Source organism: Waddlia chondrophila WSU 86-1044 (genome assembly GCF_000092785.1).
Taxonomy (GTDB): domain Bacteria; phylum Chlamydiota; class Chlamydiia; order Chlamydiales; family Waddliaceae; genus Waddlia; species Waddlia chondrophila.
Window position 1 is genome coordinate 1,382,028 of sequence record NC_014225.1, and the last position, 57,671, is coordinate 1,439,698.

General features: G+C 44.1%; 54 protein-coding genes and 1 tRNA gene (1 of these 55 only partly in view). 25 read left to right on the forward strand and 30 right to left on the reverse strand.

Features of this window, described 5'->3' with window-relative positions:
- Positions 1-17: 17 nt before the first annotated feature.
- Positions 18-1,340, forward strand: coding sequence for a hypothetical protein (locus tag WCW_RS06255; protein ID WP_013182356.1), 1,323 nt, complete (start codon positions 18-20; stop codon positions 1,338-1,340).
- A gap of 7 nt (positions 1,341-1,347) precedes the next feature.
- On the opposite strand, the gene WCW_RS06260 is transcribed toward WCW_RS06255, so the two are convergent.
- Positions 1,348-2,832: a hypothetical protein gene (locus tag WCW_RS06260; protein WP_013182357.1), complete on the reverse strand. Its 1,485-nt coding sequence runs from the start codon at positions 2,830-2,832 to the stop codon at positions 1,348-1,350.
- Positions 2,833-2,927: 95 nt separating this feature from the next.
- Here WCW_RS06260 and glpK point away from each other — a divergent pair, with 95 nt between their 5' ends.
- Positions 2,928-4,370, forward strand: coding sequence for a glycerol kinase GlpK (glpK, locus tag WCW_RS06265; RefSeq protein WP_041941851.1), 1,443 nt, complete (start codon positions 2,928-2,930; stop codon positions 4,368-4,370).
- 1 nt (position 4,371) lies between these two features.
- On the opposite strand, the gene WCW_RS06270 is transcribed toward glpK, so the two are convergent.
- Positions 4,372-5,190 carry a hypothetical protein gene (locus tag WCW_RS06270; protein WP_013182359.1) on the reverse strand — a complete coding sequence of 273 codons (819 nt, stop codon included), beginning with the start codon at positions 5,188-5,190 and terminating at the stop codon, positions 4,372-4,374.
- Positions 5,191-5,489: 299 nt separating this feature from the next.
- Between WCW_RS06270 and WCW_RS06275 the strand changes: the two genes are divergently transcribed.
- The 4 genes from WCW_RS06275 to WCW_RS06290 are packed head-to-tail and all read left to right on the forward strand — an operon-like array spanning position 5,490 to position 9,863.
- Complete coding sequence (locus WCW_RS06275) at positions 5,490-6,368, forward strand: Kdo hydroxylase KdoO (RefSeq protein ID WP_013182360.1); 879 nt, start codon at positions 5,490-5,492, stop codon at positions 6,366-6,368.
- A gap of 14 nt (positions 6,369-6,382) precedes the next feature.
- Positions 6,383-7,126: an alpha/beta fold hydrolase gene (locus WCW_RS06280; RefSeq protein ID WP_041941561.1), complete on the forward strand. Its 744-nt coding sequence runs from the start codon at positions 6,383-6,385 to the stop codon at positions 7,124-7,126.
- Positions 7,123-8,721 (forward strand): Mur ligase family protein, encoded by a 1,599-nt coding sequence (locus WCW_RS06285; RefSeq protein ID WP_013182362.1) that lies wholly within the window; start codon positions 7,123-7,125, stop codon positions 8,719-8,721. The genes WCW_RS06280 and WCW_RS06285 overlap by 4 nt, the downstream gene beginning before the upstream one ends.
- Entirely contained in the window at positions 8,721-9,863 is a 1,143-nt protein-coding gene (locus WCW_RS06290; protein ID WP_013182363.1) for a D-alanine--D-alanine ligase, read from the forward strand. Before WCW_RS06285 ends, WCW_RS06290 begins: the two co-directional genes overlap by 1 nt.
- A gap of 88 nt (positions 9,864-9,951) precedes the next feature.
- Here the strand turns inward: WCW_RS06290 and WCW_RS06295 are convergent, their stop codons facing one another.
- Positions 9,952-10,398 carry a hypothetical protein gene (locus WCW_RS06295; protein WP_013182364.1) on the reverse strand — a complete coding sequence of 149 codons (447 nt, stop codon included), beginning with the start codon at positions 10,396-10,398 and terminating at the stop codon, positions 9,952-9,954.
- A 59-nt stretch (positions 10,399-10,457) separates the two neighbouring features.
- On the opposite strand from WCW_RS06295, the gene aroA reads away from it, so the two are divergent.
- Genes aroA through WCW_RS06340 form a run of 9 tightly spaced genes read left to right on the forward strand, consistent with a single transcriptional unit; the run spans position 10,458 to position 19,612 of the window.
- Positions 10,458-11,711 (forward strand): 3-phosphoshikimate 1-carboxyvinyltransferase, encoded by a 1,254-nt coding sequence (aroA, locus tag WCW_RS06300; protein ID WP_143876362.1) that lies wholly within the window; start codon positions 10,458-10,460, stop codon positions 11,709-11,711.
- Positions 11,708-12,220 carry a shikimate kinase gene (locus WCW_RS06305; RefSeq protein ID WP_041941562.1) on the forward strand — a complete coding sequence of 171 codons (513 nt, stop codon included), beginning with the start codon at positions 11,708-11,710 and terminating at the stop codon, positions 12,218-12,220. Before aroA ends, WCW_RS06305 begins: the two co-directional genes overlap by 4 nt.
- Positions 12,217-13,248, forward strand: a complete 1,032-nt coding sequence (gene aroB, locus WCW_RS06310) for a 3-dehydroquinate synthase (protein ID WP_013182367.1) — start codon at positions 12,217-12,219, stop codon at positions 13,246-13,248. Before WCW_RS06305 ends, aroB begins: the two co-directional genes overlap by 4 nt.
- Positions 13,208-14,578, forward strand: coding sequence for a type I 3-dehydroquinate dehydratase (locus WCW_RS06315; RefSeq protein ID WP_013182368.1), 1,371 nt, complete (start codon positions 13,208-13,210; stop codon positions 14,576-14,578). The genes aroB and WCW_RS06315 overlap by 41 nt, the downstream gene beginning before the upstream one ends.
- Before the next feature lie 8 nt (positions 14,579-14,586).
- The gene (locus WCW_RS06320) at positions 14,587-15,123 is read left to right on the forward strand and encodes a DUF192 domain-containing protein (RefSeq protein ID WP_013182369.1); all 537 of its coding nucleotides are present in this window, start codon (positions 14,587-14,589) and stop codon (positions 15,121-15,123) included.
- Between the two features lies 1 nt (position 15,124).
- On the forward strand, positions 15,125-15,478 hold the full coding sequence (locus tag WCW_RS06325) for a hypothetical protein (protein ID WP_013182370.1): 354 nt from the start codon (positions 15,125-15,127) through the stop codon (positions 15,476-15,478).
- Positions 15,465-15,884, forward strand: a complete 420-nt coding sequence (locus WCW_RS06330) for a hypothetical protein (protein WP_013182371.1) — start codon at positions 15,465-15,467, stop codon at positions 15,882-15,884. The genes WCW_RS06325 and WCW_RS06330 overlap by 14 nt, the downstream gene beginning before the upstream one ends.
- Positions 15,881-18,751 (forward strand): serine/threonine-protein kinase PknD, encoded by a 2,871-nt coding sequence (gene pknD, locus WCW_RS06335; RefSeq protein ID WP_013182372.1) that lies wholly within the window; start codon positions 15,881-15,883, stop codon positions 18,749-18,751. The genes WCW_RS06330 and pknD overlap by 4 nt, the downstream gene beginning before the upstream one ends.
- 51 nt (positions 18,752-18,802) lie before the next feature.
- Complete coding sequence (locus tag WCW_RS06340; RefSeq protein ID WP_013182373.1) at positions 18,803-19,612, forward strand: glycosyltransferase family protein; 810 nt, start codon at positions 18,803-18,805, stop codon at positions 19,610-19,612.
- Here the strand turns inward: WCW_RS06340 and WCW_RS06345 are convergent.
- The 3 genes from WCW_RS06345 to WCW_RS06355 all read right to left on the reverse strand — a co-directional run bounded on the left by WCW_RS06345 (position 19,598) and on the right by WCW_RS06355 (position 24,683).
- A complete protein-coding gene (locus tag WCW_RS06345) occupies positions 19,598-20,896 on the reverse strand; it encodes a hypothetical protein (protein ID WP_013182374.1) in 1,299 nt (432 codons plus the stop codon). The genes WCW_RS06340 and WCW_RS06345 overlap by 15 nt on opposite strands.
- A gap of 83 nt (positions 20,897-20,979) precedes the next feature.
- Positions 20,980-22,692, reverse strand: coding sequence for a hypothetical protein (locus WCW_RS06350; protein ID WP_013182375.1), 1,713 nt, complete (start codon positions 22,690-22,692; stop codon positions 20,980-20,982).
- A gap of 50 nt (positions 22,693-22,742) precedes the next feature.
- Complete coding sequence (locus WCW_RS06355; protein WP_013182376.1) at positions 22,743-24,683, reverse strand: hypothetical protein; 1,941 nt, start codon at positions 24,681-24,683, stop codon at positions 22,743-22,745.
- Positions 24,684-24,877: 194 nt separating this feature from the next.
- On the opposite strand from WCW_RS06355, the gene WCW_RS06360 reads away from it, so the two are divergent.
- On the forward strand, positions 24,878-27,724 hold the full coding sequence (locus WCW_RS06360) for a valine--tRNA ligase (RefSeq protein ID WP_013182377.1): 2,847 nt from the start codon (positions 24,878-24,880) through the stop codon (positions 27,722-27,724).
- Between the two features lie 50 nt (positions 27,725-27,774).
- Here the strand turns inward: WCW_RS06360 and WCW_RS06365 are convergent, their stop codons facing one another.
- The 10 genes from WCW_RS06365 to WCW_RS06410 all read right to left on the reverse strand — a co-directional run bounded on the left by WCW_RS06365 (position 27,775) and on the right by WCW_RS06410 (position 38,922).
- Positions 27,775-28,806, reverse strand: coding sequence for an Lpg1974 family pore-forming outer membrane protein (locus WCW_RS06365; protein WP_162268172.1), 1,032 nt, complete (start codon positions 28,804-28,806; stop codon positions 27,775-27,777).
- Between the two features lie 46 nt (positions 28,807-28,852).
- On the reverse strand, positions 28,853-30,241 hold the full coding sequence (locus WCW_RS06370) for an alanine/glycine:cation symporter family protein (protein WP_013182379.1): 1,389 nt from the start codon (positions 30,239-30,241) through the stop codon (positions 28,853-28,855).
- 3 nt (positions 30,242-30,244) lie between these two features.
- Positions 30,245-31,612: an alanine/glycine:cation symporter family protein gene (locus tag WCW_RS06375; protein ID WP_013182380.1), complete on the reverse strand. Its 1,368-nt coding sequence runs from the start codon at positions 31,610-31,612 to the stop codon at positions 30,245-30,247.
- 130 nt (positions 31,613-31,742) lie between these two features.
- Entirely contained in the window at positions 31,743-32,063 is a 321-nt protein-coding gene (gene mnhG / locus WCW_RS06380) for a monovalent cation/H(+) antiporter subunit G (protein WP_041941563.1), read from the reverse strand.
- Complete coding sequence (locus WCW_RS06385; RefSeq protein WP_041941859.1) at positions 32,056-32,331, reverse strand: MrpF/PhaF family protein; 276 nt, start codon at positions 32,329-32,331, stop codon at positions 32,056-32,058. The genes mnhG and WCW_RS06385 overlap by 8 nt, the downstream gene beginning before the upstream one ends.
- 14 nt (positions 32,332-32,345) lie before the next feature.
- Complete coding sequence (locus WCW_RS06390) at positions 32,346-32,672, reverse strand: Na+/H+ antiporter subunit E (protein ID WP_013182383.1); 327 nt, start codon at positions 32,670-32,672, stop codon at positions 32,346-32,348.
- A gap of 4 nt (positions 32,673-32,676) precedes the next feature.
- Positions 32,677-34,155, reverse strand: a complete 1,479-nt coding sequence (locus tag WCW_RS06395) for a proton-conducting transporter transmembrane domain-containing protein (protein WP_013182384.1) — start codon at positions 34,153-34,155, stop codon at positions 32,677-32,679.
- Entirely contained in the window at positions 34,155-34,490 is a 336-nt protein-coding gene (locus WCW_RS06400; RefSeq protein ID WP_013182385.1) for a Na+/H+ antiporter subunit C, read from the reverse strand. The genes WCW_RS06395 and WCW_RS06400 overlap by 1 nt, the downstream gene beginning before the upstream one ends.
- A 1-nt stretch (position 34,491) precedes the next feature.
- Entirely contained in the window at positions 34,492-37,170 is a 2,679-nt protein-coding gene (gene mbhE / locus WCW_RS06405) for a hydrogen gas-evolving membrane-bound hydrogenase subunit E (protein WP_041941564.1), read from the reverse strand.
- Positions 37,171-37,440: 270 nt separating this feature from the next.
- Positions 37,441-38,922 carry a hypothetical protein gene (locus WCW_RS06410; protein WP_013182387.1) on the reverse strand — a complete coding sequence of 494 codons (1,482 nt, stop codon included), beginning with the start codon at positions 38,920-38,922 and terminating at the stop codon, positions 37,441-37,443.
- A 27-nt stretch (positions 38,923-38,949) separates the two neighbouring features.
- Here WCW_RS06410 and WCW_RS06415 point away from each other — a divergent pair, with 27 nt between their 5' ends.
- Both WCW_RS06415 and WCW_RS06420 read left to right on the forward strand, forming a co-directional pair.
- Entirely contained in the window at positions 38,950-40,047 is a 1,098-nt protein-coding gene (locus tag WCW_RS06415) for a 3-deoxy-7-phosphoheptulonate synthase (protein ID WP_013182388.1), read from the forward strand.
- Positions 40,044-40,604, forward strand: a complete 561-nt coding sequence (locus WCW_RS06420; RefSeq protein ID WP_049767131.1) for a hypothetical protein — start codon at positions 40,044-40,046, stop codon at positions 40,602-40,604. The genes WCW_RS06415 and WCW_RS06420 overlap by 4 nt, the downstream gene beginning before the upstream one ends.
- Here WCW_RS06420 and WCW_RS06425 read toward each other — a convergent pair.
- The 8 genes from WCW_RS06425 to tyrS form a co-directional block, all read right to left on the reverse strand.
- A complete protein-coding gene (locus WCW_RS06425; RefSeq protein ID WP_013182390.1) occupies positions 40,540-41,925 on the reverse strand; it encodes a hypothetical protein in 1,386 nt (461 codons plus the stop codon). The genes WCW_RS06420 and WCW_RS06425 overlap by 65 nt on opposite strands.
- Positions 41,926-41,999: 74 nt before the next feature.
- Entirely contained in the window at positions 42,000-42,686 is a 687-nt protein-coding gene (gene queC, locus WCW_RS06430) for a 7-cyano-7-deazaguanine synthase QueC (RefSeq protein WP_013182391.1), read from the reverse strand.
- Positions 42,676-44,607 (reverse strand): ABC transporter ATP-binding protein, encoded by a 1,932-nt coding sequence (locus WCW_RS06435; RefSeq protein WP_041941565.1) that lies wholly within the window; start codon positions 44,605-44,607, stop codon positions 42,676-42,678. Before WCW_RS06435 ends, queC begins: the two co-directional genes overlap by 11 nt.
- Before the next feature lie 10 nt (positions 44,608-44,617).
- Positions 44,618-44,944, reverse strand: a complete 327-nt coding sequence (gene ytxJ, locus WCW_RS06440; RefSeq protein WP_041941566.1) for a bacillithiol system redox-active protein YtxJ — start codon at positions 44,942-44,944, stop codon at positions 44,618-44,620.
- Positions 44,901-45,908, reverse strand: a complete 1,008-nt coding sequence (locus tag WCW_RS06445) for an acetyl-CoA carboxylase carboxyltransferase subunit alpha (RefSeq protein ID WP_049767159.1) — start codon at positions 45,906-45,908, stop codon at positions 44,901-44,903. The genes ytxJ and WCW_RS06445 overlap by 44 nt, the downstream gene beginning before the upstream one ends.
- Before the next feature lie 22 nt (positions 45,909-45,930).
- Positions 45,931-46,926, reverse strand: a complete 996-nt coding sequence (locus WCW_RS06450; RefSeq protein ID WP_013182395.1) for a L,D-transpeptidase — start codon at positions 46,924-46,926, stop codon at positions 45,931-45,933.
- A gap of 177 nt (positions 46,927-47,103) precedes the next feature.
- The gene (locus WCW_RS06455; protein ID WP_013182396.1) at positions 47,104-47,436 is read right to left on the reverse strand and encodes an HU family DNA-binding protein; all 333 of its coding nucleotides are present in this window, start codon (positions 47,434-47,436) and stop codon (positions 47,104-47,106) included.
- 103 nt (positions 47,437-47,539) lie between these two features.
- Positions 47,540-48,823: a tyrosine--tRNA ligase gene (gene tyrS / locus WCW_RS06460; protein WP_013182397.1), complete on the reverse strand. Its 1,284-nt coding sequence runs from the start codon at positions 48,821-48,823 to the stop codon at positions 47,540-47,542.
- Between the two features lie 149 nt (positions 48,824-48,972).
- Between tyrS and WCW_RS06465 the strand changes: the two genes are divergently transcribed.
- Positions 48,973-49,302: a hypothetical protein gene (locus WCW_RS06465; RefSeq protein WP_013182398.1), complete on the forward strand. Its 330-nt coding sequence runs from the start codon at positions 48,973-48,975 to the stop codon at positions 49,300-49,302.
- A 32-nt stretch (positions 49,303-49,334) separates the two neighbouring features.
- Here the strand turns inward: WCW_RS06465 and WCW_RS06470 are convergent, their stop codons facing one another.
- Positions 49,335-50,090 carry a Nif3-like dinuclear metal center hexameric protein gene (locus WCW_RS06470; protein WP_013182399.1) on the reverse strand — a complete coding sequence of 252 codons (756 nt, stop codon included), beginning with the start codon at positions 50,088-50,090 and terminating at the stop codon, positions 49,335-49,337.
- A 23-nt stretch (positions 50,091-50,113) separates the two neighbouring features.
- Between WCW_RS06470 and rpiA the strand changes: the two genes are divergently transcribed.
- Together rpiA and WCW_RS06480 are read left to right on the forward strand one after the other, a co-directional pair.
- On the forward strand, positions 50,114-50,809 hold the full coding sequence (gene rpiA / locus WCW_RS06475; RefSeq protein ID WP_013182400.1) for a ribose-5-phosphate isomerase RpiA: 696 nt from the start codon (positions 50,114-50,116) through the stop codon (positions 50,807-50,809).
- Positions 50,810-50,859: 50 nt separating this feature from the next.
- On the forward strand, positions 50,860-51,273 hold the full coding sequence (locus tag WCW_RS06480; RefSeq protein WP_013182401.1) for a bifunctional nuclease family protein: 414 nt from the start codon (positions 50,860-50,862) through the stop codon (positions 51,271-51,273).
- A 15-nt stretch (positions 51,274-51,288) separates the two neighbouring features.
- On the opposite strand, the gene WCW_RS06485 is transcribed toward WCW_RS06480, so the two are convergent.
- Positions 51,289-51,588 carry an HPr family phosphocarrier protein gene (locus WCW_RS06485; protein ID WP_013182403.1) on the reverse strand — a complete coding sequence of 100 codons (300 nt, stop codon included), beginning with the start codon at positions 51,586-51,588 and terminating at the stop codon, positions 51,289-51,291.
- Between the two features lie 135 nt (positions 51,589-51,723).
- Between WCW_RS06485 and pepF the strand changes: the two genes are divergently transcribed.
- The 3 genes from pepF (at position 51,724) to groL (ending at position 55,639) form a co-directional block, all read left to right on the forward strand.
- A complete protein-coding gene (pepF, locus tag WCW_RS06490; protein WP_013182404.1) occupies positions 51,724-53,532 on the forward strand; it encodes an oligoendopeptidase F in 1,809 nt (602 codons plus the stop codon).
- 139 nt (positions 53,533-53,671) lie between these two features.
- Positions 53,672-53,992, forward strand: a complete 321-nt coding sequence (locus tag WCW_RS06495) for a co-chaperone GroES (RefSeq protein ID WP_013182405.1) — start codon at positions 53,672-53,674, stop codon at positions 53,990-53,992.
- Between the two features lie 21 nt (positions 53,993-54,013).
- On the forward strand, positions 54,014-55,639 hold the full coding sequence (gene groL, locus WCW_RS06500; protein ID WP_013182406.1) for a chaperonin GroEL: 1,626 nt from the start codon (positions 54,014-54,016) through the stop codon (positions 55,637-55,639).
- Between the two features lie 22 nt (positions 55,640-55,661).
- On the opposite strand, the gene WCW_RS06505 is transcribed toward groL, so the two are convergent.
- The gene (locus WCW_RS06505; RefSeq protein WP_013182407.1) at positions 55,662-56,408 is read right to left on the reverse strand and encodes a caspase family protein; all 747 of its coding nucleotides are present in this window, start codon (positions 56,406-56,408) and stop codon (positions 55,662-55,664) included.
- 5 nt (positions 56,409-56,413) lie between these two features.
- The gene (locus WCW_RS06510) at positions 56,414-56,872 is read right to left on the reverse strand and encodes a hypothetical protein (RefSeq protein WP_041941568.1); all 459 of its coding nucleotides are present in this window, start codon (positions 56,870-56,872) and stop codon (positions 56,414-56,416) included.
- Positions 56,873-56,986: 114 nt separating this feature from the next.
- Between WCW_RS06510 and WCW_RS06515 the strand changes: the two genes are divergently transcribed.
- Positions 56,987-57,058 (forward strand) — tRNA-Asn (locus tag WCW_RS06515).
- Between the two features lie 223 nt (positions 57,059-57,281).
- Here WCW_RS06515 and WCW_RS06520 read toward each other — a convergent pair.
- Positions 57,282-57,584: an addiction module antidote protein gene (locus WCW_RS06520; RefSeq protein WP_013182409.1), complete on the reverse strand. Its 303-nt coding sequence runs from the start codon at positions 57,582-57,584 to the stop codon at positions 57,282-57,284.
- Positions 57,571-57,671 carry the end of a type II toxin-antitoxin system RelE/ParE family toxin gene (locus WCW_RS06525; RefSeq protein ID WP_013182410.1) on the reverse strand. Its footprint extends 244 nt past the window's final position, so only the last 101 of its 345 coding nucleotides appear in the window; its start codon lies beyond the right edge, outside the window — the gene reads right to left on this strand; it ends in the stop codon at positions 57,571-57,573. The genes WCW_RS06520 and WCW_RS06525 overlap by 14 nt, the downstream gene beginning before the upstream one ends.

Consider the following 57,671-nt stretch of genomic DNA (forward strand, 5'->3'; position numbering starts at 1 on the left):
AAAAACAGGTTTTAATCATGTCTTTAAGTTTAGATAGATTGAATTCAAGCCTTCAGCCGTTGATTTTCGCAACAAACAAAAAAGAATTGCTTGAATGTTATCAATACGCCAAGAAAGCGACCGAAAGCAAGAATTTATCTGATTTAATCAATAAAATACATACAGCATTAAAAGAAAATAAAAACATCGATTCTCTTCAAAGATTATCGAAATTGGAAAAAGGACTGCGTTGTTTACGGGATTATCACAAAATCGTATCTCATTCAGAAAAAAAACTACTTACTCGCCTATTTATTTGGATATTCCCAAAATCAGAACGCGCTCAAAAAATCATGGAGCAAGACAAATCAACTTTTCAACATTCAGAACTGCTTTTGCATGTGGTGGAAGGAAAAGAGGAAAAAAACCGTTTAAAACAGTTTTCCTTGAAGATTCACCTTGGCACAAAAAAAGACCCAAGAAAAGCTTTTATCTCATCACTCATTCGCAACCCCACATTTCAGGAAAACGCAGGTATTGCAATCACAAAACTCATCAATCCAGAAAGTGATCAAAAAAGCGCGCTTAAAGATCTACATAAGATGATGTTAACCCTGTTTCAAAGACACGGGGGAGAAAACATTCCGAAAGCCGATCTATCAGACATTTACGCTGCAGCGATCATCGCTTCCGAACACTACTTAAGCAGCTACAAAGTGGGCCAATTAGTCGAACTGGCGTATACTCCAATGGATTTAGATCCACTGTCCGAAGAGAACAATGCTCTTTCCCAGCTCCTTCTAGTATTTGCTACAGTAGATGGTGAAGAGACACGTAAGATTATGGACAACACAACCCCTCTATCCTCCTACTTTCTTGCCAAAAAAACTCCTTCTCTTAAAAAAATGCTGAGTGAAGCATATAATAATATCTGGAAGGCAAAATCCGATAGACACAATCAATTCATTCTAAGGCTTATTGACGACAAAGAATTTCAAGAAATATCGAAGCAAGTGATCAACGATTTAACCAACCCAAAAAGGCCGATAGAAGAAAGGTTACAGAAAATTGCAGAAATAATGAATGCGCAAGAAGATAAGTACTTACAGCCTCGGAAAGGAGAAGACAAATTAAGAGAAGAAGACAGGATAGAATACCACTTAGACTTTTATCTTGCTATGTGGATAGCTGCAAGAGATCAGGTTGATGCAAAAGCTTTGTTCGGTGCTCAAACCCTGCTTGCCATGCGCTTAAAGATTGAACCCACAGGGAAGGAAAGCAACACGCAAGCGACAATGAGTACCGCACTGACGTTTGTAGAGGAAATGTCCAAATCCAAATGGTTAGAACGACAAGAATGATCATTTTTTAACTTCTGCGAACAGCATAAGCTTCGAAGCTATTGAATCCAAGGTTCTCATCTTCAGTCATACCAGGATAGCTAGTTTTCGGGAAAATTTCTTTGATTTTTTTGATTAATTCATCCGTGTTGCAGCTCTCGATATAAGCCCCTTTACCATTTGTGCCATGAGGGTCAAACAACCAGTACTTTCCGTCTGGGCGAATCACAATAGTAATTGTCATATTAGATTTTGTCATCACTAAAGCAACAGGTTTAGGCAGATCTTTAGAATCAGAAGCTTTTTCCATCATTTTTGCAAAGCTATCCAAAGTTCCTGCATAAGGATTTCCTTCGGCTGAAAATGGATTGTCTACGTCGCGAAATTCCAAGCGCTTCAACTCAAATGTATTGAGTTCATAATTTTCAACCGAAGTGTGTTCAACAACCCCTCCAACTTTGAAACGATTGTAATCTGCCACTCCTTCGACAAGAATATCATCGATTAGACCAGCGTTAACTTGATCGGGCGAAGCCTCTAACAACATTTCTGCTGCTTTCAAACAAATGCATGTGCATGCAGATTTACCCGCATTGTCAAGTAAAGGATCATACTGTGTTATATTTGCCTCAATTCTCGAAAAAGCGGCCAAACTGTCTTGTTCTTCTTCAGGCATTTTGTTTTCTACGAAAGCATAAGCATTAAAAAAATTGATCGGTAGTGAATCCTGCTGATCCCCTTCCAAATCGACAAATGGAAAAAAATCTCCAAGTTTTTTCACAAACTGATCTTCGCTGCTAAATTTCCTGACATAGGTTCCATCACTGCCACACGAACCAAACAACCAAAATTCTCCGGATGGACGGATCACAACAAGAGCTGTCTTAAATACACTTTTAATAATTAAAGCTGTCGGCTTAGGTAAATCTTGAGCAGCTTTCGCTATCATTTCTTTGAATTGATTGACTGTTCCTGAATAAGGGGGTTTTCCGTATGAAAAACCCTCCTTCTCATCGAATTTCCATCGCTTCAGTCCAAATTCACCAGATTCATGAGACTCAATATCGTAATCTTCCTCTCTTTCAACAGGAATTTCATCGATTAAATCAGCGTTAACTTGATCGGGCGAAGCCTCCAATAACCTTTTTGCTATTTTCAAGTAAATGCCTGTAGATCCATCCTCAAGATCATGCTGTGTCTTATTATTTACCTTAATTTTTTGAGAATCCGCCAAACTGTCTCGTTCTTCTTCAGGTGTCTCAGGAGCCAACACCCTTTCACGCACCTCATCAACTTTTGCCGCTTCTTTCGGAAGCTCGCCGCCGCTAAAGACTTTTACCGTGAACCGGAACATGGCAACTCCGCCAATCCCCAAAGCAAAAAAAGAAACGGTTCCAGCTAATGCGGTCAATCCAACCACAGCAGCTTTTGACCAAAATCCCAGGTTTTTGAAATGCTGGACGGTATTTGGAAATTGACTGGAAAATGGATTGAAATATTCAGATACTCTCATTGTATCAACATTTTTAATTAAATAAAAACATTACCTTTAAATTAAAATCAAAAACTTTTCTAGAGAAAAAACTCCTAAAAATGGATCATACAGAAATGAAGTACATTATGACTCTTGACCAAGGCACAACCGGAATCAAAGTTTGTTTGTACGACAAGCAGGGACAAGCCGTTGCTAAAAGTACAAAAAACATTGAACAAATCTTTCCCAAACCGGGCTGGGTTGAGCATTGCCCTAAACAGCTTTGGGAGTCAACCCTTCCGCTAGCCGATCAAACCTTGGCACAAGCTAAAACGAGCTGGAATGAGATCGCTGCTATTGGAATCACAAATCAAAGGGAAACAACGATTCTTTGGGACGAAAAAACAGGCATTCCTCTTTATAACGCAATTGTCTGGCAATGCCGTCGGACCGCTTTTCTTTGCGAACAGTTAAAAAACGCCGGGCATGAAGCACGAATTCGAGAAAAAACTGGATTAGTGCTCGACCCTTATTTTTCTGCTACAAAAATCCGATGGATTCTCGATCACGCAAAAAACATTCCAACAACGACCAAATTTGGAACCGTTGATAGCTGGATCATTTGGAATCTGAGTGGAAAAACAACACATGTGACCGATCCGACAAACGCTTCCCGCACCCTGCTATTCAATATTCATTCCAAGCAATGGGACGACGAACTCCTTAACCTCTTCAAGATCGGCAAAGAGATCCTGCCTAAAGTAAAAACGTGCAGATTCGCCATGACAGATTCTCACTTAACCGGAGGAGTTTCCATTCCTATCGCCGGCGTTGCAGGAGACCAACAGTCTGCATTGTTCGGACAGAAATGCTGGAAAACGGGTGAAGCAAAAAGCACTTACGGTACAGGAATCTTTATCGTCATGAACGAAGGGAAGCAGCTGTCCGATACTCCAAAAGGACTTCTGGCAACATTGGCATACAATGGCCAGAGAGAAATGTGTTACGCAACCGAAGGGTCGATTTTCATGGCGGGTGCCACTCTTGAGTGGCTTAAGAACAAACTGCAAATCATCAAATCTCCGCAAGAAGCCGATCAACTAGCTTCATCCATCCCCGATAATGGCGGCGTCTATTTAATCCCTGCAATGGCTGGTCTGGGAGCCCCTCAATGGAATCCTGAAGCGCGAGGAATAATCAGCGGTCTGACGCAAGGATCTGGCAGGGCGCAAATCGCGCGTGCAGCGCTTGAGGCGATGGCCTACCAGACACGTGATGTTTTTGAGGAGATGAGCCGCCCTGTTTCCAAACTTAAAGTTGACGGCGGAGTCACTAAGTCAAATTTCCTGATGCAGTTTTTGGCAGATCAGTTGAGCATCTCGGTGATTAGATCAAAAGACACCGATCTCACATCCCGCGGCGCCGGATATCTTGCAGGTTTGAACGTTGGGTTTTGGGAATCCTGCGAAGAGATCCTTTCGTTAAACGAAGAAAGCGAAGAGGTTACCCCCTCCCTTCAAAACGGCGAAGAAAACTACCGTTTATGGAAACGTGCCTTCTCAGCAATAGACGGATAGGTCATTGATTGCGCTCAATCATTCGATCTTTTGCATCATTCTGCCGATTTTTCCTTTCCTCTTCTTCATGCAGCCTTTTTTTCGCATCATCTTCAATTCTCGACCTATTCACAGAATTTTCCTTTGCATCCAGCCGATCCCTTTCCCCTTCATCATCAGCACTGCCCTCAGGATTGTCTTTCAGTCCGATAATCTTAGGCTCTTCTATTTCACCTTTCAAACCGAATTCCTCCACATCCTGCGTTGGTGAATTAACCCAAAGCCCTTGCAAAACCTTAAGCTTATCTTTATAATTTTCCGAAAATTGAGCGCTTGTCACCGTTGTTGAAGACTCAGGATTTCCAACTCCAAACATCACTTCAAGACTTTTTAGCTGAGGAGCCTCACCCGTTGCAAAGTGGCTTAAGATCATCAGTTCTTGTTTTTGTCCGGTATCTACATTGATCTCCTGCTCTTTATAAATAACCTGAAGTTTTTCATCCAACGCTGCGTTAAGCAAAGCATCCAAACGCGCCAACGTCTTCTGATCAATTTTTGCCTGCTTTTCTTGACATGCAGACAGGATGTTATTCATGTTGCTGCAATTTTCTAAAACCAGCCTCCCAACCCCTCCCTCTTTCTGGGAAACCATCGTTGATAAAAGAATGCTGTTCTCATCGACAGAATCCGTAGAAACTCCCTTTGTTTCTGCGATTTCGCTACGAACCTGGTTGGTTAATTCCCGAAAAGCAGAGACATACTTATCAAGTTCAGAACTTCTAATCTTAACGGGTTCGGAAAAACCTACACTAAACAAGTCTCTTGGGCCAATGCTTGCCATGTTCACCTCCTTCCCTTGAACCTATCCAAATATGAATAGACGGATAGATTTCTTAAAATACATTATAATAATAATTTTAATAATAAACAACGCTTTTTAGACCTGCGATTGCGTCCTAATCTGTGGCCAAGCGCTACAGATGGAGGAGAAATTTATCGAAAGATAACCTTCAGCTGTAGATGATTGGCCACAGATTAGGACGCAATCACAGGTTAGAGAGTGTCACTAATTCGGCATTGACATATCAAGTGCTCATTTGATAAATTCTATGGCAATATTATTATTAAGGGTAGACTCCCATGAATATCGTAGAAACCATTGATTTGGAAACTCTTGACCAAAACATCCCTGAAACAATTAAAGAACGTTCTATCCAAAAACTTGAAAATGGGTCGATTTTATTGTATCCCCATTTAAAATTCGGCCTTGAAGAGCAGGAAAAAGAATTTCTTACACCAGAAGTTCTGAAGCCGGGAACAAAAAACATCAGCTATCAAATCCAAACTGATTCTCTAAGCGGTTTGCAGCTTTCCGGAGAAGCTGGCGAACGACTGCGCCAGATGATCAAACGCTATGCTGAAACAAGCCGCAAGCTGATCCAAAAAGTTTTCCCCACTTATATCGATCATATTGAAATGGGAAGGACCAGCTACCGTCCTGTAGAAGCAGAAGGGAGACAGACAAGCAGCCGCAAAGACGACACGCTATTGCATGTGGACGCCTTTCCTTCCAGCCCAGTCAGAGGAAGCCGTATCTTACGCGTGTTCGCCAACATCAACCCATCCCAAATTCCCAGAGTTTGGAAAGTCGGCGAACCTTTCGAGGATGTGATCAGACAAATGGCTCCTCGGGTGAAAAAACCTTTTACTCCGATTTTTCCGTTGATGAAATGGGTGGGGATCACAAAATCCCTTCGATCCCCCTACGATCACTACATGCTAAACATCCATGATTCAATGAAAAAAGATCAATCGTATCAAAATACCTGCCCACAACAGGTCGTGCAACTGCCTGCGGGATCGACCTGGATGGTATACACAGACCAAGTTCCTCACGCAGTCCTCTCTGGACAATTTGTGCTTGAACAAACATTTTACCTTCCAGTTGAAGGCATGCAAAATCAACAGACATCGCCTCTTAGGCAGTTGGAAAGCCTTTTAAACCAAAACTTGGTATAAAGCGGACAAAAACCATGTGGAGCAGGCAAGTCAAAGGATCTGGCAGCCCCATGCTTTGTCTGCACGGTTGGGGACAAACACATCAAAATCTCGAAACGCTTGCCGCTCTATTGACCTGCAGCGCATCTCCGATACTATTTGACCTGCCTGGATTTGGCCGGTCGCCGCCCCCTCCAGCCGTTTGGAGCGCAGATGATTACGCGAATCATCTAGCCTCATACATGACTGAAAACAACATTGAAAAAGCTTCTTTCCTTGGACACTCCTTCGGAGGCAAGATTGCTCTTTGCTTTGCTGAAAAGTATCCTGAAAAAATCGACCGCCTGATCCTTATGGCTCCTTCCGGATTGAAACCCAAACTTTCACTGGCAAAGAAATTGCGAAGGCTCGGGATCCGAACTAGTGCTCGCTTCGTGAAAGCTTATGACAGAGCCTTTGGGAAAACAATTTTCAACGATGTTTTTACTCCCCGCTTTGGATCGAGCGACTATCAAAACGCAGGAGCAATGCGTCCAATTCTTGTGAAATCGGTAAACGAGGACATCTCTTCTAAAATCAAAAGCATTCAATGTCCCACTCTACTACTATGGGGAAGGAAAGACATGGAAACCCCTTTGGAAATCGGCGAAAGGATGCATCGCCTAATTGCCGGCAGCAAGCTGTGTATTTTTCCCCATCACGATCACTACCTTTGCAATGATGTCGGCGCTCATCTGATGGCAGATTATATCCTCGACTTCTTGCGAGAGAGTCTATGAACCTATCCCTATATTCAAATTTGACATCTATTCCTTCTTTTTGGCTATTTTTTATCAGCTGTCTTCTCTTTTCAACAAAACGGCTATTCCGCTACCTCCGCTTCCTACAGCAAGATGCTTATTTACCCAAACGGTTTGTTGAATGGCTATGGAAAGAGCAGGCTTATGATAAAAAAGGAACTGCAATCGCTCTTTTAAGCGCTATCCTGCCCTCCAAATGGAGCTTGGAAGTGTGCGCATTTTTACTCTTGCTCATCACCTTTTTAGAAAACAACCCATTGAGAGAAGGGAAATTAAAGCTTCAACTCACCCCCCGCGCCAAACGGATCGCCGCCATAGCTTTTATCCTATATCTGCCTCTTCAAATTCTTTCAGCTTTTTACCTGGCTTCCTTTTTTGGCCAACTTCTTATTTTCCAATCGCTTCCCTTTCTTTTAATCGCTTCTCTTTATCTTCTCTCTTATGATGAATCCCGCCGGCAAAAAATTTTGATCAAAGGAGCAAAACAGAAGCTCAAAAAGATTGATCCTTATGTCATCGGGATCACCGGAAGCTATGGAAAAACAAGCACAAAAGATGCGCTAGGACAGCTGCTGCAAATCACTCTGGGATCAACTTTTTGGCCCTCAAAAGGGATCAATACAGACATGGGGATCACTCGATCGATCAGGGAGCGGCTGGAGCCATTGACAAAATACGCTGTGATTGAAATGGCAGCTTACGGAACGGGATCGATCAGGAGGCTTTGCGGGCTGACTCCTCCTCATGCCGGAATCATCACCGGAATTGGACTTGCGCATCTAGACAGGTTTGGCGACCAGAAGACCATTTACCAAGCAAAATCAGAACTGGCACAGGCAATACCTGAAGAAGGCATTCTCATCTGCAATGGAGATAATCCGGGAACTCGGCAAATCTCAGCGGAATTTAAAAAACAAACCACTCTTCTTTACGGATTGGATAATAGTAAAAGAGATCTAGATTGCTGGATTACTCCTCTTGAATTGACCAAAGAAGGAACGCGGTTCCGTATCGAATGGGAAGGAAAATCTTTTGAAGGCATCACTTCTTTGTATGGGAACACCTCTCTATCCAACTGTGCCGGCGCGTTTGCCATGGCCTGCGCACTGGGCGCTCAACCCGATTTTGCAGCTGCTGCGCTATCTACATTGATTCCTGTGAACAACCGCTTGCAAATCTCAAGAGATGAAGAAAGGACCTATATTCACGACGCTTACAACTCCAATCCGGAAGGCTTTCTCTCAGCCCTTCATGTACTGCATCAAATGCCTGCGCGGAAACGGATTTTGATGACTCCAGGGATGATCGAACTAGCAGAACAAAACCTTAACATGCATCACAAAGTGGGTTATCAAGCGGCGAAAGTATGCGATCTGGCAATCCTGGTTGGCAAAACAAATCGTGAAAGTTTATCTTTAGGCTTAATCGCAGGCGGATTTACACAAAGTCAAATCATCACAGCCGAGCACCGTTCCGAAGCGTTTGAGAAATTGGCAGCCGTCATGGAAAAAGGCGACGCCGTCCTGATCGAAAATGACCTTCCCGATCTTTATGAACATAAGGAGAGTTTTTAATGCTCGATTTAGCAGTGCTTTTCGGAGGGCGATCAATCGAACATGAAATCTCTGTCATCACAGGCCTGCAGGCGATCTTAGCGTTGAATCCGAAAAAATACAAAATCCTTCCTGTCTATTTTGCATTAAACGGAAAATGGTATACAGGCGATCCCTTGCTTGAAAGAAGTTTTTACAGAAAACTTCCTGCAGCTTACTCCGATCTGACAGAGATTACACTTTTACCAGATCCCTCTATAGGAGGTTTTAAAGATCTTGCTTTAAACCGCACCTACCCTGTCGATCGGTGCCTCCTTTGCTTTCACGGACAATACGGAGAAGATGGCTGCGTCCAAGGGCTTTTGGAGCTTGCCGGTCTACCTTACACAGGTTCACGAGTGCTTTCTTCTGCTTTAACGATGAGCAAATCGCATACGAAACTTCTATTACAAGCTTTAAACATTCCGTGCCTTCCTCATGTCGTCGTTGATAAGCAGGAAGCGGTTAGCGATCTTGCCGCTGTCAGAAAAAAAATCCTAGACACATTGAGATATCCTCTGTTTATTAAACCGAACCATCTTGGCTCAAGCATCGGCATTGCTAAGGCGACGGACAAAAATTCACTAGATCGGGCGCTGGCAAAAGTGTTTCTCTACGACTCTGCTGCCATCATCGAACCGTATCTCGACAATCTTTTGGAAATCAATGTTTCTGTACTTGAAGGAGACCCTCCACGCTCATCAGCTGTAGAGATCCCGATTGCCAGTCAAGAAGCTCTCAGTTATGAAGATAAGTATCTCAAGGGAGGAGCCAAAAGCACCGGCGGCTCAAGCCAAGGAATGGCTGGACTGACACGGATGATCGATCCGCAAGACCTGGATTTAAAAATCAAACAGGGAGTGATTAATCACGCTTTAAAGGCATTTAAAGAGCTTAGCTGTTCCGGAGTGTGCCGATTTGACTTTATGTTAGACACGTCAACGGAAACTCTTTATTTCAATGAAGCAAATCCTATCCCTGGTTCGCTGTCTTTTTACCTTTGGGATCGAACCGAGCCAAAACTACTCTATTCAGAATTGCTGGATGTGTTAATTGAACGCTGCGCGCACAAAAGTGCGCTGCAACGCTCTTTGAAAAAGGATTTTGGCTTTCAAGCGCTTTGACCCCTGATTGCGTCCTAATCCCCGGACAAAAATCTGCCGTTCATCAACAGCGTTTGTCAGGGGATTAGGACGCAATCAGGGGTTTGAATTAGTTGTTTTTTTCGTTCACTTCAACGCCAAATGAAATGACTGGCCCGATCTCATCATCTAGATTAACTCCGGCCTGAATCTTTCCTGTGACGAAACCTCTAAAAGGTCTCCAAGAATGCAGATCGGTGCTGAAGAGTAGCTGTCCGTCTTTGATCCTCATTAATACCGTACGATTGAATTGCACCTGATGATTTACTCCTTCAGGTTTGAGCAACGTCACAAGATCCCCATCTAAAAACAGATCTAAAGGAAAAAGATCCCCCTCGGAAAATTCGATCGCGATGTTTGAAACCTTACCCATCATGATCTCTTGAAACATCTCCTTGGACAACTGTCTCACATTGACAAAATCAATCAGCTCAACATCATGATCATTTGCAGTGAGAGGCTGAAATTGAATAAAGGGAATAACAACTGTAGAAATTAATAAACAAAATCGTCTCATATCAAACTCCAGGTTATGCGTTATGAAAAGTTTATTCTAATGAATCAATAAAGTCTAGGTTGACGAAGAATTTTACTCCGCTCTACAATCATGAGATGAGACTAAACGCCCCTCCTTCCAAAGCTCATACGCTGCGCGCTCTTTTTTTAGGCGCTCTGGCACAGGGAAAAACTGTCCTGCAATCTCCTCTTCTAGCAGATGATCAAAAAGTCGCCATCCAGGCTCTTAAACAACTAGGTGCCGACATTTCAATTCAAAGAGATTCAGCAACCATCCAAGGAACTGGAGGGAATCGGGTCCAAGATTCAGGATCCCTCTTTGTCGGAAACAGCGGCGTTACCTGCCGGTTTTTATCCGCCATTGCTCCTCTTCTTTGCAAACAAAGTGTCGCAATCGATGGAGACCTTGCCATGCGAAAGCGCCCATTGACACAGCTGCTCATTGCTCTGGAACCTCTAGGAATTCATTCCGACAGCGAAACAGGCTGCCCCCCCCTCACATTGACCTGCAAGCGATTTACGGGAGGAGCCACGTCAGTTGCGGGAAATATCAGCTCCCAATACCTTTCCGCAATTCTTCTGGCAGCTCCGTTTGCAGAGAATGATATCGTCGTTTCAATAGACGGAGAGCTGAAGTCCGGCCCTTATGTGGAAATCACTTTAGACATGATGCGGCGTTTTGGAGCTGAAGTGGAGCATGAAGGCTCTACCTATAGGGTAACGGCTGGAAAGCGATACAAGGCTGTAGCTCCTTATGAAATCGAAGGCGATTACTCAAACGCTTCCTACTTTCTTGCACAGGCTGCAATCACGCATACAAGAATCACTATCGACCGCTTGATGCCGAACAGCCTTCAAGGGGATAGAAAAATCCTTGATTTACTCAAGCAATTCGGATGCAATGTCAGCAGGGAAGGCTCAAGCGTCACTGTCGAGGGAAGACCTTTGTCCTCCATCTGCGTAGAGATGAGCGATACCCCCGATCTAGTCCCGACCGTTGCCGTCATCGCAGCATTTGCCAAGGGAACAACAAAAATCAACGGTGTGGGGCACTTGCGCTACAAAGAAACCGATCGGTTGAAAGCGATCGTTTCCGAATTAAAAAAGATGGGGATCAAGGCGTTTTCTGAAGAGGAAACTCTTTGGATTGAGGGCGGGACACCTCAAGCTGCCGAGATCGACACTTACAACGATCACCGAATTGCCATGGCCTTTTCCGTTGCTAAACGGGCAATTCCCAAGATCGTGATCCGTTGTCCCGAGTGTGTCAATAAGTCCTTTCCAGATTTTTTCGATCTATGGAATCTACAATGAACCGATCCACAAATTCAAAAATCGTATTGATTGGCTATCGAGGCGTTGGAAAAACGACATTAGGGAAAGCATTAGCCGATACTTTGAAACGCCCTTTTATTGACACCGATGATCTCATCGTCCAAGCTGCTAAACGCTCCATACCGGAAATTTTTAATCATGAAGGGGAACCTGGCTTCCGCCTGATCGAAAAACGTGTGATCGCTTCCATCAATATCCCAAATGCTGTGATCGCCTGCGGAGGCGGAGCAATTCTCGATTCGGACAACGTTCGATCCCTAAAAAATAACGGATACCTCCTTTGGCTCACAGCTACATCCGGCACGCTCTTATGCAGAATCTCCAATGAGGCCAACAGGCCTCCACTCACTCTCCTGCCTCCCTTAGAGGAAATTGAAACAGTCTTGAAACAAAGAACCCCTCTGTATGCGCAATACGCAGACCGCACACTCTCGACAGAAGGAAAATCTATTCAAAAACTTCTCGATGAAATCATTAAGGACTTATGATAATCAATAAGTTAGACAACTGGATGCCAGTCATTGAACACCCCGTCATTGTCACTGATCACATTGTTGAAGAGCTTTACGGCGCCTCTCTTGCTAAACGGCTGAACTGCGAATTAATCAGCATCCCTCCGGGAGAAACGAGTAAAGAGCTTGAGAGATTTTACGAATTGACCAGAAAAATGGCCCTGTTGAACTGCAACCGCAAAACAACTGTGATCGCTTTGGGAGGCGGGGTAGTCGGCGACCTGGCAGGCTTTGCAGCAGCGACCTATATGCGGGGAATTTCCTACATTCAAGTCCCGACAACTCTTCTAGGGATGGTCGACTCCAGCATTGGCGGGAAAGTTGGGATTAACCTCCCCGAAGGAAAAAATTTATTAGGCGCATTTTATCAACCGCAGGAAGTGGTTGTTCCATTAAACTGCCTCGAAACTCTTCCTGAAAAAGAGCTGCGATCGGGCATGAGTGAAGTGGTCAAGTACGGAGTGATTCTTGACGCTGATTTTTTCAAATGGCTTGAGGAAAATATTGAAAAGCTTTTAAACAAAGACAGTGATGCGCTAAAAACAGCGGTCAAAAGATGTGCTGAGCTTAAAATGGAAGTGGTCAATCAGGATGCAAAGGAAACCGATCTTCGCCAGATCCTCAACTATGGCCATACCTTTGGCCACGCATTAGAAAAAATTACAAAATATCAGGAATATACCCATGGAGAAGCGGTTGCTTTAGGGATGCGTTTCGAAGGCGCATTAGCTTCAGTTCGCTATCAGTTTCCCGCAAAGCTCCTAGAAAGGCAAAATGCCTTGCTGGACAAAATCCACCCGAGGCTTTCTCCTCCCCAAATCGATGACGGCGAGCTCATGGAAGCAATGAAAGGAGACAAAAAATCGGTCGGGGGAAAAACTGTTTTTGTCCTTCCTCAATGGCTGGGAAAAATGGTGAGGGAAACAAACGGGTATGGTATTGTGATCCCTCAAAAGGCCGTCCATGAATGTTTGCGTTCCCATTACAGCTCGTACGCTTCCTGAAGCCCTCAAGGAGATCTCTTTTGCTTGTTCCATTGCGGAGATGATCGAACTGCGCCTGGATTATCTGGATCACCCCTCCCCAGAAGGGATCAATGAATTAGTCCAAGCTTGTGAAAAACCTGTGATTGCCACCTATCGCAAGAAAAATCCCGTTCCTCTGCTCAAAGCAGCTCTTGATGCCGGTGCAGATTATGTCGATGTCGAAGAGATCAACACCTCCCTTCCTTTGGAACGATGCATCTACTCCATCCACTTGCAAGAAACACCTCCGCTTGAAGAGTTGTATCAATCCATGAAAGCAAGCGGAGCAGCAATCATTAAAATCGTGCCTACAGCCCGCTCTTTCATAGACAATATCGCCATCTTAAATCTTCTAAAAAAATATCCCGAAGATCGGTTGATTGCTTTTTGCATGGGGGAAAAAGGTCTTTTGAGCCGTTATTTTGCCCCCGCTTACGGAAGTTTCTGCACATTTGGCGCAATTGCAGAAGGCAAAAAAAGCGCACCCGGACAGCCGTTGGCGACTCATCTGAGAAAATGGAAAGCTCAGGTAAATACCACGCTATGCGGCGTCATCGGTGATCCGATCACACACTCTCTTAGTCCCGCTATTCATCAAGCAGCTTATGAAGCTGATGGTTTAAACTTCCTCTTTCTCCCTTTTCATACAACAAAAGAGGATCTTCCAAAAATCCTTGATCTCATGCGTCAATTCCCTTTGAGAGGACTGGCTGTAACAGTTCCTCATAAAGAGTCTGTTATTCCCATGCTGGATGAAGTGGACGTAGAAGCGCAAGCGATCGGCGCCGTTAATACCATCATCAACCATGGGGGCAAGCTAACAGGTTACAATACCGATGTTTTCGGAGCTGTGCAGCCGCTTCAAAAGCGGACCGATCTAAGAGGGAAACGGGTTGCCATCCTTGGAAACGGAGGTGCTGCAAAAGCATTCGCTTACGGACTGCAAAAGGAAGGATCTGTAGTGACTCTATTTGGCAGAAATCTGGAAAAATTGAAAGAGCAGTTGATGGAAAGCGAAATCCTTATTCAAACGACCCCTGTCGGCATGGCGCCAAACACCGATAAAACTCTGGTGCCGCCTGATTTTTTACACCAAAACCTGCTTGTTTTTGATTGCGTGTACAATCCTTTAAAGACTCAATTGCTTAAAGACGCAGAAAAAGCGGGATGCCGAACCATTTCCGGGCTTGAGATGTTTATGATTCAAGCGCGCGAGCAGTATAAATTCTTCACCAGTCAAGAAGCTAATGAAGAAGCGATGAAAAAAGCAGCCCTCAACGCTTTTCCATCTTCAAAAACCAAATTTTGATTCGTTAGATGTTGCGATTTTTTCTCTGTTTTTTCTATCCATTCGTTCTCTTTGCCAAGACGATTCCGATTACCATTGAAACTGCAGATACTGATGAGAAAAGAATTTGGGGGCTGATGGGGAGAGATCGCCTGCCAAAAAACCACGGCATGCTATTTATCTACGACAAGCAAAGATATCTTTCCGTTTGGATGTTCAATACAAGAATCGACCTTTCCGCAGCCTTTATCGACAATAAAGGGATCATTACTGAAATCCGGCAATTGCAAGCCTATCCGGAGATCATGGACCCTGATCGACCGGTCCTATCGCTTAACGATCTAAGGCTTTATCCTCCTCAAGATCCCATCGTTTTATTCTTTAGAAAAAAGCGGGCAACATCTCTGCATCAGGTACGCTATGTCCTTGAAATGCAAATGGGATGGTTTAAAAAACATGGAATCAGACCTGGAGACCGTCTACAATGGAACCCTGGGGAAAACAAGGCAACGATTCAGTTGCAAAAACGAACAAAACGCGATATCCTCTCACCAAAAGGAGAATAAAATGTCCAAAAAGAAAGCACATGCGATATCAAACGGCATTTTTTTAATCGGTCTCGGAATTTTGATTCTGACAAATGCTTGGTGGCCAGGAATACTTTTGGCTTTGTGGGCGATGCTTGCTTCAAGGCAATTTCTCACAGGCAGAAAATATCAGGCAGTTCTTACTACAGTGATTTTCTTAGGTCTATTCATCTTGGCCATGCTCAAATTCGACTACGACTTCATCGCCCCTGTGATGTTGGTGATCGGAGGAATCTATCTGATCGTCAAGGAATTTTATTACGAAAATGACACAAACGGTGAAGAAACATCCCAACTAATCAAGGATAACGCAGATCTCGATGACTCGAAATAACCTTCCCAAGCTTATCCACATCGGCGAATATACCGTCCCGGGAACCGGACCTCGCCGTCTATTCCTTCGGCAAGTGGATTCCGACAACTTTAGATGGTTTGAGGAAAACGGAAATGAGGAAATCCCTTTGAACGTTTCAGCTTCATCCATTAAGGAAGCAATGCTTCTGGCCAATAAAAACTGGAAGCACAACGCTTTCCGCACAATCATTTGCGGATTCCGCTATACCTTGCCTGAAAGGGACGAACATGGAATGAACGCACTATTCCATCAAATGGCGGCCTCTCAACGCTCTTTCAATGGCATCTATTTCGATGAGGAGCTCGGCCACAACTGTTTTGTTCAAAACGCCTCTACAGAGGCGCTTAATCTTCTTAAGCAGCTTGAAGATTCCAATCGCCTATGACTTCCGATCACGACGAGACCTCCTCTTTTGAAACCGCCGCGACGTTTATCGAAGGTCATGCTCCCAATGAAAAAGATGTGAAATACACCATCGGCCCCTACCAAATTGTCGGCAAAATCGGTCAAGGCGGCATGGGAGAAGTTCTTTTGGGTTACGATGTCAAGTGCGGCAGGAGAATCGCTTTGAAAAAGATCCGCAAGGATCTAATCGAGTTTAAGCGGCTCCACAACCGCTTCCTCAAAGAAGCACGCATCACAAGCCAGTTGACCCATCCCGCGATCATGCCTATCTATTCCATTGAAGATCAAGGCGATGTTGTCTATTACACGATGCCGTTTGTCCAAGGGGAGACGCTCAAACAAATCCTGCGAAACACGCGCGAACAGGAAAAGAGCGTGAAAAGCCCCCACCATATCGGAGAATCGATCCCCGCTCTGATCCGCATCTTCATCACCGTCTGTCAAGGGATCGCATACGCCCATTCAAAAGGGGTTTTGCATCGAGATATCAAACCCGAAAATGTCATGGTGGGAAAATACGGAGAGGTCTTGATCCTGGACTGGGGCCTGGCAAAGATGATCAACGCTGAAGAAGAAGAGCAAATCTCTTTGAAAGCCAACCATCATGAACTCACTAAAATGGGTAAAGTCGTGGGCACCATCAACTTTATGGCGCATGAGCGGGCGAAAGGGAATCCGGCAACGATCCAGACGGAGGTGTACGCTCTTGGAGTTCTTTTATACCAAATTCTCACTCTTCGCAACCCTTTCCGGAGGGGAAGCCTTGAAGATTTTCGCAAAATGATGGACAAAGAAACCCTTGAGGACCCTAGTGAAGTCGCTCCTTACAGAGACGTTCCAAGGGTGCTTTCCCGCATCGCCCTCAAAGCCTTAGACAATGATCCTGCACAGCGTTACCAAACCGTTGACGAATTGATTCTGGAATTAGAAAATTACATTGAAGGAAGATCGGAGTGGTTCGAACTGGCCACATTGGATATCCGCAATAAGGAAGATTGGGAATTTCAGGAAAATGTGCTGATCGCTGAACACATTGCCATTACCCGCTCGGCAGATATCTCTGAATGGGTGAGCCTAATGATCTCCAAGCTTTCATTTTCCGAAAACACCAAAATCGAAGCCGATGTGACAATTGGCGAAAATGGCCATGGAATCGGCTTTCTCCTCTGTATTCCGGAAGTATCTGAAAGGGAGCATCTCAATGATGGCTACTGCCTATGGTTAGGCTCAGACCTCAATAAAACAACAAAACTTCTTCGCTCTTCCGTAGAGGTTGTCGACGCTCCCGAAATTTTCCTCAAACGGGAGAAAACCTATCGAGTAAAAATTGAGAAAATCGACCACAACATCCATTTCAGCCTGAACAATCAACTTCAATTCTCATATATCAGCCATTTACCGCTTACCGGAACACATATCGGCATTCTTTCCAGAGATGCAGACTTCACCATGCAAAACCTTCAGACGTTCACCGGCAGCCAAAACATCACCATCAACTGTCTAGCGGTGCCAGACGCACTTCTAGCCCACAAGCTCTTCGATCAGGCTTTAAGCGAATACCGCAGGATTGGATACTCATTTCCGGGAAGAGCTGAAGGACGCGAAGGGATGTTTCGATCAGGCATTACGATCATCGAAAAATCAAAAGAAACCAATGATCCGATCGAAAAAGAGCGTCTATTCGACGAGGCTTTGCTGGAATTTGAAAGGCTGCACTCCACTCCGGGAGCCCCTTTGGAATATCTCGGCAAAGCGCATGTCTATCAGGAAATGGATGACATTGACGAAGAAATTAAATGCTATGAGATCGGTTTTAGGCGCTACCCAAACCATCCTTTGCTTTCATTCTTGAGAGAGCAGCTCATCTACCGGATGCACGAAACTGCGCGTTCCCATAGAAAAGCTGCTTACCAGTTTATGCTCACAGCAGTTAAAAACCTTCCTAAAGAATCTCTCAGCAGGCATACAAGAAAACTGTTTGAAAGTGTAAGAAAGCATTGGGAACCTCTCCCTTTTATCGAAAGCATCGATGAAACAATAGGGCATGAAGCATTTGCCATTTTGCTGGCTTTTTGGATCGACAACCCTTACGCTCTTCTGGAAACCATACAAATGATTACCGAATCCAACGAGCTGCATCCGAAACTGATGGCAAATGCTTTCTTTTGCCTTATCGAACAGGGCTACTGGGAGCTTGCGAAAGATGCTGTAGCATCGCTGCCGTCAGAATATCAAAAGCTGAATGAGATCGCATTGATCCTTCTGACGATCCTTTCCTATCAGCAGTCCCCTCGAAAAGCCATTAAACATTACTTCAATACAGACCATTCGCAGATAGAATTCGGCGATTCCCGTTTTTTTCTGCATCTCATCGAACAATCTCTTGATCGGAAAGACACACATTTTGTCCATCAACTCATGGAACAGTTAGATCGATACGAGCTGCCTTCTGTTCATCAACATCTATTCGACAGCTATCGCATATGGGCTCACCTTTACGACCACGATTGGAACAAGGCCGGAGCATTGCTCAATCGATACCCCTTGACCCTGCTTTCCAAAGAAGAATCGCCGCTCTTTATTCTCTATGGCATTTGGCTAGCCGCCACTGAAAACACGGAGATCGCCGAAGCTCACTTTTCAGGAGTTCTAGACCTCCCCTTCCCCCGTTCCTACACTCTGCTTGCCCATCGCTTAATCGGCAAAATCTCAAATGAAAGCCCGTGGTTTCAACGCTCCTTCCAATGGGAAAAAAAGCAGCTCTACCGCCAGTTAGCCCTCTATGAAGATAGTATTGGCGACAGTGAAAAATCCAGACATTACCGCCTGCTGCTTACCAACCAATAACAACTTTACAAATATAACGTTCGTTATATATACCAAAGCTATGGAGTAAACATGGCTGATACGATAAGAATTTTTGTGACGACCTGCAAACCGATGTGGCGCGTAGAAAAAGCGCTGGAATATACAGTGCATAAATACTGCACTCCTCCATTCAAAGTCACTTTTCTCCGCTCCGGAGATCCCGATTGGCTGACCAATGTCGACTTAAGCATCTCTCACAAAGACAAGGATGCAATTAAAAAAGCTGGCTGCTGGAACATCGGCCGCGACCATCCCAGACCTTATTCAGGTGAAGGATGGGCAACCCCCTTTACCTGTTTCCGCTTTGCAATTCCAGAGCTGTGCAGCTTCGAAGGAAGGGCTATTCACATGGATGCAGATTTCATTGTGCAAAATGATTTGAGAAAAATTTTTGAAATCGACATGACCCACCCAATCATGAGTCCGCATCACCGCACAGATTTTATGCTCATCGATTGCAGCAGAATTGCTGAAATGCAGATGATGGGCATGTGGCCATCGATTGAAGAGATGAAGGTTTCTGGCGATAATATCGACGTCTACCGAAAGAAGCTGCAAAACTACATGTTTATTGGAGATGCACCAAGAGAATGGGAGAGTTGGGATGGAAAGGATCTGGCTGAAAACTCATTTTCCATTCACTACACGGAAATGCGCACACAACCCTGGAAACCATATCCTGAATATTTCGACTACCCTCTCTATCCCGATAAAAACGCTGGATATCTCTTTTGGGAAGAATACGCCGAAGCCCTTGAGGCAGAAGCCAGAGGCGAAATCACATTATCTGCTAAAGATCAAACGTCTCCTGATGCAACTCCTCTATCAAGAAAAGCGTAATCGACGCTGCTCCTGTAATTCACGCAAGAGTTCATCTCGTTTAAGCGCCTCTCTTTGAACATCTTTTCCTAGATTGGACAAATCCCAAATGCGCAACATCGGGTCATTTTTTAGCTTTTTCCGATACTGCTTTTTCCCATAAAGTTTCCACATCTCACGCGAATCTTTGGGAGCAAGAGCTTTTAAATGACAATTAAGATCTTGTTCTGCCTTGTAGTCGATTAATAAAACTGCAAGGCCGATCGCTGCAGATACCGCCACTAATAAGTATCCTATAGGGGCTACTGGACTAAATAATAAAATCGACACTGCAATGATGGAAATCACCGCGGCAGTAATCTTTAAATATCGCCCGATGTTATTCCAATGAATCCGATTTTTTAAGGCTTTGACTGTACTGACCAAGTTTTTTTTATGCTCGGCATTTCCCAAAGGATCCGAATTTCTCTCATAAATGGCATGCAGGCGAGCCTTCAACTTCTCTCCATCCGACACTCCAACAGTGCGTGCCAAACGGGAATGGGAAAGTTTATCGATCTCTTCAACAACTGATTGAAAATCAGCTTTTCCTTTCGAGTCAAACAATCGCGTGATCCGATTCTTCAGCTTTACGCTTTCATAAATGAACTTGCACTGCAATCCAATAGAAGCAACTGACAAGATAACCCCAATCCCCGTTAAATAGGTGGAAGCTGCTGTCAGCGCAGCTGAAGAGTTAACCACGGCCGCATCCATCAAACAATCAATAAAGGTCGAAATTCCATGGCTCAGATCCCCTAAGCTATCAGCAACATTAAGAGCTTGCTCCAAGGCTTCGGAACGCTCTTTCTTTTTAACCGAAAGAACACATTCATATCCCCCCTTCACGACCTGAACGAGAGAGGCAGGAAGTGAAAAAATAGATAATAAGCGTGTTTTTTTCGCAAATTTTACCAACCATATAGTCTCCTTAAAAACTGACTGTTCTCCAGTGGAGATCGTATTGCGAAAAATGCTCATTACAGGATTTAAGACTTTATAAAGCGATGAAAGAAGTGTACCCCCTTTTAAAAGCCCTAGTTGAATTTGTGCAAAACGGCACTGAAACGTGATGGGAAACGCTTGATGGTAGAGATCTTCTAAGCGTTTATAAGCATCTTTAATCGCTTCCAGAGGCCCTCTCGCAATGCGATGATGAACGGTAGCAGCAATAGCGGGAACTTCTATCGTTGGAACCTCTAACCCTAAAGTAGACACCTGCCTGCTTGGAGCGATTGCCAAATCCAAATAACTCAATGAGCCCATAATAAATCTTTAATATATTTTTAACTATAAAATAACGTTTTTTTAATTAAAAAATATAAAATATTTATTAAGATACGATAAATTTATTTATTTTTAAAATGAAACAATTGAATGGGACAGAATAATTTCCCTCCTTCTTTCCAAGGAACCCCGCTTAATAGAGAAACCCGCTCTGCCGTCCCGTCCAAATGTTTGATCCGCATCCCTTTCCAAGCACCTAAAAGAGTGACAAAAATTGTCAGAACAACCCGCTGTAATTTACTCGGTAGCAAGCGGATAGTATTGAAAAATCTGCCAAGAACGCCAGTAGGCCTAAGGTCGGTAAAATTCATTTGGACAACCTCTGGAGGCATCTTCACATCACCAGCGGCTTCATTTGCTTTTGTCCATGCCCATTTCACGCAATTGTCAGCTAAGAATTGAAAAGCAAGATTTCTATCTTCCGCTCTTTCCACATCTCCCTGAATAGAGCTCAACAACTTTTGCCCCTCTTCAGCAGTGGCCATGACAGCGTGCCAGATATGCTGTCTATCCATCGAAAAGGCTGCTTCATCGGGATATACAATCGCAGCTGGCACAGTATTTACTGTCATATCAATATATTCATACCAAGTTTTTGGAAATTCCTGAGAATACTTTCCAAAATCAAAAATGCGATATTTTCCATTAATAGGTATAGCGACTTGCAGCCATCCGTGGACACCAATCGGAGTGTCATCCTCTTGCTCGCGTGCAGCTCTGACAACCATCGCCCATTGATTTCCATCTAAAGGCAGACCGTATCGCCTAGAAGCCTCTTCGACGGGAAGTTCTTCAACAACCGGTAAATGCTCCCACCAAGATTCTTTTGCAAAGTCTATCTGTTCATATTTCTTGGTATTTGGATCGTAGGGACCCAAATGTTTGGGATTCCAGTTGCTAATACCATCCTTAAAGTATTCAATGTTTCCAATTTCCCACTGTCGATTAACGAACATCTCAAAGACTTGCCCAACCGTTAACTCATACTCTTTCTCCAAATGAACAACCAACCGATCATCCAAAAGAGAGACTTCCTTTTCTCCCATAGGCAGAGTCAGATCTCTTCTCATCTCCCCTTCCGGCATTTCAACATCTTTTACCTTTAGATCGCCTCCGCCGTAAAAACCGATGCGATGAGCCAACCTGGCTTGAGTTAATCGCTGGCAGGTTGCCGGAAACTCAATAAATGGTTCAGGGTCAATCCGGTCTCTCAACACCCAATTGAAAAATCGATTTCTCAAATCAGTGTCAACGGTTAATTGTTCGATAAACGCACCATTGTCCTCAATTTTTTTAAGCCGTGCAATATCTAAGGTATCGAGACCTTCCCTTTCCCTGACATGGGAATTTTTTTTCCATTCAGAAGCCAATGCATTCACTTTATCAACCAACTCTTTTCCCGGAGCCATTTTCTCACTCAACTGATTGCGCGTCTGGAAAGCAACAACGCGGCTTTTCAACTGCCGACTCCATCGAACAGCTCTTTTTGACTTTGTTTTTTCAAGAGCAAGTTGAATGGTTTCCGCCGCATCGACGCAAGCAAGAAGATCTTCTTGAGTTTTACCGCTCGATGTAGGGACTTTTTCCAAGTCGTCCAAACACTGGGCAAACACTTTAGCAATTTTTATCAAACGATGCTTATCCACGCCAATCATTGCTTGAGCCTGCTGAACCGCAGGCGAAATTGAACTCCAGTACCCTTCAAAAGTGCAAATAACAGGCACATTTTTTAATGCCTGTGAAAAAGCCTGTATATTCGATAGAATAAATGACATATCAAAAGTTTCTTAACATAACTTTTCTAATAAAACAATAAAAAAATAGATTATAAATTTTTAATGAAAAAACACAAGGATATTTTGTTCGGTATAGGTTCGCTGTGAATTTTCGTAAAAATTTGTAAGAAACGATTGGAAAAAAACACCAAAAAAGAAGAAAAAGATGTCAAATTTGAATATCGGGAGAGATTCTTTGAATAAAAGAAAAAGATTGCTCGGTTTACACAGGTGATCCCTGCGGAAACAAATCGGCCGATTTTTCCCTCTTCTTGCAGTTTATGAAGCATCGAAGGGTGAAAAATGACTGTATCATTCCAAAAAGGGTGATACCTCAACGATTTCCATACCGCTTTGCCATTTTCGATAATCATTCTTCCTTTATACCCTCCCAAAAGGAAGTGGCAAAATGTCGTCACAGGAATTTGCCATGGCTTCGGCAAGGATTTGATCACTTTAAAAATCGCACTCATGAATCCGTGAGGTTCCGAATGTAAAAATGGCATTGTATAAATTTCAGGAACCCTATGCTGTCCAATGGAGTAGACGAGCTTCTCATAAGACCACTTTGCACAATTTTCCGATTCGATTTGATAGATTAAATTCCCTTCGCGAGACAGCATCATATCTCGTTTTACAGATTCAAAAAATTTTTTCCCATCTTCTTCACTAATCGCATAGCTATAATAGGTTTTTCTTCGGTGTGTATAGAAAACATTTTCATCAGGATAGGCAATAGCCGCTTCCGCAGTCTCTCCAATGTTTAACAAAGCCTGCAAAAGCGTGCCAGGAAATGCAAAGGTAAATTTACCCAAAGTATACACGATATAAGTTCCATCGTTCTGCGGAACAGATATCGCAAGATAACCGTGAGCGTCTTCAAAGTTCAAATCCTGATGCAGCCTGCTAGAAATCAATGACAAGTTCCATTCAGTACCTGTTAAATGACTGCCAAATAGATGCCGTGCTTTCTTCAAGCTAAGACGGTCTAAAACAGGCAGCTCATTCCACCATTCGCTTTTATCAAGATCGATCCGCTGATAATCGCCTAAGGCAGTATCCCAATATCCACATTGATGAGCATTCCAGTTCATGATACCGTCTTCCATGTATTCCAAATTACCCGCTTCAATTTTTTTGCGATCAAAAATCTCGAACACTTCTCCAATCGTCAGTGCATAATTTCCTCGAAACAAGACACATTTTGCCTCATCCAAAATATTCACGGGCTTTCCTTCAAAAGGGAGAGTCAGGACTTTTTCAAATCCTTCTTCGCAAAGAACCTTTTGCACCTTGAGATCGAAGCCTCCTCTTCTGGATAAACGGCCGTTGAGTTGATAGCGGTTCATTTTCCATTGGTTGCGAGGAAACTCGATGAGCGGACGCACCGCAATGTGATCGCGCAATGCCCAAGTAAAAAAATTTTCAGCTTCTTCTTCATCCCTTAAAACAAGCTCTGCAAATAAAGGGTATCGAGAAGCATCTCTCAGCTGATTTTTATCTTTTACCGTCAACATTTTATTTCGGAAAACGACCTGCCCTTCCTTCCACACTGACGCAGCATGGATCAATCGGCAAAGCAAGCTCTCATCCGGATCTTCCGGATCGCAGCCACCATTACAGCCTTCCAGACGATAGCGCAAAGCGATCAACCCCCTGTCCAATTTAGCACGCACCCTGCGTGCTTTCAGATGATGAACACCTAAAAGCTTTTCCCGCAGCAACTCTCCAGCTTCAAGGTAGAGTAAAAAATCAACCTCTTGAAAAGAACTTTCAGAGAACAAAATAGGAACTGATTCTAATTCCCATAACTGATAAACAAACGCTTCTGCCGCTTTCACATGAAAGCAGCTATCGAAATTGAAAAAATGGCACAATTTTCTCAGTAAAAAATGAGCAGATTCAAAATCGCCGTTTGAGGAAATTTTGATAAAAGATTCTTCTCTAAATTTTTTAATAAAAAGAGGCAAGTGATGTTTTATATTAAACATCTTTAAAATCCCTCCTATTATATTTCTCCTTATTTTTTAATATAACACATTTTTTACTAACTATTAAATAATTGGTAGATTTTTCTTAGTTCGCCGGCAAAGTTTTCCTACTAGGGCACCCTCTAAACTAGCATTTTTTCCAGTGAATCCTTTATACTTTATTCTTTTTTCAACAGTTCAAAGGAAACACTGAAATGTCAACTGATCTTCCAAAAACATATTCCGCACAACAGGTCGAAAAACGCTGGTATGATTTCTGGGAGAAACATGAATGTTTTCGCGCCGATCCCAGCTCCGAAAAACCTCCTTATTGCATTGTTCTCCCCCCTCCGAATGTCACTGGCGTCCTGCATATGGGGCATGCTCTGGGAAGCACAATTGACGATGTGTTAGTCAGATGGAAAAGAATGAGCGGCTTTGAAGTCTTATGGGTACCCGGCACCGATCATGCAGGGATCGCGACACAGACTGTCGTTGAACGTCATCTGATGAAAACCCAAGGAAAACGGCGAGGCGATTTCAAGCGGGAAGCGTTTCTCAAGTTAGTTTGGGAATGGAAAGAAAAAAACGAGGGACGCATTTTAAGCCAATTGAAAAAACTGGGATGCTCGTGCGACTGGAGCCGGCTGCGTTTCACGATGGACAAAGGCAACAACCTTGCCGTTCGCACGGCATTCAAAATGCTGTATGAAAAAGGTTTGATCTATCGCGGCGACTACCTTGTGAACTGGGACCCTGTAACGCAAACTGCCGTCGCTGACGATGAGGTAGAATATGAAGAGCGGCAATCGTCTCTCTGGTTCTTCAACTACCCTTTGGCTGACGGTTCAGGGATGGCAAGAATAGCAACCACACGTCCAGAAACCATGCTTGGAGATACTGCGGTTGCAGTCAACCCTGAAGATCCGATGTTCAAGCACCTGATCGGAAAACGATTGCTGCTTCCGATCATGAATCGAGAAATCCCTATTATTGCAGACCGCCATGTCGATCCCGAGTTCGGGACTGGAATGGTCAAAGTAACACCTGCGCATGATCCGAACGACTACGAAATGGGAATTGAGCACAAGCTCCCTTTCATCAACATCATGACTCCCGACGGCAAGATCAACGAAAACGGCGGAAAATTTGAAGGGATGGCAATGGAGCAAGCCCGCAAAGCTGTTGTGGAAGAGATGGAGCAGCTCGGATACCTTGAAAAAGTTGAACCCTATACCAATCGCGTCGGAGTCTCTTATCGCTCCAAGGCGACAATCGAGCCTTATCTTTCCAAGCAGTGGTTTGTAAAAATGAGCCATTTCGCTCCCCGCTTGCGGGAAATCGTCCAAGAAGAGATCGTTTCCCTCATCCCAAGAAACTGGCAAAACACCTATTTTCATTGGATCGACAACCTCCGCGACTGGTGTATCAGCCGCCAGCTCTGGTGGGGGCACCGAATCCCGATCTGGTACCATAAAGACAATCCAGACCGTGTGATCTGCTATGAAGGGGATGGCACCCCTCCTGAAGTTGAAGCCGAACCGGACAAGTGGGAACAGGATCCGGATGTGCTGGATACTTGGTTTTCATCTGCCCTATGGCCATTTTCTACTTTGGGATGGCCAAACAAAACAGAAGAGCTGGAAAAATTTTATCCCAACTCTGCCATGGTATGCGGACACGACATTCTATTTTTCTGGGTCGCCCGCATGATCATGATGGGAGAGCATCTGTTTGAAAAGGCTCCCTTTCCAGAAGTTTATCTACACAGCTTGATCTTTGGAAAGTCGTATTGGAGAAAAGATGCAGGCGGAGGAGTTCAATACTGCGACGAAAAAGAAAGGATCGCGTTCGATCTTGGAACCAAACCTGTACCAAAAGATGTTGAAAGCAAATGGGAAAAAATGTCCAAGTCCAAAGGAAATATCATCGACCCGCTTGAAATCATAGAGGATTATGGTACTGATGCTATGCGAATGGCTCTCTGTTCAAGCGCTTCTCAGGCATGGCAGATCGATCTTGACCGTCGAAAATTTGAAGAATTTAAAAACTTCGCCAACAAGATCTGGAACGGTGCACGTTTTATTTTCATGAACCTGGATGCCAACGATCCGCTTAATTCGAAACAGCTTTCTGAAGGATTAGACGAATCTCGTTTAACATTGGAGGATCAGTGGATCCTTTCGTCATTATCTAAAACTGTCGAAGATGTTAATTTCAACTTAAGCAATTATCAATTTGATCAAGCGGCAACGCGCGCATACGATTTTTATTGGAACGAATTTTGCGCATACTATCTGGAAATTGCAAAACCTGTTCTATTCGGGAAACAGGGTTCTCCAGAAGAAAGGAAAAATAAGCAAAAATTGCTCGTCATCGTTTTACTACAGGCACTCCGATTAATCCATCCCATGGCGCCATTCATTACAGAGGAGCTGTTCCAAAAGATTAAAGAGCGCTTTGCAGATACAGCTGAAGACGCAGATGCAGACCCCTATACAAAAGAAGCGGTCGCAGCTCTGCAAGCGAAAGCTTGCATCATTGCTCCGTATCCTAAGGTCATCAAGCCAGAGGCAATGAGCTCGCAGATTAATCATGCATTCAATCTCATGGGCCAGGTCGTTTACACGATCCGCAATATCCGGGGAGAGATGAAAATTCCTCCCAGCGTGGAAACTGAAGTGTTTATCATTGGAAACGATCAATCGACAAATTTCTCGACAGTCCGCGACAATGGCAATATCATTGAAGCTTTGGTGCGTACCCGCTCCTTGTCCTGCTATGTAGAAGAGCCTCTAATCGGGCTTTCATCCGTCGGCATCGTCGAAGATTTAAAAGTGATCATTCCCATGCCAAAAGAGTTTTCAGAAAAGGAAGCGATTCGGTTGGAAAAAGAAAGAGAGCGCCTGGAAAAGCAACAGGAAAAAATACAGGGGCAATTAGCGAATGAGAATTTCGTCAGCAAAGCGCCGAAAGCCTTGATCGAAAAAACGCGGAGCCAGCTTGAGCAAACGGAAAACGAATTAAAGGAAGTCAACGCAAAGCTGAAAACTCTCCGCTAAATCTGTAAGCTTCAATGTCCATCCAGAAAAACTACTGGATGGACAAGATTTTAAAAGGAGAAAGCGACGCCGCCGAAGAATCCTTGAAAAGTCACCGAATTATGGTTTAATCCGGTAAATGAACCTGGACTTTCAGTGTTGTACATGAGATGGGAAGGTGCATGTATATATTGTAAATATTCGTATCCAGCCCTTAAAAGAAGCCATTTGTTACACACAAGCGTCTTCAAAGACAATCCTGTCTGCAAATGCACCCCAGGCACACAGACACATTTATCCTTGTACTTTTGCACATTTACGGTCGTTGTCCCATTATTGAAAATCTCTTGTTCGTCTTCAATATCAGCTTTTCCCACCAATAAACTCAGGCTTGCCTTTCCAAATGTCGACAACCCTTCGAAAAGCTCAAAGTCATACCCAATTCCAACCATCGGGCCAATGCCCTTATAGTCCAGGGAACGTGTTAGGGTATTTGTCAACGATGGATCAACGGGAGAATTCTTATCATCTCCTTCAATAGGCTTAACATCATGCATCTTATCTATGCGATCCTGGCAAATAGACGCATAGTCCGCCCCTGCAAAAGGTTTTAAGCAAAGACCGCATCCCTTTCCAAATTCAATGGAATACCCGACAACCAGCTCCGCTCTTTGAAAATCAATTTTCCAGTCCGTAGTCGCATACCTGCCATATTCAACCGGAAGCGGAGTTGGCCAAGTTAAGGATAGAAGAGGATCCTTATTAACAATGCTATCGAAGCACTTCGAGCTAAAGTTCGTGTAGGTCGCCATTACGTCAAAACAACCGCACAAGTCTTCTTTTCCTAAGTATAAACGAAATCCTCCGTTCCAATCGGGATCGATAAAGTGATAATTCACAATATTGCTGACATTGCTTTCTTCTGTGAAAGATGATTGCCCTTCCGCTGCAAAATGCAAATTGCTAAGGCAAGGAGACCAATACAAATAATCTCCGCCAATGGTAAAACCGCATTCGCAAATTTCAGCAGCTCCGACAGGAGAAAGGGTCAAACATCCTGCGGCAGACAAAAGAATTAAAATCGAATTTTTTATAGATCTCATCGTTTCCTCCATATCGTGGGTCAGCAATCTTAAATAATGTTCAAAATTATGCACAATGAAAATCGTTAGAAGATGAGGATCCGGTCTCATTTTTGACCACTTGCAAAAACGTCTTTGTCTCTTTCAGAATCACTCCTGAAAGAGCTGTCAACCCTATAAGATTCGGATAAGCCATTAGGCCATTTGTAATATCGGCCACTTTCCAAACCACCTCAAGATCAAGAATAGCCCCAGGGATAATGATTAATGTAAAGATCAACCTGAAGGGCAGAATAGAGAAAGTTCCAAACAGATACTCCAGGCATTTCTCTCCATAGTACGCCCATCCGAGAAGCGTTGTCAAAGCAAATAGGATCAGTGCAATCGTAACGATATAACCGCCCCAGGGAAAAGCCGATTCAAATGCAGCCATCGTCATGGAAGCTCCATTGAGCGGAACACCATCAGGCCTAAGCGCCCCTTGAACGCCAGCGACCCCCAAAACAAGTCCTGTTACCGTACATAAAACGATCGTTGCAATAAAGCTTCCGGTCATGGAGATCATTGCTTGTCTTCCGGGAAAATCGGTCTTTGCTGCAGCTGCGGCAATAGAAGCTGTGCCCAGGCCTGCCTCGCTTGTCATCAACCCTCTACTCATCCCGACTTGAATGGTCATTAGCAAGGTTGAACCGGCAAAACCGCCAAATGCAGCCTGTCCGGTAAACGCATGTTGAAATACTGAAAGGATCGCATCCGGAATCCGATCATAACTTTTCAAAAGAATGAGACAACCGCCGCCGATGTAAAAAACAGCCATGAACGGAACCATGAAAGCGGCAAATCGGCCAATACTTTTAATCCCTCCGATAAGAATCGATCCTGTGATAAGAGCCAAAATAACACCCGACACCCAGGATGGAATGTGATAAAGATTCATCATGACATCCGCAACGGAATTCGCTTGGATCATATTACCGCCACCAAAAGAGGCGATCGCACCAAAAAGAGCAAACGCACCAGCGAGCCATTTCCACCCCAATCCTCTTTCGATGAAATGCATCGGACCACCGCACATCTCTCCTCTGTCATCCATCACCCGATATTTGACTGCAAGAATCGCTTCTCCATATTTCGTAGCCATTCCAATAAGAGCCATTACCCACATCCAAAACAGGGCTCCAGTCCCTCCCACAGCAAAAGCGGTTGAGACACCAGCGATATTACCAATGCCAAGAGCTCCGGCAAGCGCTGTCATCAACGACTCGAAATTGGAAATGTCGCCTTTCACTTTGCTGTCCTGCTCTTTATCTGAAGAGATGATGAGACGCAATGCATAGGGAAGATAGCGGAATTGAAGCCCTTTCAAAAGGACCGTCAATAAGAGGCCGTTGCCTAAGAGCAAGATGAGCATGGGAATGCCCCAAACCCATTGATAAATGGTATCAAGCCAAGTCATCGATTAACCTGCGGCATTCTCATCCCTAATCTGTTTGACAAAATCTCCAGTCTCCTTAGACAAAATTTTTGACAAAGCGATTAAGGCGATCAGATTAGGGATTGCCATTAAACCGTTTGATATATCCGCAAGAGCCCAGACAAGATCTAATTCAAACGCGGCCCCGGGGATAATGACTAGGGAAAATAGGATTCGGTAGTAAAAAACAGCCGTTTCTCCAAAGAGATACTCAGCGCATTTCTCTCCGTAATAAGCCCAAGCGACAACTGTGGAAAATGCAAAAAGAACCAATCCGATCGAAACAATATACCCCCCACCTCCGATTACAGAGCTGAATGCGTAAATTGCCAAACTGGCTCCTTTGAGAATATTTCCCCCGTCATCCAAAACTCCAAACGCTCCAGTGACAACAATCACAAGCCCTGTGACCGAACAGACGATAAATGTAGAAAGTAAAGTGCCTGTCATCGTGATCATTGCCTGTCTTCCAGGAGAATCCGTCTTTGCAGCAGCAGCTGCTATGGATGAAATACCAAGGCCTGCCTCACTGGAAAAAACCCCTCTGGCAACTCCCATTTGAATCGCCGCAAGAACTGTAGAGCCTGCAAATCCACCCGCTGCCGCCTGTCCGCTAAAGGCACTTTCAAAAATTACTGCGAATGCATAAGGGATTTTGTCATAATTCAATAAAAGGATCAGAAAGCCGCCGCCGAGATAAAACACGCTCATTAAAGGGACTAGGATACCTGCGACCTGGCCTATACTGCGAACACCGCCGATTAAAACCAATCCGGTAACTACGGAGAGGACAATTCCTGTGAGCCATGGACTGATCCCCCATACAGCGTTAACTGCATCTGCGATGGAATTTACCTGAACAAGGTTTCCTGTTCCAATTGCAGCCACCATGCCTAAAACAGCAAACAGCACCGCCATCCATCTCAGTTTCAGCCCTTTTTCCATGTACTCCATCGGGCCGCCGATCATTTCTCCCCGTTTATCAATGTCTCTATATTTCACGGCTAAAAGCGATTCGGAATACTTGATTGCCATCCCAAAAAATGCAGTCACCCACATCCAGAACAGCGCACCCACTCCTCCTATCACAAGTGCAGTGGAGACCCCAACGATGTTTCCTGTGCCTATTGCACCTGCCAATGTCGTCATGACGGCTTCGAAATGGCTGATATCGCCCACGGCGCCCTTTTTCCTTTTTGCAAAGAGCTGCTTTAATCCAAACCAAAGATAGCGGAATTGCACGCCGCGCAAAAGAATTGTGAGATAAACCCCCGTTCCAAGGATCAGGGCAAGAAGAGGAGCTCCCCATATCCAGGAGCGTGCGAAGTTGATAAGTTCAGCGAAATGACTCATATAGAATATTTTTGTCTATTTTTAAAAAAATAATCTATAATAGGTTAGCCAATTGCTCAATTTAAGTAAAGGGAGCTAAATAATTGATTCAAATCTATTAAAACTCGATCAGATGATGCCAGCATTTCAATCATGAATCTACTTCATCACCGATGTCTGGCATCCCTTTCTTAGAAACCTTCATTTTGTAAGCGATCCTGGAAATCATATGCGAGCCGACGGGAGCAGTCATCACAATAAACAGCAGGGTTGCAACGACCTCAAGAAAAACCAGCGGCATGGGAAAAAGGACAACAGCTGCAGCAAGCAGTAAAATCATTCCGAGAGAAGTTGCCTTCGTAATCGCATGTATGCGCGCATAGACATCCGGAAACTTCACAACGCCGATGGAAGCCACCAACATAAAGAATGAACCGCTCATGAGCAAAAAGCCCGACACCCAGTCAGTCATCAATTTGCCTCCTTAAGTATTTCGCAAATGCAATGTTGCTCATGTATGAAAGCAAAGCAATGACAACGACAGCGTTTAAGTAAACCGTTTCACCTGTTTTGGCAGCATATACGATGATCAACCCCATAACCAATGAAGCGACAAGGTCCAAAACAACAATCCTATCGGGAAGCGTCGGACCGGTCAATAACTGGTACATCCCCAAAAAAAGCGAAAGGGTTAAACAGGCAGAGCTAAAAAACACTGCAAATGGAAAAAAATTGATCATAAATTTATCCCTATTCATGGTTCAAATATCAGCTGGATTTTTTTCTCCAACTCCTCTTTAGTTTTATGGATGAAAGCTGCTTGATCGTGAAGATAGAGAACATGGACATAAATGACTTTCTTGTCAGCGGAATAATCCAAGCTTAAGCTTCCAGGGGTCATGGAGATGAGGTTAAACAGCGCAAAAATAGAGATCTCTTTTTTCAAATCGATCGGAACCTCTACAACCCCCGGTTCCAGGGAATCTGACGGCGTCAAGATATCCCAGGCAATAGACAAACTGGCAATGACAATTTCTTTCAGATAATAAATGAGAAACCCAAAGATTCTTAAAATGCGCATGAGCCTATCCCCTTTCCATAACTGCTTGTATATACTGTTGCGGATCCAGAATTTGTTCTGCAGCTGCCTGGCAAAGCGCAATGAGAGGCCCCGCAAACACTCCCATCAAAACAACGCATGCCATCAAAAAAGAAGTTGCAGCAACGGCCCTGCGACTGATTTTTCCAGATTCGGCATGATAAGTTTTTTTCTTCCAATACACTTCGTTCCAAATTTTCGCCATAGAAAACAGAGTCGCGAGGCTGACCAAAATTGCAGCTGCTGCAATGAGATAGTCCCCCTCTTCCAAACTGCTTCTCACCAACAGGAATTTGCCAAAGAAGCCTGGAAGAGGAGGTATTCCTGCCAATGCTAAGGCAGGAATGGAAAATAAAATAGCCAAAGCAGGAGCTGCGGAATACAATCCTCCCAAATCTCTGATCTCATAACTATGCGAGCGTTGATTGACCAGACCAGCGACAAAGAAAAGGGAAGTTTTCGAGAAAATATTGTGTGCAACAAAATAAATCGCTCCAGCCAAACTGCCAATTGTGGAGATCGCCATCCCCATCACCATATACCCTACTTGGCTGATAATGTGGAATGAGAGAATTTTTCTAGTATCATACTGAGAAGCTGCCATCAAGACCCCAACAATCATCGTTAGAAAGGCGGTCACGAGGAAAAAAGGTTTCCAAAAAGCTGTTTCAGAAAAAAAATACAAGCTTTGAAAGCGGATCAGCGTGTAAATAGCCACTTTTGTCAATGTTCCTGAAAAAAGAGCTGTAATCACAATTGGCGGCGTATGATAAGAAGCGGGAAGCCAAAAGAAAAAAGGAAACAAAGCCGCTTTGATACTGAAGGCGATGAAAAAAAGCATGCAAACGCCGCTGATGTAAGGAACTTCTCCGGCATCCATCAACCGTTTAGCAATATCTGCCATATTTAGAGAACCGACCATTCCATAAAGAATTCCGATCGCCGAAACAAAAAAGATTGAAGCAACAAAGTTAATTGTCAGATATTTGATCCCAGCGCTAAGCTGATCCTTCTCCTTTCCTAAGGTGATCAGCACAAAAGATGCGGTTAACATCACTTCATACCAAACATAAAGGTTAAAAATATCGCCTGTGATAAAGGCTCCGTTCACACCGGTCAATAAACAAAACACTAAAGGGTAAAAACCGCTTTTTTCCCGCTTTTCATCCAAACTGCCGCAAGCATAGAGAATCACGGAAACAGCAACGCAGGCAGTTGCAGTCAACATAATCATGGAAAGCCGATCCAACACGATGCTGATGCCAAACGGAGCTTCCCAGCCACCCAATTGGAAAGCGACAATGCCCAGGCGATAGACATAAAAAAACAGATAGATCGAAGAGGCAAGCATGGAAAAGGCTGCAACTGTGCTAATCCATTTCTGCGCTTTCGCATTTCCTAAAGTTGCCATCAACACAATAGCGGCAATCAACGGAAGAATAAGAGGCAGCACCGGTAAGATCATCAATTTTCCTTAAGGTCGTCCAGATCGCTGATCTTCGTCACACCATAAAACTTGTAAGCAAGCACAAGAGCAAAGGCGGTGACTCCTAAACTGATCACAATGGCAGTTAGAATCAGAGCTTGCGGTAAAGGATCGGCCAGCATCAAGGAATTTTGCCCCTGTTCAACAAAAGGAGGGCGGCCCAAAGTCAATTTACCTGAGGCAAAAATCAACAAATTCGTCGCATGCCCCAATAAAATCAAACCGATCACCAACTTAAATAAACTTCGGCGTAAGAGCAGAAAGACTCCGGATCCGAATAACACTCCGACAACGATCGCCAATAAAAACTTCAATTTACTCCTCCATCAACAAAAATGCCGTCTGTGTCAACATCCCTATCACAGTGCAATAGACTCCCAAATCAAACAAAATCGGCGTTCCTAATTTGATTCCCATCCCTAAATCTATCCATTCTCCTTTCATAAAAGGAACTCCGAAGAGCACCCCAGGGAAGCCGGAAAGTACAGAGAATGCCAGTCCAAGCCCCATCATTTTGATCGGATTAAGGAAAATCACTTTCCTCCCCTGACTTACTCCAAATGCCATCATGTAAAGGATCTCTGCAGCGCCTACCATCAATCCTGCAATAAACCCGCCTCCAGGATCGTTGTGTCCACGCAAAAATACCACGACAGACAAAGCAATCAAAAGAGGACGAAGAATTTTTGCCGCAATCTGCAGAATTGCCGATTCTTCCCGCATTTTTTCGATTGCAGTTTCTCCATTCATCAAGGAAAAGATCCCAAGAGCCGCAATCGTCAAGACAGTGATCTCCCCAAGCGTATCAAAGGCTCGAAAGTCAACAAGGATCACATTGACAATATTGCGTCCAAACGCTTCAGGATAACTAACTTCTTTATAAAAATTGGAAATAGGCGCTCCTAAATCCACAGCATTTGCCTGTAGAATCAAAACGGCCATGCTCGCCCCGACAGCCGTTGCGATGACTGCGTCTCTCATCCTCTCCCCCTTATCCGATTGACTCACATAGCGTGGAAGATAGTAAAGGAGCGCCATCGACAAAATGATCATCATCACTTCTGCAAGGATCATCGTGATCGGGAGATCCACTCCGCTAAACACAATGAAGACCATGACAATACCAAAGCCCACCACCCCCATCGAAATGAGAGCGACTACTCTTGAAGGAGAGGAAACGGCATAAAAAACAGAAACAATGATCAACAGCAAAATCGCAGCTTGACTGATCGGTATTTCGTCAAAATTTAGTGCGATCTCCACAGCATGAGAATGCCAAAGGAGCAGCCACACAAACGCTGATGCCACAGAAAAAATTGTCATCAGATAAAACCGGTGGTATCCATGCTGAACGATACCGGTTTTTTCTTTTGTAAACGCCAAAAACCTGTCGATCAAGCGGAAAAATAGATCGGAGAATTTCTGAGAGCAATATCGGACATTGACTCTTTGAACGGATTCGATGAAAACTTCCTTTTTAATGTACAAAAATCCACCCAGAACAAGAGTTAGAAGACTGATGAGTTGAATCGTATTCCATCCGGTCCAAAGTTTTAGCTCGATCGCTCCAAAATGGGGGTTGATATCTGAAATGGCTTCCGCAGTTAATGCATTAGCAATGCTTTCAGGAAAAATGCCAAGAACTAAACTAAGGAAAACAAGGACGACAGGTCCAAGGATCATCGAGATCACAGGTTTTTCCGGACGTTTCAAATACTGGCCAGCCTTTCCCCAAAAAACATCAATAGACAACCGCAAAGAGAGAAAAACCATGATCATATTGGTAATGACACCGGCAGGTAGGATAAACCAGTAAGCATTTGGAGCGTGAACCTTAGCTTCGTAAACCAACTCTTTGCTAATGAAGCCTAGCATAGGAGGAATACCGGCCATGGAAACTAAAGCCAGACACATCACAACAGCAGTCAGAGGCATGTATCGATAAAGGCCTCCAAGCTTTGGGATTTCTCGAGTGTGGGTTTGTTTTTGGATCACTCCTGCAAGCATGAATAACGTTCCTTTATAGAAAGCGTGCACCAGGATATACAGAATTGCTGCATTGATCGCATACTCCGTATCCGTGCCAATCAGCAACACAATAGTTCCCAGAGCGCTGATCGTTGAATAAGCAAGAACTTTTTTAAGATCTGTCTGTGTCACGCTGCTCCAGGCGCCGACAAACATCGTCGTCACACCAACTACCGTTAGGATGTAGTGCCAACTTTCCGTCCCGCCAAGAACAGGATTGAGCCTCAATAAGAGAAAAATCCCTGCTTTGACCATCGTCGCAGAATGCAAATAAGCGCTGACTGGCGTCGGGGCAACCATTGCACCAGGCAGCCAAAAATGAAAAGGAAACTGCGCTGATTTTGTCAATGCGCCGATCAGAATGAGAATCAATGCGGGAAAATAAAAAGCAGAGTTTTGCAAAGCGGCAGGATTGGATAAAAGTGTTCTGAATTCATAATCGGGATAAGCCATCCCCAAGACAATGAACCCTGCAAGAAGCGCCTGTCCTCCCAATCCTGTAATTAGCAGAGCTTGCAGCGCACCTTTTCTAGCGCTCTCTTTTTCATGATCAAATCCAATCAACAGGTAGGAAAAGATTCCTGTCAACTCCCAAAACAGAAAAAAAGTAAGAAGATTTCCAGCGATCACCAGCCCTAGCATGGCAGCCATAAACAAAATGAGGTGTCCCATAAACACCTCTTTGCGCGGATAAGCCTTCGTGTAGTAAGAGCCGTAAATTAAGATCAATGCCCCTATCCCAAGCACCAATAGACCGAAAAACTCGCTTAATCCGTCAAAATAGAAGGAAAGGCTGATCTCGTATTGAGGAATCCATCCGTAGGATTCCGTCAAAACGTGATCCTTTTCCAAAGTTGGCATGATCCAGAGAAATTCCAATATCCCATAAAAAGGAGCAAGGGCATAGATCCATCCCGCCCATTTTCCTAAGCGATTTTTGATCAGTATCGCGATGGGTCCTAACATAAAGAGAGCTAGTAAGTAATAGCCAAATGGAATCAGCAAAGTAACTGCCTCGGGCAAATAAAAGACCCAGACTAACTGAAGCGTTCAATGACGGTCAACAAATTTTAACCTGTGATTGTGTCCTAATCTGCGGCCAAACGCTACAGATGAAGGTTAGATTTTGAAAATTTTGATCGGAGACATGTCTTTGACATGGCGGAGGAGAAATTTATCGAAAGATGACCTTCAGCTGTAGATGATTGGTCGCAGATTAGGACACAATCGCAGGTTTTATAGAGAAAAAACGTCAACTTCTTCATAAATTCGACGCATTGCGCTTCCCTCACTTCCCTTCTGAGGCGTATTCAGAATCGATACTTTAGCTCCCGATCCAAACCCCGGTCCTCCGCTTTGCTGAATCGCCGTCCAAAACGATTCCTGCAGATCGTCCCCATTCAACACATTGACCATTGGAGCGTGACGGCTTTGAAGAAAATGCAAAATTTGCCTTCTGGCATCCCTTGCAAAATAGGTAAAATACTCCTGAATAGACCCTTTGCATTCATCTGCCGTCCTTTGCAGGCGGTTTAACTCCCCGACTAAACTTTCCGAGAAGCTGCGGCACTCTTCTGTCGAGCACTTCCCAACAGCTTGAAGTCCGGATAAACGGCGCATCGCTTTCCAAATATCTCCTAAAAGCTCAAGCGATGCCAGGCTGGGGTGATAAGCTTTGCACCAAGTTTCCAAAAGAATTCTGGGAGCATATTCTCCCCAAAGCGCATGTCCCGCTGTCCACAAAGCTCCATCCAAAAATGTTCCCGGCCTGGAAAGGAAACTTGTCAAGACCACAGCGCCTGCAAAAGGTTGCCTGCGCATATGTGCTGCTGCAAAATCGATCAGATCCAACGGGATCACAGGCCAAAACCCTTCGCCTTGTCCAACACTTCCAACATTCAAAATGGGAAGCAGCCGAGTTGCGCTTGTGTCGGGAAGTTCGCGTAAGAGCTCCCAAAGCGGGTGATAACCGAGATGATGATTAATAGGATTGCCGTTCAAAGCAGAAAAACTTACCATCGTCTGCTCGCCAACCCCATCCATGAACTCAGGGATCCAATGGATAGAGCTCCTCGGATCCAATTCATAAACAAGCGCGCAGCGTCCTTGAATTGCCTCTTCGACAGCTTTCACCTCCCGCAAAGCAAGATCAATCATCAGGTCGTCTCTAGCCATCGGATGATGAAGATATTTTCCTGAGCTGTAAGTCCCTTTCCAATAAACAGCTTGAATCCCTTCAAGGTTTTCAAACACCGGATTCCATCCTGCGTCAAAAGGAGTTGAATCTGGCGCTTTTGCCAATAAAACTACCTCTAAACCAAATTTTTTAAAAACCTGCAGATGATTGGGATACTGTTCCAGGACCACTCCATTGTACCCCATTTGCAGAAGGCGTTTGCACAAATATTTTTCTTCAAATTTCTTCTTTGGATAAAGCCATCGACAAGGATAAGCTGCTTCATGTTTTCCAAGATAATCAGCCCCATGTCCACTGGCAAAGGCCGCTTCCCACAATCCGGCACCCTGAAAAATAGCGGCTGCGCTTCCCCCTTCTATGCACACGTTGCTGCCCTGCAGATGTATGCGGTAAGACTCTTTGGCAAGGGAGGGTTTGATTGCCGCATCGAAAACCGGCCCGTTCGAAGATCTTTGAACAAAATCGCTTTGCCCCTTTTCAAAAGCTGTTCGAAAAAATTGAGAATTTGCTATGGTTTCCACTTTTCACCCTTTAGTTGACAAAGGCTCATGTTGAAAATCTCACCGTTCAATACGGATTGTTCCGATTCTCTTCTAACTCCCCTGGAGCTAAAAGAAAAGTTGCCCGCAACTGTAGCACAAACAGAATTCGTTGAACAGTCCCGGTCTCGAACCCGGCGTATTTTAAACGGTCAAGAATCTCGCCTATTAGCTATCGTCGGCCCCTGCTCGATCCATGATCCCAGATCTGCAATTGACTATGCGCAAAAATTGAAAAAACTCTCTTCCGAAGTTGAAGAGACGCTGCTGATTGTGATGCGGGTGTATTTTGAGAAGCCGCGCACTGTTTTAGGTTGGAAAGGATTTATGTACGATCCCCACTTAAATGGTTCCTATGATGTAGCGACGGGAGTGCAGTGGACGCGCGAGCTCTTTTTACAGCTGACTGATATGGGGATTCCTTTAGCGGCAGAGCTTCTAGATCCTCTTTCCTTCCACTATTTCGGCGATTTGATCACTTGGAGCTGCATTGGGGCGCGCACTTCGTCGTCGCAAATCCATCGCCAGATTGCATCTCATCTACCGATGCCTGTCGCTTTTAAAAATAATACAGACGGCAACATCGAAATTGCAGTCAATGGCGCAGTTTCATCTTCTGAGCCTCACACCTTTCTCTCTCTCGATCCGAATGGCAAGCTTGCCTGCGTAAAGTCTCTCGGCAACCCCGACTCCCACATTGTTTTGCGTGGAGGCGAGCAGCGCTCTAATTACGACGCTTCGTCCATTGCTGAGGCGATCGCTCACTTGGAAAGCGCTCAGATGCCGCAAAAGATCATCATCGATTGCTCGCACGACAACTCCAGACGCAGTCCTTATCGGCAGCGGGAGGTACTGAGTTCAGTGATGGACCAGATCGTTGCAGGCAATGATGCGATCAAAGGATTTATTCTTGAGAGTCACATCGAGGGGGGCAACCAATCCATTCACGAGTGCGCATCCAACCTGAAATACGGCGTATCAATCACCGATCCTTGCCTTGACTGGAAAACGACAAAATCCTTGATAAAAGATGTTGATAATGCTCTTAAAACGAAAAATTTTAGAGGTGAAGGTTGCCGTCAACTTTTGCCTGAGAGAATCATTTGAAAGACAAAATCAACCAAACACTGAAAGATTCTTTGTTATCTTTAAACACCTTTTTGCTCATGTTTGCAATCTTTGGCGCCCTTGCCTCCTGTTCGACAAGGATGCTAACCGTGCACTCCGATTATGTAACGCGTGAATCGTTGGCTAGTTTTTATGTGGACACACCCGATCCCCTGCTGAACTGCCCGCCTTTTGGGCAACGCCTGGTCATCTCCTGGTCAGTTCCGAAGCAATTAATGGAATTGGATGATCCTCATCTGCGCTTGCAGCTGCGTTTTAGGAACCGCGAGCAGATCGATCGCAAGATCCCTTTGCGCAGGGCTAAAGGAACAACAGTGTTCCGCATATTGAACGATGAGTATTGCAAAACAGGAGGTTTTTTAACCTACAGAGTGCAATTGATTGCCGGAGAGTGTGTTTATGAAGAGTCACGGCATCAGCTTTGGGAAGAGCTGATCGCTATCGACCGCAATGATGATGAGAGCGGCACCATCAACTTTGTCGATCAACCACTGAAACCTTATCTACTCGAGCACTATCTTCCTCTCCCATTTTGACATGGCCTTTGACATAGTCCAAAGCCTTTTGTGCTGTATCAAAAAATCTTAGCGAAGCCCCTCTGGTGATTTCATCTTTTGTATCCTTGTTTTCTGTAAGTCCATGAGAATCCATCACTCCCCATTGAGCTGAGGATTCATCATCATCTACTTTAAATAGCAAAATCGACCCTAGTTCCTCACCCCAAGCAGAGGAATAACCAGTGACAACAAGATAATCACTTGAAGTCATTAACTCAACTTCATCATCAAAATGTTCTGTGATAAAACTGTGTTCAAATTTATAATCTTCACTTTCAAAATCTTCAGAAATTCCCTTAAAAACGCCATTAAATTCTTTTCCTTCTGGAGGATTTTCAACACGCTCTTTACCGACATGCCGATCAATGCCGTCTTTGATTACCTGTTCAAAATCTTCTCTTGTTACTAAATACTCGTTATTACTTTCCATCCATAAAATCGCCTGTCCACAGATGGATGCGCAAGCCATCTTCCCCACCTCTTCCGGCTGGTTCTCAATTTGAATTCCTCCTTGAGAAACATCTAAAAAGACATCTCCTTCTTTTTGCAAGCCGATCGCGACTCGTATCTCATCTGCAAAATCAACATCTTTCAACTGTTTCAGCACTTCATTTTGCTGCTCTTTGGTTAAATTTAATTTCGGATCTTGCAAGATTTTTTTGACTTCATCTGCTGAATCTGCTGAATCTGCTTCGATGATTTTCTTGATTTTTTCTAAATCTGATGCGATAGGATTAGTGCTACTCAAATGTTCAATAAACGCAAAAACTTCGTTGGGGACTTCTTTAAATCGTATAGAAGAATCTCTCAATTTTTCCGTTTCTTCTTTAATATCCAGTTCTACTTCGCCAGACGACGAAGGAACTCGCTTTAAAGCTCCAGTATTCAATTGAAAAATAGTTCGCACAGTGGAAATTGTCTGAAATAATGGAAGATTTTTCGTCTTGAGTGCATCCGAAAAGATCTGATAGTTGGAATCCTTGTTCGCCTTATATTGAATCTGCTCCCCTCCCTTCCCACGCAATGAAGCGCTAATCGAGTGTCCCGCCAGATTCTTTAATTGTTCGACTCCAATTTTTGAAATCACCTCTTCCATTGTCGCATCAACTGCATCGTCACTAATTCCATATTTCTCTTTTACCGCTTGACGACTATAGGAAACCTTCACCGTATATTCTTTCCCATCAGCTTTAAAAGTCGCAGCTCTTGTCGTCCTTTCCGTTTCATCACTACCGGACGTCGAAGAACTTTGCCAATGGATAGATCCTCCGTCTGGAGGTATTCCCCCTGTACTAGTCATTTTATTACCCTCTTACTATTTCATATTCCTACAGAATCATTATATAAAATGGTAAAAAAAACATCAATATTTCTTTAATTTTTTGTTAAGACATAACCAATTGATAAACGTTTATACCGATCAGCCCCTTCATTGCGGAGCTTGCAGGCAGGGCAATGCTGACACCCTCTTCCCCCAATTCCTTCATAGCAAGTAATCGTCTCTTTCAATAAGTAATCCAAAACCCCTAATTGATCAGCGAGCGCCATTGTCTGGCATTTTGTCATCTGTACAATCGGCGTCACAATTTCAAACCGCGGATTGTCTAAATCTATCCGCAAAATTTTCTCCATTAGATCCATATAATCTCTTGAACAGTCTCTATAGCCGGAATTAGCCCCCTCCACCTCGATCACTCCCATGTAGATTTTTTCTGCTCCTAGATGATTGGCATGGATCGCTGCCAGACGCGCCATTAATCCATTCCGCCCTAAAACCAACGTATTAGGCGGCCTGCCTTGAGAATGCTCGATTGCAATTTCGGTGTTCATCAGCGCGTTATCAGTGATCTCCTGCAGGCAATCCAACTGAATAACGCAGTGGTCTACCCCCCAATCTCTGCAAATTTTTGCAGCTTGGACAAGTTCATTGGAATGCCGCTGCCCATAGCGAAAAGAAATAGACAACACCTGATCGGCTCCATGGCGGTCGATTGCCAACTTAAGGCAAAGAGAAGAATCCATTCCGCCAGAGTGAACCACTAATGCCTGTTTACAACGCATGCGCAAGCTCTCTCTGACCGCTTGATTGATGCATCGCGTTCCACATCTGACGAAAGCCTGGGCAGCACTTCAAGAGCTCATCCTTAGTTCCCTCAGCAATCTTTTGCCCTCCCTCAAGGTAGATGATCTTATCTGCATCTTCAATCGTGGTCAGACGGTGAGCAATGATAATCTGAGTCATCTGCCCTCTAAGCGCTGCGATCGCCGTTTTAATGCCATGTTCGCTCACTGTATCAAGTGCCGATGTAGCCTCGTCTAAAATCAGAATAGGGGCATCCTTAAATAGGGCCCGAGCAATAGCCAAACGCTGCTGCTGGCCTCCGGAGAGGTTCTTTCCTGTTTCTGAAAGGATGGAGTCATATCTATTCGGAAGACGCTCGATAAACTCATGGGCATGCGCTTTGACAGCAGCCTCTTTTACCTTTTCCAATGTATAGGGACATCCAAAAGAGACATTCGCCGCCACAGTATCGATAAATAAAAAGGGTCTTTGCGGCACAAAAGCGATCTGATCCCTCAGTGATTTTTGGGTATACGACTCGATGGGGAGGCCGTCAATGCGAATTTCACCTGACTGCGGTTCATAGAGCCTCGGAATCAGCTGGACAATGGTTGACTTTCCTGCGCCTGTAGGCCCGACAATCGCAACTGTCTCCCCTTTTTTTACAGAAAAACTAAGGTTGTTCAAAATCCATTCATTGCCATATCGAAAACTGACATTGTCAAACTCTATCGACTCTTTAAACTCGGTCAATTTCACCGCGTCCGGCCTGTCTGTAATGCAGGGTTTGACCGACATCACATCATACATGCGATCGGCAGCAGCAATTCCTCTTTGAATCCGGCTATTTTCTTCAGCGAATTTTTTAACAGGCTCATAAAAAACATACAGCAACCCGCAAAAGAAAAGCGCTTCCGATACACTAAGCTTCAAAACATACAACCCCCAAAGCATAGATATGGAGAGGAAGGACATCGCAATCGTATGCACAACCGGTCTGGACGAAAGATCGTAACGGGCGCTTTTTTTCTCAAGCCTGGCCATCTGCTCATTTTGCTCCTTGTATTTTTTCAAGGAGAAATCTTCCATAGAAAAAACTTTGACTGTTTGGATTCCCGATAAAAAGTCGATAAGGACAGAAGTGAACTGTTCTTGATTCTGCTGAATCTGCCTGGAAATTTTTCGCACTCGTCCTGAGATATAGACGATCGGAATGACGATCAACGGAAATCCAAGAAAAACGATCAAAGAAAGCTGCCACGATGTGTAAAAGCAGAGAATCAAGGTAGACACCACTGTAAAAGGTGTTTGCAGATAGTTTGTCAACACTGCTGTTACAGCCTCGGCAATCATTGAAGAGTCTCCAACGACTCTCGACGAAAGTGAACCGATGTTGTAGTTTTGATAAAACTCCATCGGCATCGACTGGATATGCTCGAAATACTCTTGTCTAAGATCGCGGCTCACCCGAATCGCAAGCACGCGGGTTGCAAATCGGTGAGCAAAAAGGGTAACCGCTTTAAAAAGTGCAACAAATACCAAGACAATCGCTAAATGACGCAAGCTGTTTGAGATCGGAAAATAGCGATCGATGACGTTAATTGCTTGCTGAATACGATCGCTGCTCTTCATATTGGCAATGAAGTCGCGCGCTTCCTCTTTTGTCAAAATATCAGAATGGGTCATCTCGCCCCAACGCTCATCCACCGTTTTCCTATCGATGGCATCGACACGCTGCAGCGCCCCCTCTTTGATCGGTGCAAATAATTCGAAAGCATCAGGACCTTTTTTGGTCATCACACCGATCGCTAATACTTCCAACTGCGTTGCAATTGTTAACGCACACATGGCAAATACTGTAAAAATGAAGAGAGAACGATGCTTAGGATTTCCCAATGCCGAAAGAAATAATTTTTTCATGGTTGGATACTTAAGATAAATGTGCCGCCATCGACTCTTCACGAATATCTGAGTGGGAGGCATTCCAAAGCAGCTCTCCTTTGTCAAACAAAAAAACTTGAGGACTCTGATGGACAACTCCGGTCAATTCTGCGATTAAATCACTGACATCTCTATGTTCAATGACTTTAACAAATGCGCAAATCACCTCTTGGTGCTTTCCTGAAAACCGTTCAAACTCTGCAAATGCCATCGCACTGACCGGACAACGGGTGCTATGTTTGAATATAAAAAAAGTTTTCGCTTGATTTTCTTCAAGCAGGCTCTTCAGCTGCAAGGTGCTCGTCACTTCGATCATATTCTTCCAACTCCTCTTTTTGAAATTCACCCATGTTTCGGAATTTGAGATAACGCTGCTCCAAAAGCAATTCGGAAGGGATCCGTTTTAAGACCTGGTAATGTTCATTAATGAATTTGATGACACTTTCATAGACAACTTCAGGTTGATGATGCGCTCCGCCTAAAGGCTCAGGAATAATTTCATCAATCATTCCAAATTTCTGCAAATATTCGGCGTTCAGCTTCAGGGCAGAAGACGCCTCCACGTTTTTCGATGCATCTTTCCAAAGGATTGAAGCACAGCCTTCTGGAGAGATCACGGAATAGTAGGAATGCTCAAGCATTCCGATCACATCGCCAATTCCCATGCCCAAAGCGCCTCCCGAACATCCTTCTCCGATGACAAGTACTATAATCGGAGTTTTAATCAGAGACATCTCCTTAAGATTATGCGCAATCGCCCAGCCCTGTCCTCTTTCTTCAGCCTCTAAACCTGGATATGCTCCAGGCGTATCGAGCAAAGAGACGATCGGCAGGCAGAACCGTTCCGCCATTTTCATCAATCGAAAAGCTTTGCGAAAACCTTCAGGGTGAAGCATGCCAAAGTTGCGTTTGACACGGCTTTCGGTATCATTCCCTTTTTCCTGCCCGACGATGACACACTTCATTCCGTTGATTGTCGCCAATCCCCCCACAATCGAAGGATCGTCGCGGTATAAACGGTCGCCATGCAATTCAACGAAAGAGTCGCAAATATTTTTGATATAATCCAGCGTCTTAGGTCTCTGTGGATGGCGGCAGATGCCAACCCTTTCCCATGCCGTCAACTCTCCGTAAACCTTTTCTTTGAGCTCTTCAAGCTTCTCTTCCAGCTTGATAATTTCGGAATTGAAAAGCGGATTATTCTGATTTTGCTTCTTTAAATGGTCGATCGTTTTGATATATTCAAAAATTTGTTTTTCATGAGGCAAAATATCTTTCATCAGCTTCATTTCTTTCATTAGCTTAACCTCTAGATTCTTTGCCGGGGAGCTTTGCATCGTGGAAATTTTTCACAATTTCAATCACGGCGGGCTTAGTTATAATCACAGAAAACAGTTCCTCCATATCCTTGGTTGCCAACCGAATGCATCCATCACTCTCATATTTTCCAAGAGTATCACTGTTTTCAACCAGCTCTCCTTTCGCGTTAGGCATTAAAGGCAGTCCATGAATTCCGAATCCTTTAGCAGGAGCTGTGCAGTGATCCAATTCCTCCTCAAAAGGGATCCAGCGTGTGCCAAAGATGCGAACCATTTCAACTTTATCCCCTTGATGAAATCCCATCGTTTTTGGACGATAAACAGCGACTTTTTCCCCTAGGGAATACTTGCCCAAAGGAGTGAGGCTTCCAGACTCGTAATCTTTTTCCAATCTTCCCAATCCGACCTGATAGGTCTTGACTAAAACCCGGTCGTTGCTCTCTTCATCTAAATAGTAAAACCACATCTTGCTGCGCTGCAGATCGACCAGAAGATAAAAAGAAAGGTTCTTGTCTTCTTTAAAAACATTGAAGCGATCGCCGTCGACAACATCTTGCTTATCGTATAAGGGTTTTCCATTGAGACTGCGGGCAATAAAGTGACGGGAGGTCTTGTAGTGGGAGGCATAATCAGCAATCCAAGCCGCACGCCCCTTTAACCAAGGAACTTTCTTCTTATATGTGATTGTCTCCACAATGGGAAATTTCTGCCCTCTAGTATTGAAAAACTCATCAATCCGATCCGCTTCAGGAACTTCTTGTGCGGTTTCTTCAGTTGAAGCCGCTGCCAATAATTCCAGAGATTTCTCTTCTTTTACAGCGTCGGTCACCAAAGGATCTTCCTCTATGCTGACAGGAGCAAGAACAATTTCTGTCTCAGCCAAGGGATCGCTGATCTCTTTTTTCTTGAAAATTGCAGCAATAGCAATCGACCCGAATAACAACACAGTTATAATAGCCAATAACTTAGGAAAAGACATATTTCCTCTATGGATAATTAAAATTTAGTAGATGATTATATAATATCCAATTAAAATTGCCAAGTTTATTATTTGGATGCATTGAAGCACGATTAAGACTCCCTGAAAAATGAGAGATTGCCGAAAATTCAGCTTTCACTCGTTTCTTTTCAAATAATCTCTAACGAAATGTTTTATTTACTCTACAGATGCTAGCTCTTCTGGTGTCTTTTCAATCAACTTCCGCATCCTCTTTCCTGGAGTGAATTTAACAGCAGGCCTTGCCGGAATAACGATTGGCACAGACGCATTTTTCGGATTTCTGCCGATTTTCTGTTTTCTTTCAACAACTTCAAAAACACCAAAATCGCGGAATTCAAGACGCTCTCCATTTGTCAGACAATCCGTCATCTTATCAAGAAAAGCTTGGATGACATGTCTCACATCATTGGGATGAATCCCCTTATCCTGGGATATCGCATTGATTAACTTTTTCTTTGTCACTGTAGATTTCTTATCATCAAAAGACATAATTGCAGACTCCTTAAAGTTTAAGTGCCACCGACTTATTCCATTTCGTGTCGTGACTGATCGCCATTCTTATTCTCATGTTTGTTTTCAAGCAAGACTTTTTTTATTTTACCGGTTTATCTAGACGGATAAGCTTTTTATTTTTCTTTCCTACTGCAAGCAAAATCAAACGGCCGTCAACAAAATCATCTGCTGTGAAAACATGATTTTCTTCAGTCATTTTTTTGTTATTCAGATAGCAGCCGCCATTGCGAATCAACCTTCTTGCCTGCCCTTTACTCTCCTGCAAACCTGTTAAGACAACGACATCGATGAGCTTATTGTTAACAATTTCTTCCGCTTTGAAGGTTTCAGAAGGCATGTCATGGGCTATCGATTCTAGAACTTCCGCATTGAGATCAGTTTCTCGGCCAGGTTTCGCAGCTTCCGTCACTTTCAAGGCAGTCTTCAATCCTTGATCGCCATGCACCATTTGCGTCACTTCTGCTGCCAAGCGTTTCTGAGCTGTATTGGGAACATAATCTTCCCGTTCCATCATCGATTCGTACTTCCTAATTTCGTCCATTTCCATAAACGTCAGCATTTTCATTAATCGGATCACATCATTGTCTTGTACACGAACAAGATACTGGTAAAACTGATAAGGAGAAAGCTTATCGGGAGAAAGCCAAATGGCACCTTCTTCGCTTTTTCCAAATTTTTTACCGTCGCTAGTCGTTAGCAAAGGCATCGTCAAGCCATAAACCTCTTTTCCTGCTACACGGCGAACCAAATCAATTCCGGCAGTGATGTTTCCCCATTGATCACTGCCGCCAATCTGAACTGAAACATTGTGATTTTCGTTGAGATAAAGAAAATCATATCCCTGAAGCAATTGATAGCTGAACTCTGTAAAGCTCAATCCCTCTTCCGATTCAAGCCTTGTGCGAACGCTTTCCTTGGACAACATCGTGCTGACACGGAAGTATTTGCCTACCTCTCGAAGAAATTGGACGAAGGAAAACTGCCTAAACCAGTCATAGTTATTCAAAACAACTGGGCTTGCCTTGGCCAGCGTAAAGTCCAAGATGCCATGGAAGTTTTTCCGAATCCCTTCAACATTGCGACTCAACTGCTTTTCATCCAACAGCTGCCTCTCCTTCGATTTTCCCGAGGGGTCGCCAATCATTCCTGTCGCTCCTCCCAAAATCACATAAGGGGTATGGCCAAACTTTTGAAACCAAGCAAGCCCCATGATAGCAACCATATTGCCCAAGTGCAGGCTATCGCTTGTCGGATCAAATCCGCAGTAAACATGAACCTGTTTCTCAAGAAAATCGCCCAATTGATCGTGGGTGACAGACTCGATAAATCCTCTTTCCCGCAAGGTTTCCAGCAAATTCGACATGAATGGATTCCTATATTTCCGCTTTAAAGGCTTGTATCATTGAGTTTTAAGTAATTTTCTGTCAATGATCTATGTAAAATTCAATTTTTTAAAAAAATATTAAGATTTATGCTATAATAAGGGTACATAAGCTAAAAGGGGGAAAATCTATGATTACTAATGGCAAAGCTCCTGAAAGTTACCAGGTTCAAAAGGCGCGAAGAAAACTCCTTAAACAGATGGAAGCTGAAAATAAGCAGATCAATGAAAAAGCGATCGATCAAATGAAAAAAGCGATTCATATCTGGATTGACAGACACCAGTCTGAGAGGATTGCGCTGCAAGACCGCCCAATCAGGCTCTTCGATGAAAATTCCCATCCAGCAAAAACCAAAAGCAAATTTGTCAACGAGATGCTCTGTATTCTAAAAGACGAGAAAGAAAAAGAAGTTGCAAAATCTCTTGCAGGAAGAATCAAAACCAAAAGCCTGCCGGAATAAAATTAAACCTCTGATTAGGTCGCAATCAGGGGTTAAAAAGGATTTTTCTCATCAAGGAACACTGTTCCCACGCCCAAATGCTCTGTGATATATTGTTGCAATGCTTTGGGCCCAATCCTTTCTGAAGCAGAGTGCCCGACCGCAAAGAAGTTCACTTTTTCTTCAAATGCGGTATGCCAAGCCGGTTCATCAAAATTTCCGGTAATAAAGCAGTCTATCCCCTCTTTTGCTGCTTGGACCGCTCCTCTGTAAGCACCGCCAGAGATCAGTGCAGCTGATTGCACTTGCTCAGATCCTCCGGCCGCTGTGTGCGCTGGATGCGCATAGTACTCTTCGATTTCTCTTTGAAAATCCCCCACGTTCATCTTCTGAAAACGCCCTTTGACTCCAATAAATTTTCCCTCGTATGCGCCAAAAGGCTCCAAATCACTCCAATTCAGATCTTTGGCTGCCTTCCAATTATTTCCAATCTCTCGATGGGCGTCCAAAGGCAAATGATAGGCAAGGAGCGATATTCCATTTTTAATCAGCAGCTCCAACTTTTCTTTTTTTGTCCCGATCACCGGAAACTCGTCTCTGCTCCAAAACAATCCATGATGGACAATCAATGCCTGGACACCTGCTTCAACAGCCTGCCTGATGATGTTGACGCTGCTGGTAACAGCAGTCGCCGCTTTTTTGATTTCGTGCACCCCTTCAACCTGCAAGCCATTAGGGCAACTGTCTTTGAACTGGTCGATTTCTAAATAACGATCGAGGTGTTGACAAAGTTCTTGTAATGTAATCATATCCCTACCAAAATTATCCTTTAATGGAAGAGGTTATCAGATTGTCTACAAAAGCAAAAGCGGCTGCTGGAAAAAAAGCTGCTGAATTGATTGAAAACGGCATGGTCGTCGGCTTGGGCACAGGCTCTACTGCGCGCTGTTTTATCGATGCTTTGGCGGCAAGATGCCGTTCCGGACTTAAGATCGCAGCGGTTGCGACATCGCAAGAATCGGAGCTGCAAGCGCGCTTAGCCGGTATTCCGATAGCAGACCTCGATCAACTAGAAACCATCGATATCGATATTGACGGAGCAGACGAGATCGACTCTAAAAAAAGAATGATTAAAGGCGGCGGCGGCGCCCTTTTCAGAGAAAAAATCATTGCAGGGATAAGCAAGGAGATGCTTGTGATTATCGATTCTTCAAAACAGGTTGAAGCACTTGGCGCATTTCCTCTGCCAGTCGAGATCTCTCTTTTTGCTCATCAAGCTACCTTGAAACAGATTCGGGATTTAGGATATCGTGGATCCATTCGGAAAAACTCTAAAGGCAAACATTTCATTACAGAGAATCAAAACCTGATTTTTGATATCGAACTTGCCTTCCCCTGCCATCATCCTGAAGAGATCGAAGATAAGCTCATTAGAATCCCCGGAGTGATCGGCACCGGATTTTTTATCGGATACGCAGGCAGAGTCATTGTAGGATATGAGGACGGCTCAACAACCACACGCTCGTAGACGAAAAACACCAGCTTTCCTATGATGCAGTGAAATAAGAGGTATTGTTTATGTTATCTGAACTCGTTCAACTCTCTTTCGACAAGATCATGCAAACCCGCTCGTACACAGTTGTTATTTTAGCGGCGATGGACAAGCGGTTTGCGATCTACACAGATCCTAGCATTGGTAGAGTCTTGCAGCTATACCTAACAGGGACGGAAAAGCCGCGTCCTCTGACGCACGATCTCATGCACTCAATTTTCACTGGCATGAACATCCGCATCAAACAAGTCGTAATCAACGACATTCAGGATACGATCTATTTCGCCCGCTTATTCCTCGAGCAGTATCGGGACGGCATTCGCAATATCATTGAAATCGACTCGCGTCCAAGCGACTGCATTACCTTGGCGCTGATGGGAAATGCTCCCGTTTATTGTACAAGGGAAGTGCTCAGCAAAACCGTTCCGATAGAAGAATAATATTGACGACACTATCTAGTAACTCATATTGAATTTCCGCTCTGCCAAGCTAAGCAGGCAAGCAACAGCTTCTTCAGCATCGGCTCCTGAAGCATGCACCTTGATTTTTGCCCCCTTCCTTGCTGCCAGCATCAAGATTCCAAGCAGTGATTTGGCGTTCACTTCCGTTTTTTGATAAATCAAATGCACGTCCGCTTCAAACGATGAAGCACACTTGACAATTTCAGTTGAAGGGCGAGTGTGGAGGCCGCGATCGTTTTTCACGACAAACACTCCCTTAGCTTTGGAAAGCTTTTGTTTTGTGTCGACAATCATTGAAAAATCTCATTTGTTCCGGCATAATACAAAAATATTTTTAATGCAAATATTTTTTCAAACACACGCATTGTGATATATTCCGGTTCATTTTATGATCTCAGCTTCGATGATAGAAATTAAGGAAATAAAGCCATGACAGTTGCGAGAGAACAGGTCCTTCAAACAGACTGCTGGAACGTAGAAGCGCTCTACAAAAATTTCAGCGAATGGGAAAAAGAATTTAATGCCCGTTTTGCAGAAAAAGAATCTCCCCGCTGGCCCGAATTGCAGCAATTTCGCGGGAAATTATCTGAAGGACCGCACACTGTAAAAAAATGCCTGGAACTTCTGTTCAAAACACAAAGGGTCATTGAGAAGCTGTACACATACGCGCATCTTAGACACGACGAAGAGATTACTGAAGACGCATATAAGACTGCCTACCAAAAAATGATTGGAATTTATCACCAATTCGCACAAGAAGCTTCCTGGTTTGAGCCGGAACTTCTCGCTTTGCCAGACAACATCTTGAATGAAATCTTAAACGCCGACGAGATCGCTCCATTCAAATTCCACCTGGAAAAAATCGTTAGAATTAAAGACCACACGCTGACTCCCGAAAACGAGATGTTGCTTGCCCTTTCAGGAAAAGCTCTTCAAACAGCCCACAAAGCCTTTTCAGCCATCAACGACGCCGACTTTGCATTCGGTGCGGTTAAGGACAAAAATGGGGAAGATCGAGAGATTACCCATGCGAATTACGGCCTTTACATTCGAGAGCATGATCGCATTTTAAGGGAAAATGCTTTCCGCTCTTACCACGGCAAATACCAGCGTTATGAAAATACGCTGGCCGAGCTTCTATCCGGTCAGACAGAAACGCACGTATTCAATGCCCGAGCGAGAAACTATAGCTCCAGTCTTGAAGCGGCTCTTTTTCCCAAAAATATCGATGTCAATGTTTATCACTCCTTAATTAAGGCTGTTAATGACAATCTAGGAGCTTTGCACAAATACTTCGCCCTCAGAAAAAAAGTGATGAAAGTTGATAAACTTCATCTCTACGATATGTACGTTCCGCTTTCAGACGATGTGGAGATCTCCATGGACTTTGACAAGGCGATCGATATCGTGACCGAGTCGGTGTCGCCTCTTGGAACTGCATACCAAAATGCCTTACGCTCCGGCCTGACAAAAGAGAGATGGTGCGACCGATATGAAAACCGCAATAAACGCTCCGGCGCTTATTCCAGCGGATGCTACGACAGCATGCCCTACATCCTCATGAACTATAAAGACAAATTAAGAGATGTCTTTACTCTTGCTCATGAAGCCGGACACAGCATGCACAGCCTCCTTAGCCACCAAAATCAGCCTTACCACTATGGAGACTACCCCATTTTCCTGGCAGAAGTCGCTTCCACATTCAATGAAGATCTCCTCAATCGCCTCTTGCTTCAACAGACAGATAAAAAGGAGGAAAAAATTTTCCTTATTAACCAGCAGATCGAAGATATCCGTGCAACTCTTTTCAGACAAACAATGTTTGCAGAGTTCGAGCTGAAAATTCACGAACTGGCCGAAACAGACACGCCTTTGACTCCCACTCTATTAAAGAAAGAATACAAGGAGCTAAACGACCGATACTTCGGAGAGTCTACTTTTGTTGATGAAGAGATTTCGATCGAATGGGCCCGCATTCCCCATTTCTATTACAATTTCTACGTCTATCAATACGCAACAGGGATCAGCGCCGCTTTAGCGCTAAGCGAACAAGTCAATGCAGGCAGCATGGAAGAGCGGGAAGCTTATCTCTCTTTCCTCAAAGGAGGATGCAGCCGCTATCCGATAGAGCTGCTGAAAATTGCAGGCGTCGACATGACAACTCCAAAACCTGTTGAAGCTGCCATCAAAAAATTCAGCAATCTTGTCGAGGAGCTGGATAAGTTATTAGCACTTTAATTGCCAAAGTGCTAATTTTCTATTGCAAAATATCGAAGGATATTGATAGCATTAGAGGTGTTATCACTTAAGCAGATGTTTAGCTAGCTAGCAGCATCTCTTAACATCGTAAACAACCTATTTTATGGAGTACAAGCATATGACTCAGACAAAACAAGCAGATCATAAAACAGCGCTTAAACCTCTGGGCAATCGCGTATTGCTTCGCCGTTTAGAAGCGGAAGAGACTCTTAAAGGTGGAATTCTTCTGCCAGACAGTGCGAAAAAGAAACAGGAACAAGCAGAAGTGATCGCCGTGGGACCCGGCAAAAAAGACAACAAAGGAAATTTGGTTCCCATGCCTGTAAAGGAAGGGGACATTGTGCTGATGGAAAAATATTCAGGTCAGGAAGTGACGTTAGACGATCAAGATTACGTCATTGCCCGTGCCGATGACCTTATCGCCATCATTGAAAAGTAAAAAATAAGGAGTCTAATAGAAATGGCTGCAAAAGACATCAAATACAAAGAAGATGCAAGACATAAGATCCTAAAAGGAGTTAAAACACTTGCTGAGGCTGTAAAAATCACGCTTGGTCCGAAAGGACGCAACGTTGTGATCGACAAATCTTTCGGAGCGCCGCACATCACTAAAGATGGTGTGACAGTTGCAAAAGAGATCGAGCTTGAAGACAAGCATGAAAACATGGGCGCTCAAATGGTCAAGGAAGTGGCTAGCAAGACCGCTGACAAGGCTGGAGACGGAACAACGACAGCGACGGTCCTTGCCGAAGCGATCTACAGCGAAGGTCTAAGAAACGTGACTGCGGGAGCGAATCCTATGGATCTGAAGCGTGGAATGGAAGAGGCGGTAAAGGTCGTTGTCGAAGAGCTCCAGCGCTTAAGTAAAAAAGTGGAAACGCAGCAAGAAATTGCTCAAGTAGCCACCATTTCCGCTAACAACGACGAAGAGATCGGCCAGATCATCGCCAAAGCAATGGAACGCGTTGGCAAAGACGGCACGATCACTGTGGAAGAAGCGAAGGGATTTGAAACGACTCTGGATGTTGTCGAGGGAATGAATTTTGACCGAGGCTATCTCTCAGCTTATTTCATGACCAATCCTGAAACGCAGGAATGCGTGCTTGAGGACGTTTACGTTCTTATTTTTGAAAAGAAAATCACTTCAATCAAAGATCTGATTCCTGTTCTGCAAAGCGTAGCGGAAAGTGGGAAAAGCCTGTTGATCATCGCAGAAGATGTCGAAGGCGAAGCGCTTGCGACACTTGTTGTCAACCGCATCCGTGCCGGCCTTAAAGTTTGTGCTGTCAAGGCTCCAGGATTCGGCGACCGCAGAAAAGCGATGTTGGAAGATATCGCCATCTTGACAGGCGGCCAACTGATCTCTGAAGAAACAGGAATGACTTTAGAAAGCACGACTGTCGAACATCTTGGAAAAGCGAAGAAGATTGTTGTGACAAAAGAGGACACAACCTTGATCGAAGGCCAGGGAGACCAGAGCAAGATCAAAGATCGAGTCGCACTGATCAAGAGACAGATCGAAGAGACAGATTCCGACTACGACCGCGAAAAATTGCAAGAGCGTCTTGCTAAGCTTGCCGGTGGAGTTGGTGTGATCCGCGTAGGGGCGGCGACTGAAATTGAAATGAAAGAGAAGAAAGACCGCGTCGATGATGCTCAGCACGCAACAAAAGCAGCAGTGGAAGAGGGCATTCTTCCTGGAGGCGGTGTTGCATATGTTCGCTGCATCGGTGCAGTCAACAAAAAAGCTGATGCTCTAAAGGGCGATCAGCAGACTGGCGCACGCATCATTTCTCGAGCGTTGAGCGCACCTCTTCGCCAGATTGCCGCCAATGCCGGGCAAGAAGGTTCAATCATCTTGCAGCAGGTGGAGAAAGGGAAAGATTCTGAAGGGTATAATGCTTTGACTGGCGAGTTTGTCGACATGTTGACAGCTGGTATCCTTGATCCAACAAAAGTTTCCCGCCTTGCACTTGAGAATGCAGCTTCAGTTGCTGGCCTGCTTCTGACAACAGAAGCGATTGTCGCTGAACTTCCAGAAGACAAGAGCAGTGCACCGGCTATGCACGCGGGCATGGACTACTAAAGTTCATCCAAATAAGCCCGTCTTATGACGGGCTTATTTCATAGTAGGGATGTTGATATTTTCTCACTTTCCATGACGAGCGTTTCAGGATTTTTCCCCAGTCTCCACTTCCTTTTTCCGCTTCCATTTTTAGACTTTCTAAAAATGCCAAAGTGAACAGGGCGCCTTCGCGAACACTCCAAGAGAATTCCCCTATCTCTGAGCTTGTAACAAGAATTTTCCCTTCAGTTTCCAGAAAAAGTTTTTGGTAGGCTTTGGAAACATGTTCTTTTTTGGATTTTACGCTCCCATTCCAGTACACATAAGGAGCGGCATTTTCTTTCATGACATTATTACAGCAGTCTGCGATCGCGATTAGCAGCCGCGGATGTTTTTGAGAAAGAATGGCAATCACTTCGCCATAGTCAATCCCCTGCCTTGATGATGAAAAGAACAGATTCGGCCAAGGATCGTCGCCTTTAGCTACCGTTCTAAATCCATGTCCTGAGAAATAGAAAAATAAAAGGTCATCGACTTCCACTTCCAGTGAACAGCAGGCATTAAGCACTGATTCTGGTTGGAGTTCTTTACCAATAAAAGAGATTTCTTTGATAGGAAGCCCTGTGTAATTAGAGATCCGCAGGGCTTCTTTTCTGATATTTTCAAGGTCATGATAAACGCCGGATTCGATATTTCTGGCCTCTGTATCGCAAGCAAGAAAGAGAATAAGCTCCCCGCACTCTCCAACTCTACAGAAAAGAAGAAACAAAAAGAAAATTTTTTTATACATAGGAGTCATGAAACCTTATTTTTCATACGGGTATTTTTGATTAGCTGCTGGAAGTAATGTTCCAACCGTTCGTGAGCGGGCTCGTAATTTAGGAGGGCGCTTTTTCCTCCCATTGAAAAAAGAATTTGGTTGCAGCTTGGACTGACGAAAACATGGATAGCCTCTCCTTCTGTATTTTGAAATTTGAAAGAGATTTCCGGAACAAATTTACAAGGTTGATTTTGGTTAAAAGAGTAGTTGTGGTCATCCAGGAGCTGCCGCTTGAGGCGGGCAATTTCATCGTTGGTTAGATGAATTTCAGGCAATTTTTCATACATGGCAAGGATGGTGACATATTGAGCATTCTTCAGGAGGTCAAGATTTGTGCTTCCAAGAGTTTGCAGCAATTGAGGTGTGGCAGCGAAACCACTGATGGTCATGCAGAAAAAGAGCAGAGTTAACAGAGTAGTTTTGAGTCGAAACATCGGTTCCTCCATTTAGATATTGAAGATTATTTTTACTCCAAGGAGGATATCATTTCCACTGATTTTTATGTTTACAGATAATCCTGGTTTGGAATAAGATGTATGTCAATATAGTCCGGATTAGCTCAGCGGTAGAGCAGTTGACTGTTAATCAATTGGTCGTAGGTTCGAATCCTACATCCGGAGATTCACTGGTTGATGTGACACTGCGAGGATCATAGAGAATGGTTCACGCAATGTTACTAACAGCTTTTTCTCATCCAATTTTAAGTTCGAGAAGACCAAATCTAGCAATTGCTGCTTTTCACTCATTTTCGAACTCATAAAGAGTTCTTTAGCCCTCTTATTTTGACAGGCGATTTTGAATGGAATCAAACTCCTTGCGCAAAGTTTCTTGAGAATGCTTAATTTAACTTAACCTAAGGTTCAATCCCATCGCTACACATAAAGAAACAAGAGTGTGCCATTTCGGATTGCCGGTCCCTGAAAGGGTTTTATAGAGGCTTTCGCGACCAACATGAGCTTTTTTGGCCAAAGCTCCCACACCACCCTGCGCTTCAGCAACATTTCGAAGGGCGATCAAGAAAAGGTGTTGAGATTCTTCATCACCTTTGAGGCTTTCTTCTAAAGCTGCGTTTAGGTACGCGACTGCTTCATCGTGATCCGCTAAATGCTCGAGTAGAAATTCTTGATATTTTTTACTTCTTGCCATGACCTATCTCCCTTGATTGATAATCTTTCAAATACTCCTTTGCTTTAGCGATGTCCCTGTCTTGGGAGCCTTTGTCGCCACCGCAAA

Coding starts and splice junctions, on each gene's coding strand:
- WCW_RS06370 (WP_013182379.1), bottom strand. CDS start 30,241: ATGACTTGGCTTGATACCATTTATCAATGGGTTTGGGGCATTCCCATG.
- WCW_RS06275 (WP_013182360.1), top strand. CDS start 5,490: ATGAATATCGTAGAAACCATTGATTTGGAAACTCTTGACCAAAACATC.
- WCW_RS06255 (WP_013182356.1), top strand. CDS start 18: ATGTCTTTAAGTTTAGATAGATTGAATTCAAGCCTTCAGCCGTTGATT.
- pknD (WP_013182372.1), top strand. CDS start 15,881: ATGACTTCCGATCACGACGAGACCTCCTCTTTTGAAACCGCCGCGACG.
- WCW_RS06330 (WP_013182371.1), top strand. CDS start 15,465: ATGACTCGAAATAACCTTCCCAAGCTTATCCACATCGGCGAATATACC.
- ytxJ (WP_041941566.1), bottom strand. CDS start 44,944: ATGATCGAAGTGACGAGCACCTTGCAGCTGAAGAGCCTGCTTGAAGAA.
- WCW_RS06425 (WP_013182390.1), bottom strand. CDS start 41,925: ATGACTAGTACAGGGGGAATACCTCCAGACGGAGGATCTATCCATTGG.
- WCW_RS06355 (WP_013182376.1), bottom strand. CDS start 24,683: ATGTTTAATATAAAACATCACTTGCCTCTTTTTATTAAAAAATTTAGA.
- WCW_RS06415 (WP_013182388.1), top strand. CDS start 38,950: ATGTTGAAAATCTCACCGTTCAATACGGATTGTTCCGATTCTCTTCTA.
- WCW_RS06305 (WP_041941562.1), top strand. CDS start 11,708: ATGAACCGATCCACAAATTCAAAAATCGTATTGATTGGCTATCGAGGC.
- WCW_RS06365 (WP_162268172.1), bottom strand. CDS start 28,806: ATGAGATCTATAAAAAATTCGATTTTAATTCTTTTGTCTGCCGCAGGA.
- WCW_RS06350 (WP_013182375.1), bottom strand. CDS start 22,692: ATGTCATTTATTCTATCGAATATACAGGCTTTTTCACAGGCATTAAAA.
- WCW_RS06385 (WP_041941859.1), bottom strand. CDS start 32,331: ATGATCAATTTTTTTCCATTTGCAGTGTTTTTTAGCTCTGCCTGTTTA.
- WCW_RS06485 (WP_013182403.1), bottom strand. CDS start 51,588: ATGATTGTCGACACAAAACAAAAGCTTTCCAAAGCTAAGGGAGTGTTT.
- WCW_RS06445 (WP_049767159.1), bottom strand. CDS start 45,908: ATGAAAGATATTTTGCCTCATGAAAAACAAATTTTTGAATATATCAAA.
- WCW_RS06450 (WP_013182395.1), bottom strand. CDS start 46,926: ATGTCTTTTCCTAAGTTATTGGCTATTATAACTGTGTTGTTATTCGGG.
- WCW_RS06270 (WP_013182359.1), bottom strand. CDS start 5,190: ATGGCAAGCATTGGCCCAAGAGACTTGTTTAGTGTAGGTTTTTCCGAA.
- WCW_RS06435 (WP_041941565.1), bottom strand. CDS start 44,607: ATGAAAAAATTATTTCTTTCGGCATTGGGAAATCCTAAGCATCGTTCT.
- WCW_RS06455 (WP_013182396.1), bottom strand. CDS start 47,436: ATGTCTTTTGATGATAAGAAATCTACAGTGACAAAGAAAAAGTTAATC.
- mbhE (WP_041941564.1), bottom strand. CDS start 37,170: ATGTTAGGACCCATCGCGATACTGATCAAAAATCGCTTAGGAAAATGG.
- WCW_RS06260 (WP_013182357.1), bottom strand. CDS start 2,832: ATGAGAGTATCTGAATATTTCAATCCATTTTCCAGTCAATTTCCAAAT.
- rpiA (WP_013182400.1), top strand. CDS start 50,114: ATGGAAGAGGTTATCAGATTGTCTACAAAAGCAAAAGCGGCTGCTGGA.
- WCW_RS06280 (WP_041941561.1), top strand. CDS start 6,383: ATGTGGAGCAGGCAAGTCAAAGGATCTGGCAGCCCCATGCTTTGTCTG.
- WCW_RS06375 (WP_013182380.1), bottom strand. CDS start 31,612: ATGAGTCATTTCGCTGAACTTATCAACTTCGCACGCTCCTGGATATGG.
- WCW_RS06395 (WP_013182384.1), bottom strand. CDS start 34,155: ATGATCTTACCGGTGCTGCCTCTTATTCTTCCGTTGATTGCCGCTATT.
- WCW_RS06520 (WP_013182409.1), bottom strand. CDS start 57,584: ATGGCAAGAAGTAAAAAATATCAAGAATTTCTACTCGAGCATTTAGCG.
- WCW_RS06360 (WP_013182377.1), top strand. CDS start 24,878: ATGTCAACTGATCTTCCAAAAACATATTCCGCACAACAGGTCGAAAAA.
- WCW_RS06470 (WP_013182399.1), bottom strand. CDS start 50,090: ATGATTACATTACAAGAACTTTGTCAACACCTCGATCGTTATTTAGAA.
- pepF (WP_013182404.1), top strand. CDS start 51,724: ATGACAGTTGCGAGAGAACAGGTCCTTCAAACAGACTGCTGGAACGTA.
- WCW_RS06465 (WP_013182398.1), top strand. CDS start 48,973: ATGATTACTAATGGCAAAGCTCCTGAAAGTTACCAGGTTCAAAAGGCG.
- groL (WP_013182406.1), top strand. CDS start 54,014: ATGGCTGCAAAAGACATCAAATACAAAGAAGATGCAAGACATAAGATC.
- aroB (WP_013182367.1), top strand. CDS start 12,217: ATGATAATCAATAAGTTAGACAACTGGATGCCAGTCATTGAACACCCC.
- WCW_RS06295 (WP_013182364.1), bottom strand. CDS start 10,398: ATGAGACGATTTTGTTTATTAATTTCTACAGTTGTTATTCCCTTTATT.
- WCW_RS06505 (WP_013182407.1), bottom strand. CDS start 56,408: ATGTATAAAAAAATTTTCTTTTTGTTTCTTCTTTTCTGTAGAGTTGGA.
- WCW_RS06320 (WP_013182369.1), top strand. CDS start 14,587: ATGTTGCGATTTTTTCTCTGTTTTTTCTATCCATTCGTTCTCTTTGCC.
- glpK (WP_041941851.1), top strand. CDS start 2,928: ATGAAGTACATTATGACTCTTGACCAAGGCACAACCGGAATCAAAGTT.
- mnhG (WP_041941563.1), bottom strand. CDS start 32,063: ATGACTGACTGGGTGTCGGGCTTTTTGCTCATGAGCGGTTCATTCTTT.
- WCW_RS06340 (WP_013182373.1), top strand. CDS start 18,803: ATGGCTGATACGATAAGAATTTTTGTGACGACCTGCAAACCGATGTGG.
- WCW_RS06495 (WP_013182405.1), top strand. CDS start 53,672: ATGACTCAGACAAAACAAGCAGATCATAAAACAGCGCTTAAACCTCTG.
- WCW_RS06290 (WP_013182363.1), top strand. CDS start 8,721: ATGCTCGATTTAGCAGTGCTTTTCGGAGGGCGATCAATCGAACATGAA.
- queC (WP_013182391.1), bottom strand. CDS start 42,686: ATGCGTTGTAAACAGGCATTAGTGGTTCACTCTGGCGGAATGGATTCT.
- WCW_RS06315 (WP_013182368.1), top strand. CDS start 13,208: ATGAATGTTTGCGTTCCCATTACAGCTCGTACGCTTCCTGAAGCCCTC.
- WCW_RS06510 (WP_041941568.1), bottom strand. CDS start 56,872: ATGTTTCGACTCAAAACTACTCTGTTAACTCTGCTCTTTTTCTGCATG.
- tyrS (WP_013182397.1), bottom strand. CDS start 48,823: ATGTCGAATTTGCTGGAAACCTTGCGGGAAAGAGGATTTATCGAGTCT.
- WCW_RS06390 (WP_013182383.1), bottom strand. CDS start 32,672: ATGCGCATTTTAAGAATCTTTGGGTTTCTCATTTATTATCTGAAAGAA.
- WCW_RS06325 (WP_013182370.1), top strand. CDS start 15,125: ATGTCCAAAAAGAAAGCACATGCGATATCAAACGGCATTTTTTTAATC.
- WCW_RS06285 (WP_013182362.1), top strand. CDS start 7,123: ATGAACCTATCCCTATATTCAAATTTGACATCTATTCCTTCTTTTTGG.
- WCW_RS06480 (WP_013182401.1), top strand. CDS start 50,860: ATGTTATCTGAACTCGTTCAACTCTCTTTCGACAAGATCATGCAAACC.
- WCW_RS06345 (WP_013182374.1), bottom strand. CDS start 20,896: ATGGGCTCATTGAGTTATTTGGATTTGGCAATCGCTCCAAGCAGGCAG.